Source organism: Streptomyces sp. NPDC002790 (genome assembly GCF_040295505.1).
Classification (GTDB): domain Bacteria; phylum Actinomycetota; class Actinomycetes; order Streptomycetales; family Streptomycetaceae; genus Streptomyces.
On the sequence record NZ_JBEOVM010000008.1, the window covers coordinates 1 to 57671 of the forward strand.

Below are 57671 nucleotides of genomic sequence, written 5' to 3' on the forward strand. Positions count from 1 at the left end.
GACACCCTCCAGGACATGCTGCGGTGCTGGACCGGCATCTGCACCACCTGCGGCCGTCCGCTCACCAGAGCCAGAACCTAACGAAGCACTACTAGGGCCTGTCAGGTTGACGTGAGGCCGGCTCTGGGTTGTCGTCGTACCCGTTCCTCAGTCGGGCCAGGTGCCGGTCAGGCCGCGGGTGACGGTGGCGCCGCCCCGGTCGACGGCCGTCTTGACCACGGAGAAGATGGCGCCCTGCACCGCGGCGGCCAGGAGCACCTCTCGCCACGTGCGGTCCTCATCGGTGGCATCGGGCGCGTCGTCCTCTTGCCGGAGCACCTTCCAGGTCTTCTTGAACACCGCTCCGGCGATCAGCCGCTGGTGGCACCCAGGAGCAGTCCGACGGGCTTGTAGGCGATCTCGACGGGTTTCATCGACGGTGCCCCCTCCGGCGCCGCCGCGCGAGGACGGCGACGATCACGAGCGCCCCGGTGCCGCCCAACAGCCGCGCCCGGTTCCGTCGGGCGGCGCCCACGCCACGGTGCGCGGTGTCCGTGACGGAGCGGGGAGCCTTGTCCTGCACCAGGTGGCCCGCCCGGGTGGCGGTGGTCCGCAGCTGGTCCGTGGCGCGGGCAGCCCCGTACTTCACCGGCTCGGGGGCCTTGTCCTTGACGCGCCGCGCCGCATGGGCGGCCTTGTCGGCGACCTGGGTCCGCAACTCCGCGGTCTTGTCGTCCGCCCGCTGTTTGGCCTGCGCCGCCGTGTCCCGGGCGCGGGCCTTGACGTCGGCCTTGGCGGCCAGTTCCGACACGGTCTGCCCCAACTCCTCGCGGGTGTCCTCGATGTGCTCACGCAGTTCTTCCGCGCCAGGAGCGGACGTCTTCTCGGTGGACTTGTCCGGGGTCATCGGTGGGCCCTCTCCCTGATCTCGTCGATGTCGGCGGTGACGCTCTCGATGGTCTGCCGCGGCGCGGGAGGCGTGGCCCTGCGGAGCTGCTTCCTGCCCAGGGCCGCCATGACGGCAGCGATGATCAGCAGCACGCCGGTGATGACAAGCCCCGAGACCCACAGCGGCACGGCCAGGGCAAGAGCGGCGACGGCAGTGGCCACCAGCGCCTGGCAGGCGAGGAAACCGACCAGTCCCGCGCCGCCGAACATGCCGCCGCCGAAGCCGAAGCGCTTGGCCTTCTCGGCCGTCTCCATCCGCGCCAGCCGCATCTCGGAACGCATCAGCTCCGTCAGCTGCCGCGAGGCTTGCTGGACCAGCTCGCTCACCGGTGCCTCGCCCCGCGCGAACGCCGTGCGGTCGCCACTCGACTGCATGATGGTCTCCCCTCATCTCCTCAATCGGTCGGTTCAATCGGTCGGTCGAGTACCCGTCAGTCCATGTCCATGCGACGCCGGTCCTGCTCGTCCCACTTGGCCGTGTCACGCGGCTGCGCGTACGGCTCCTCCTCTGCCGGGTGGCCGCCTGCGATCGCCTTCTGCCGCACCGCCTCGGCGTCGAATTCAAGGCCGAGCAGAACGGCCAGGTTGCTCACCCACAGCCAGACCAGGAAGACGATCACGCCGGCGAAGGTGCCGTAGGTCTTGTTGTACGAGGCGAAGTTGGCGACGTAGAAGGCGAAACCGGCGGAGGCCACCAGCCACAGCACCAGCGACAGGAAGCTGCCCGGAGTGACCCAGCGGAAGCCACGCACCTTCGCGTTCGGGGTGGCCCAGAACAGAATCGCGATCATGGTGATGACCAGGAGGGCCACGACCGGCCACTTGGCGACCGACCACACCGTAAGGACCGTGTCACCGATGCCGAGCGCGGCGCCGGCCTCCTTGGCGAGACTGCCGGTGAAGACCACGATGAGCGCGCTGACGACGGCCAGGAGCATCAGCACCACGGTCACGCCGAGACGTATCGGCAACACCTTCCAGACCGGGCGGCCCTCGGGCATGTCGTACACGGCGTTGGCCGTGCGGATGAACCCCGCCACGTAACCGGACGCCGACCACACGGCCAGGGCCAGGCCGACCAGCGCCATGACAGAGCCGAGCCCGGCGTTTCCCTGCAACTGCTCGACTGCCCGGGTGATGATGTCCCGCACCGATCCGGGAGGCAGCTGCCTGACGTTGGCGAGCAGCTTGTCGGTGGCCGACTCGCCCGCGACGCCCAGCAGTGACACCAGCACCAGCAGGGCGGGGAAGAGCGAAAGCACGCTGTAGTAGGTCAGCGCCGCCGCACGGTCGATCAGCTCGTCGTCCTTGAACTCCTTGAGCGTCCCTCGCAGCGCGGCCCACCACGAGCGCTTCGGCAGCTGCGTCGGAGAGTCCGGAGAACGGCGCTCCACCTCCGGGTCCGGACCGAACCGCTCCTGCGCGTCCCGATCCTCGTGATCTTCGTGTCGGATGTGCGATAGACGATCCATCCCCGGCGAGTACCCCGGACCGCCGAGTCACCCCTTGACATGTCGCACGTATTGCCACGCATTGCAAGGTCGTGAAGCGCTCCCGAAGGACCTTGACCGGCTCTCGGACCGCTGGCCAAGCTCCTGTTCATGAGCGCCGCGGCCCGCCGCCCCGGCCGAAGCGGAAACCGCCCACCCACCCAGTGAAGAGGTCCCGCCATGACGTCCACCGCACCCACCGCGCCCGCCGTCACCGTCGAGAAGGTCGGTGGCCGGATCGGCTCCGTCGTCTCCGGGGTCCGTCTCGGCGGCGACCTGGACGAGGCCACCGTGGCCGCGGTCCGGGCCGCCATCGTGGAACACAAGGTCGTCTTCTTCCGCGACCAGGACCACCTCGACGCCGGGAGCCACGAGGCGTTCGCCCGCCTCCTCGGCACCCCGGTCGCCCACCCCACCGTCCCGTCCGTCGACGGCCGCTACGCGCTCGGCATCGACAACGAGCACGGCGGGCGCGCCAACCAGTGGCACACCGACGTCACGTTCGTGCCCGCTTACCCCGCGTTCTCCATCCTGCGCGCCGAGGTCGTCCCGCCGTACGGTGGCAACACCCTGTGGTCCAACACCGCGGCCGCGTACGCCGAACTCCCGGAGCCCGTCCGGGTGTTGGCCGACAGCCTGCGCGGTGTGCACACCAACGACTACGACTACGCGGCGGCCCGCCCGGAGGCCCCGTCCGAGGCGCTCCAACAGCACCGCAAGGTGTTCACGTCGACCACGTTCCAGACCGAGCACCCGGTCGTGCGCGTACACCCGGAGAGCGGCGAACGCACCCTGATCCTCGGCAACTTCCTGCAGAAGCTCACCGGGTTCAACGCCCGCGACTCACGCGCGCTGATCAACATCCTCCAGTCGCACGTCGAACGGCCGGAGAACACGGTCCGCTGGCAGTGGCGCGCCGGCGACGTCGCCATCTGGGACAACCGGGCCACCCAGCACTACGGCGTGGACGACTCCGACGCCCACACCCGCACCCTGCGCCGCGTCACCATCGACGGCGACGTCCCGGTCGGCGTGGACGGCCGCCGCTCCACGCTGCTGTCCCCCACGTCGGTCCCGGAACCCGAATACGGCATCGCCTCCGGCGCCTCCACGGACGGCGAGTTCGCGCAGCCGTAGGGGCCCCGCTCACGGGGCTCCGCCCCGGACCCCGCGCCTCAAACGCCGGCGGGGCTGAAAAGATCGCCTCAATCGCCGGCGGGGCTTGAAATACCAACCGTCGGCGAGCCTTGATCTAACAAGCCCCTGCGGCGATTGAGCAGGCCTTTCAACCCCCTGCGGCGATTGAGCAGCGGGGTCCGGGGCGGAGCCCCGTGGCGTCAAGTGTGGTGGGCCACCAGGGACTCGATGCCGGCGATCTGGAGGTCCAGGGCGACCTGGAAGTCCATGTCGCGCATCGCGTCCACGTCACCCCCCTCCTCCACCGCCTCCATCATCCGATCCGCATGCGAGAAGTCGTCCGCCATCTCCTCCGGAACGGAAAACGCCGCCATCGCCTTGTGGAAGTACTCGTCCTGCGTAAGCCCCACCTCGGCGCAGCGCTGCCGGAAGTGGCCCTCGATGGTGCCGTATCCGTACACGAACTGGAAGACGGACGAGACGGCGCCGCGCTGCTGCGCCAGCGTGAGGCCCGTGCGGGCGATGACCCTCTGTACCGCCCGCGAGAACAGCAGCGACTTCGGGCCGACGTTGAGGTAGTTGCCGACGAGCGGCGAGATCCACGGGTGCCGGACGAGCAACGTCCGGTAGATGGCGGCCAGTTCACGCAGCTGCGTCTGCCAGTCCGGCAGGTCCTCCGCGTCCGTGTCCGGGATCTCCAGCTCGCCGAAGGCCTGGTCGAGGGCGAGTTCGAGGAGGTCGTCCTTGGTGTCGACGTACCAGTAGACGGACATCGCGGTGACGCCCAGTTCGCCCGCGAGGCGCCGCATCGAGAACTTGGCGAGCCCCTCCGCGTCCAGGAGCCCCACCGTCGCCCGGGTGATCCGCTCCCGGTCGAGCCCGCTGGGCTGCTCGGCCCGCCGGCCGCGCGACGCTCTGGGCCTCGGCTCCACGGCGCCATCCGTGTCCTCGAGCCAGACGCTCATCCGCGCTGCCTTCGCCATGGCGTTCCTTCCCAGGGATTCCTCGTACGCGGGCGGATCGGGCCTGCGCACAGGACCGCTCCCCACCCGCACCGATGCTAAGCGGAAGTCACCGCTGCCGGTTCTCCGCTTGTTCCGCCCTGCGCAGCAACGCCGCCGCGAGCAGGCCGCCCGCGAGGACGGCGGCCGCGCCGGCCAGCTGGCTGGTCTCGAGACCTGAGGAGAAGGCTTCGCTGATACGGGCCTTCTCCCCGGCCGAGTCCGCCGCCGCGAGCGCCGCGGGGAACGAGGCCGCGGAGACCGACACGAGCGCGCCGAAACGGGCGTTCAGGACCGCGCCGAGCACCGCGACCCCCAGCCCGTTGCCGAACTCCGCGAGGGTGCCGTTGACCCCGGCGCCCACGCCCGCCTTCTCGGGCGGAATCGCGCTCATGATGGCGTTGGCCATCGCCGGCATCGCGAGCGCCATGCCCGCGCCCATGACGACCAGGCCGAGCAGCATGCCGCCGTAACCACCCCCGCCGAGCAGCGAGATGGCCGCGAGCCCCGCCGCCATGCACGTCATGCCGGACGCGATGGTGACCGGCGTGCCGAGCTTGCCGAGCAGCCGGGGGCCGACGCCCGTGAGGTTGAGCGCGACGACGGTGAGCGCCATCGGCGCGGTGCGCAGCCCCGCCTCCAACGGACCGTATCCGAGCAGGAATTGGAGGTGCTGGGTGAGCAGGAACAGCGAGCCGCCCATGCCGAAGGCGACGAGGATCGCGCCCGTCACCGCGCCCGTGAACCTCCGGTTCCGGAAGAAGTGCATGTCGAGCATCGGATACGGGATCCGCAGCTCCCACGTCACGAAGGCGGCCATGGACACGAGGCCGATCGCGGCCGAGACGAGGACGGGCGCGGAGGTGAAACCGTCGCCGGGGCCCGAGATGATCGCGTACACGATGCCGGTCATGCCGACGGTGGACAGCACCGCGCCGAGCAGGTCCGGGCGGTCGCCGAACGGGTTCTTCGACTCGGGGACCAGGGCGAGCACGGCGACGAGGCCGATGAGTGCGACCGGGATGTTGACGAGGAAGATCGAGCCCCACCAGAAGTGGTCGAGCAGCACGCCGCCGACGAGTGGACCGACGGCGAAGCCGATCGTGCTGACCGTGGACCACAGGGCGATCGCCTTGACGCGCTCGGCCTCGCTGAAGATCTGTACGACGACGGCGAGCGTCGACGTCATCATCAGCGCGCCGCCGACGCCCATGCCCGCGCGGGCCGCGATCAACTGCCCCGTCGAGCCCGCGAACGCGGCGGTCAGCGAGCCGACGCCGAAGATCGCGAGGCCCGCCGCGAGCATCTTCTTGCGGCCGTAGCGGTCGGAGGCGCTGCCCGCGGTGAGCAGCAGGCCGGACTGGACGAGCGAGTAGGCGCTGATCATCCACTGGATGTCGGACGTCGAGGCCTCCAGCTCCCTGGTGAGGGAGGGGATCGCGACGTTCAGGACGGTGTTGTCGAGCAGCACGGTCAGCTGGGCGAGGCAGATGACGCCGAGGATGAGCCAGCGCTGGGGGTGACCCGCGGTGACCTGGGGTGCCTGGGTGGCCGGGTCGGCCGTGGGGGCCATGGGCACTCCTCTACGGTGCATGGGCTGAAGTTTCCCATACACCGTAGAGGATGTGTTGTACGCCGTACAACCGCTTTTACTTGGGCTGGGTCAGGTCGTAGAACGTACTGCTGCCGACCGTCACCAACTTGAAGTTGGCCTCGACCCACTTCGTGATCTTCGTCGACGTGCCGGAGCTGGAGCCGCCCATGCCGCCGCCACTGGATCCGCTGCCGATGAAGTAGTGGATCCTGCCGTCCTCGACGTACTGCTTGAACTGGGCGAGCGTCGGGGACGGGTCGGTGCCGTTGAAGCCGCCGATCGCCATCACCGGGTCGCCGGTGGCCAGTTGGTAGCTCGACTGGTTCTGCGAGCCGATCGTGGCCGCGGCCCAGGTGTAGTCACCGGCGTTCTTCTGGAGCAGCTTCTTGGCCTTGCTGCTGACCGTGGCGCCGTTGAGGAGGCCGCCCATGCCGCCGCCTCCGCCGCCGCCCTTGCCACCGGCCTGAGCACCGGTCTTGCCACCGGCCTGAGCACCGGTCTTGCCACCGCCGGGCATGCCGCCCTGCTGCTTGGAGCCCTGCTTCTGGCTCTGGCCCGGCGTTCCGCCACCGGGGAAGCCCTTGCCGCCGCCGGTCGGGGGTTGCCCCTGCGCCATGCCTCCTCCGGCCTTGCCGCCCTGCTTGCCCGGCATCCCGCCGGGACCGCCGCCCTTGCCGCCGCCACCGGGCCCACCACCAGGGCCGCCCATCATGCTGGACCCGGAGGGCCCCGCCGTCACGATCGACCCGGTGTGCCCGGTGTTCAGCGTCGAGATGGTGTACGCGGTGGGGGCGGCCAGCGAGGCGAGCAGGCCCAACACGGCGGCCCCGAGCGCGAGTTGACGGTTGAGCCGGCCCGCGAGAGCGAGGCCCGCACCCGCCACGAGGCCACCGATCAGCACGACCCAGCGCAGCCACGGCAGATAGTCCGACGTCCGGCCGAGGAGTACGTACCCCCACACGGCCGTCGCCACGACCGAGGCGCCCAGCGTCACCGACCACGCGAGCCGCGCCCGCTCCTCCCACAGCACGGTGGCGCCCATGCCGATGACGGCCGCGAGATACGGGGCCAGGGCCACCGTGTAGTACTGGTGGAAGATGCCGGCCATGAGGCTGAACGTCAGGCCGGTCACCAACAGAGAGCCGCCCCAGGCGAGGAACGCGGCGCGCGCCGTGTCGGTGCGCCTGGCCTTCCACGTCAGGACCACGCCCGCGACGAACAGGATCAGCGCGGCGGGGATCAGCCACGAGATCTGGCTGCCGATCTCGGAGTTGAACATCCTGGTGAGGCCGGTCTCGCCCCACTGTCCCGTGCCGCCGCCCGCGCCGCCGCCACCGCCACCGCCACCGCCACCGACGGAGCCGGCCTCGTCGCCGTTGATGCGGCCGAGTCCGTTGTAGCCGAAGGTCAGTTCAAGGAACGAGTTGCTCTGGGAGCCGCCGATGTACGGCCGCGAGGACGCGGGCCACAGCTCGACGATCGCCACCCACCAGCCGCCCGCGACGATCATCGCGACGGCGGACAGGGCGAGTTGACCGAACCGCTTGCGTACTCGTACCGGCGCGAACACCGCGTAGAGCACCGCCAGCGGCGGCAGGACCAGGAAGGCCTGCAAGGTCTTGGTGAGGAAGGCGAGGCCGACGGCGACGCCCGCCCAGATCAGCCACTTGGTGCGGCCGTGCTCCATGGCGCGCACGACGCAGTACACCGTGGCGGTCATCAGGAGCGCGAGCAGCGCGTCCGGGTTGTTGAAGCGGAACATCAGCGCGGCGACCGGAGTCGTCGCGAGGACCACCATGGCGATCAGGCCCGCCGCGGCGCTGAACCGGCGGCGTACCGCCCTGTACAGGAGACCGGCGGTGGCCACGGCCATCAGGGCCTGCGGAGCGAGGATCGCCCACGAGTTGAGGCCGAAGAGCCGCACCGACAGGCCCATCGGCCACAGCGCGGCCGGCGGCTTGTCGACGGTGATCGCGTTCGCCGCGTCGGACGAGCCGAAGAAGAACGCCTTCCAGCTCTCGCTGCCCGCCTGGGCCGCCGCCGAGTAGAAGGAGTTGGCGTAGCCGGAGGCGGAGAGGTTCCAGAAGTAGGCGGCCGTGATCACGAGGAGCATGCCGAGGAACGCCGGGCGGGCCCAGCGCGGGTCCTCGGGCCTGCCGCGCCACACGCGCGTAGGGAATGCCGCCCGGGGAGGCGACTCGGCGGGAGGCGCGGGAGGCGCCTCGTACGAGGGTCGGGTGTCTGTGGTCATCGCTGGGTCGTCCTTGCCTGCGGAACCTCGGAGTTCCGTACGGGGATGGGGGCGGGCTCGGGGGTGCTCCGGTCGGCTGTCCGGTCGGCGGATTCGGACCGGTCCGAGAACACCCACGCCCGGAAGAGCAGGAAGCGCAGGATCGTCGCCGCGAGGTTGGCCGCGATCAGCACGATCAGCTCGGTGGAGTGCGCGGGCGCGCCGGAGGCCGTCTGAAGCGCGGCGAGCGAGCCGGCGGTCAGGGCCCAGCCGATGCCGAAGACGACGATGCCCTGGGCCTGGTGGCGTACGGCCTTGTCCCGGCCGCGCACCCCGAACGTCAGACGCCGGTTGGCCGCCGTGTTGACGATGGCCGAGACGAACAGCGCGGCCGCGTTGGCGACTTGCGCGCCCGAGAACGAGCGGAAGCCCGAGTACAGCAGCAGATACAGCAGCGTCGACAGGCCGCCGACGACGCAGAAGCCGAGCAGCTGGCGGGCGAGCCCCTTGGGCACGTCGGTGAGCCGCCGGTCACGCGGGTCGTCGCCGAAGGGGCGCGCGAGCCGGTCGAGGGGGAGCGAGCCGGTGGCGAGCGCCTTGCCGACGCGCCAGACGCCCTTGAGGTCGTCGGTCGCCGTCTTGACGATGTGCACGGTCGAGTTCGGGTCGTCGACCCAGTCGACGGGCACCTCGTGGATCCGGAGCCCGGCCCGCTCCGCGAGCACCAGCATCTCGGTGTCGAAGAACCAGCCGGTGTCCTCGACCAGCGGCAGCAGTACCTGCGCCACGTCGCGCCGGATCGCCTTGAACCCGCACTGGGCGTCGGAGAAACGGGCTTGCAGGGAGCCGCGCAGAATGAGGTTGTACGTGCGGCTGATGAACTCGCGCTTCGTGCCGCGCACGACCCGGCTGGCGCGGGCGAGCCGGGAGCCGATCGCGAGGTCGGAGTGCCCGGAGATCAGCGGCGCCACGAGCGGGAGCAGCGCGTTCAGGTCGGTGGACAGGTCCACGTCCATGTACGCGAGGACCGGCGCGTCGGACGCCGACCACACGGTGCGCAGGGCGCGCCCGCGGCCCTTCTGCTCGAGGCGGAAGTACGTGGCCTCCGGCAGTTCGGCGGCCAGTTCGTGCGCCACCTCGGGCGTGCTGTCGGTGGAGGCGTTGTCCGCGACGGTGATGCGGAAGGGGTAGGGGAAGGTGCGGACCAGGTGGTGGTGCAGCCTGCGCACGCACTCACCGAGGTCCTTCTCCTCGTTGTAGACGGGGATGACAACGTCCAGGACCGGCACATCGCCGCTGCCGGCAGGGAGGTGCTCCCGCGCCGGCAGCGCCCCGAACCTCGCGGAGACGGTGGGGTCAATGCCCGGAGAAGAGTCGGTTCGCATACCACCGACATTCACCAACTGCCCTGTTAGGGCTGTGTGGTGAGGCTTTGCCCCGCCTGTGAGTCCATCCCCAACAAAAACCAAGCCGCGTTGGGACGATGACCGGGCAACATCAAGCCCCGCACTCGAGCCAGAGGCTACGAGGGCCGGGCAACGTCAAGCCCCGCTCCTGGACGAGAGGCTACGAGGCCCGGGCAAATTCAAGCCCCGCCGGCGATTGAGGCGCGGGGTCCGGGCAAATTCAAGCCCCGCCGGCGATTGAGGCGCGGGGTCCGGGGCGGAGCCCCGCGTCGTCAACCCCGGGACCCGCCACGAACCCGGCCGCGTACGCCGGCAAGTGCACCGTGAACACGGTCCGGCCGACCACACTGCCCACCGTCACCGACCCCCCGTGCGCCGCCGCAACGGCCTGCACGATGGCCAGCCCAAGCCCCGTGGACCCCGCCTTCCGAGACCGCGAGGAGTCGCCCCTCGCGAACCGCTCGAAGACCCGCGGCAACAACTCCTCGGGGATACCCGGCCCATCGTCCTGCACGTCGAGGCAGACCCACCCACCCTGCCGATGCACGCGCGCGGTCACCGTGGTGCCGGGCGGCGTATGCGTACGCGCGTTCGCGAGCAGGTTGACGAGGACCTGATGCAGCCGCGCGGAATCGGCCAGCACGGCGGCCGGCTCGTCCGGCAGCTCCAGACGCCACTCGTGCTCCCGGTCGGCGGCCCGCGCATCGCTGAGCGCGTCGACGACCAGCGGCGACAGATCCGTCGGCTCGTACGACAGCGGTCTGCCGGCATCGAGCCGGGCGAGCAGCAGCAGGTCCTCGACGAGCCCGGTCATCCGGTCCGCCTCGGACTCGATGCGGCCGAGCGCGTGCCGGGTGTCCGGCCCCGTCTCCTCGCGACCGCGCCTGGTCAACTCGGCGTAGCCGCGGATGGAGGCCAGTGGCGTACGCAGTTCATGGCTGGCGTCCGCGACGAACTGGCGCACCCGCATCTCGCTCTGCTGGCGTGATTCGAGGGCGCCGTGCACATGGTCGAGCATGCGGTTGAGCGCGGCGCCGACCTGGCCGACCTCGTTCCTGGGGTCGGCCAGGGACTCCGGGACGCGTTCGTAGAGGGTCACCTCGCCGCTGTGCAGCGGGAGTTCGGAGACCCGGGTCGCGGTCGCGGCGACGCGGCGCAGTGGCCGCAGGTTGACGCCGACCATGATCGCCCCGGCGGCACCGGCCGCGACGAGGGCCGCGGCGGCGACGAGCAGCTCGGTGGCGATGAGCTTGTTGACGGTGGAGTCGACCTGGTCGGTGGGGCGGCCCACGTAGTAGTCGCCGTTGGAGCCGGAGACGTACTGGACGCGGTAGCTGCCGAGACCCGGCAGGTCGACGGTGGTGGGCTGGGTCCTGTCGTGACTCTGAGGGACGTCGTCCAGGGCGTCGAGCACGTCCTGGGACAGCCCGTCGGTCTGGATCTGCCCGCCGCCCGCGGTGTTCGTTCCCTCGACGCTGACCTCGCCGTCGGTGGCCTTCCCGCCGCTGACCTCCGCCCCGAGGGTCCCCGCGGGGGAGCCCATCGTCACGAAGGCCAGGTCGCCGAATTCCTGTTGGCCACGGGGCCCGGACCCGCCGGGAAAGTCACCCTTCGGCCCGCCGGCCCGCATCGCTATGCCGGACACCTGCTTGTCGAGCTCGTCGTACAGGTACGAGTGCAGCGAGACGGCGGACACGACTCCGATCACGGACGCCACGACGGCCATCAGCGCGACGGCCGTGACGACGAGCCGCGTCCGGAGCGTCTGAGGCCGGCCCCTGCGCTTCACGACGTCGTGCTGGCGGCCATGGCGGGCTTGATCAGATAGCCGGCGCCGCGCCGGGTGTGGATCATCGGCTCGCGCCCGGCGTCGATCTTCCTGCGCAGGTACGAGATGTAGAGCTCGACGACGTTCGCCTGCCCGCCGAAGTCGTAACTCCACACGCGATCGAGGATCTGCGCCTTGCTGAGCACGCGCCGCGGATTGCGCATGAGGAAGCGCAGCAGCTCGAACTCGGTGGCGGTGAGATGGATGTTGTCCCCACCCCTGGACACCTCATGGCTGTCCTCGTCCAGCATCAGATCGCCGACGGCGAGCACGGACTCGCTGCGCCGGTCGGCGGCGCCGGTCCTGCGAATGAGCCCACGCAGCCGCGCGACAACCTCTTCGAGGCTGAACGGCTTGGTGACGTAGTCGTCGCCACCCGCCGTGAGCCCCGCGATCCGGTCCTCGACGGCGTCCTTGGCGGTCAGGAAGAGAACGGGCACTTCCGGCAGCTCGCGGCGCATCCGCCCGAGCACGCTGAGCCCGTCCATGTCCGGCAGCATCATGTCGAGCACGACGGCGTCGGGCCGGAACTCGCGGGCCGTCTGCATGGCCCCCGTCCCGTCCCCCGCGGTGCGGATCTGCCAGCCTTCGTAGCGCAGGGCCATGGACAACAGCTCGGTGATGGACTGCTCGTCGTCCACGACAAGCACCCGGACGGGGCTTCCGTCCGGCCTCAGCAGTTCGGTACGCCCCTGGGGCGAGGTCGCGGTCATGGCGCAAGCTTGCGACGCGCCTCTGAGAGCACCCTTTCCCGTACCTGTGAAAACTCTGAGAAACGAATCCGAGAAACGAACAAGGGGCCGTGCTCAGTAGAGCCCGAACAGCGTTGCGGCATTGTCCCTGCACACGGCCCGCACCCAGTCGTCCCCGAGGCCGAGCCGCTCGATGGCCTCCAGCTGGTGCAGGTACGGATACGGGATGTTCGGGAAGTCGCTGCCGAGCAGCACCCGGTCCCCGAGGTCGACGAGCCGCCCCAGCTCGTCCCTGGGGAATGGGGAGTGCCGCTCGACGAAGTCGGTGAACGCCATGGTCGTATCGAGCCGCACCTGCGCATACCGCTCGGCGAGCGCGAGGAAGTCGGTGTACTCGGGCATCCCCATGTGCGCGACGACCAGCGGCAGCCGCGGATGCCGGGCGAGCAGCCGCGCGATCGGCTCGGGCCCGGTGTGCTTTCCGGGCGCGGGCCCGGACCCGCAGTGCGCCACGATCGGCACCCCGGCCTCGGCGAGCAGCCCCCACACGGGATCGAGCAGCGGATCGTTCGGGTCATAGGCACCCACCTGCACATGCGCCTTGAACACCCGCGCCCCCGCGTCCAGGGCATCGCGCACATACGCCTCGACGCCCGGCTCGGGGAAGAACGTGGCGGTGTGCAGACAGTCGGGCGTACGCGCGGCGAAACCGGCCGCCCACTCGTTCAGCCAGCGCGCCATGCCCGCCTTGTGCGGGTACAGCATCGACGTGAAGGCCTCGACGCGGAACTCCCGCAGCCGGGCCAGCCGCTCGCTCTCCTCCTCGCGGTACGTGATCGGCCACTCGGCCCCGACGAGCGGCCCGGCAGAGTCGAAGTACGCCCACACCTTGCGGAGCACGCGCTCGGGCATGAAGTGGGTGTGCACGTCGACGAGGCCGGGGAGCCGGTACCGGTCGAGGAACGCGGCGACCTGCTGGGGCTCGGAGTCGAGGCGGTCGCCGTGGTCGGGGCCGGGCTCAGTCACGCTCGAACCCCTGACTGCGCTCGACCTTGGCGACGTGCACGGTGTACCGCTCGTACCACTCGGCGCGGCCCTGCTTCTGCACGGCGCGGTGCTCGCCGACGGAGCGCCACTGCTCGATGGCGGCGGAGTCCCGGAAGTACGAGACGGTGATCCCGAGCCCACCGGGATTGCGTGCGGACTCGTGCCCCAGGTACCCCGGTATCTCCTTGACCAGCTCGTCCATCCGGTCGGCTGCCTCCCCGTAGCCACGGTCTCCCGGGGTCCGCACGGAGCTGAACACCACGACGTAATAGGGCGGTTCGAAGGCGGGCAACGGCCGGACTGCCGGCCCGTCAGTCGCATACGCGTGATCACTCATGTCCCTACGATCCCTCGTTCCCCGGCGTACCGGAAGGGAATGGACCAGCCGGTCGGCCGACCCGCTAGAAGAGCCCACCCTGCACCCCCGGAACTTCCCGCACCTCGAGCCTCGCCCCTCCGACCCCGCTCTCCCCCTGCGGCACCCGCTCCAACGGCCACCCGGCGAGCACCCGCGTATCGACGACGAGCCGCCGCTCTCCGCCGGCCTCCACGAGATGCAGATCGGGCCCGGCGGCGGCGACCACCCGCCCCGCGACGACGTCCCCTTCACCGAGCCCGCCCACGACGGCATCAACACGATCGATCCCGCCGAGCCCGAAAACCTCCCCGTGATCCACCACCTGCCACGGCAGCCGCTCCAACGATTCGGGCCACTGCTCGAGCCCCGCCGCGACGCCATGCACCCGCACCAACTCGGCGCCCCGCTCCTCGACCCCCGGCAACCCGCCCCGCACGGCCCGCTTCCTCTCGTACGGAATCCGGTCCGGCACCCCGAGCGCCACCCGCAGCAACTCCTCGGCCCGCCGCGCCGCCATCAGGGGCCCCCGCCCCAGCCATGTAAAGGCAACGGCCCCCTGCTCAAGCAGCCGGTCAGGGCCCCTCCGAGTGCCCGTGATCCCCACCTTCACGAGCCCATCCCCGAACCACGCCAAATACACGTGGTACGGCCGCGGGTCATCGGCGATGGTGTCCGCGGCCACGGACCGCGACCGGTCGATCGCGGCACACTCCGCGCACTGCGCCCGCGTCCCCCGCACCGGCACGGCATCCCGCCCGGGACAGACGGTCCACCGCCCCGACCGCCACACCCCGAGACACCGCCGCTCCCCACCGACCCGAAACGCGACGCCCTCCCCGAACCGCACCCCGCTCTCCCGCTCGGCCCCGCCGTCCCCCACCCACCCGAAGACCGGCCCGCCCCCACGCCACCGCATCCCGGTGCACCACCACGTCATAGAGCCAGGATGACGCACGCCACTGACAACACCCGAAAACGCAAGAGGCCCCGGACTCATCGTCCGGGGCCCTCTGACCAGTGTGCACTCGGCAGGATTCGAACCTGCAACCTTCTGATCCGTAGTCAGATGCTCTATCCGTTAAGCTACGAGTGCTTGCTTTTTTCTATTTTTCCTTGTCCCCGCTCCCGGCCTTTCGGCCCGTCCCGGCGACAAGAAGAACATTACATGACTGCCGCCGCCATGTGAAATCCGATTGCCCCACCTGGCCTGACCTGCGAAAACGCACTTCGAGGCAGTCAGCGGCCACCCCCGAAAAGCACCGAAGCCCTGGCCCCCAGGACCGTGTCTTCGGATCTTGCTGCGGAGACGCAGGGACCGCCCCTCGATGGGGGTAAACCCCACGCCGCATCAACAACGGTCTGCCCCTCGCCGAACGACCACGAGGGGTGACTCCCCCCAAGCACGTCATCGCAGGTCATTCAGAGAGGCTGGCCCACACCGGCGACTCGCGGCCAAGGGCGGCTGTGCCAGTCGCCTGCCATGACGAGGCACGTCGCCCCGAGGTATGTGGGACCCACAACGAACCCCTGTGATCAACTTTCGTCCGCCTAGCCCCGCCGCTAAGCGTCCCCCGCACACATCGACAGCCGGGGGGGGGATTATCGAGCGGGAGTGAAGACAGTGAGCCGCATGCCGAACACAACCGGCGAGGCCCTTCCTGGCGGCGACCTCTTGATCGTGATCGGGATCTGCATCCTCATACTGGCTGGGCTCGCCCTCTACTCCAACTGCCGGGGGCGCAAGTGAAGCCGCGCACACGCGTTGAGCGGACGCGGCCATGCTTGCGCGGACCGGGCGGTACAAGCATCGCGGCCTGCGCGACGCGCACCGGCTTCTACTCCTTGGGTCACCGCTCCCGAAGCCGGGTCAGGAGCCCTTCGTCGTCGACGTTGAAGCCTGATCGACCTGACGACCTCTCCTGAGAAGCACTAGGCATTCGCTCGGCGGAGACGTTCGTCTGCTTGTGCGCGGACGGCGTCACCGGACTTCGGGGGGTCGTCGTGCAGCGCCTCCCAGCGGGCATTGTGCGCCGCCGGCCACAAGCTGGCGGCCCACGCGATCTCCTGCTCCTCCACGGTGAAGCTACGACCTCGGAGATCCTGATAGGCCTCCAGGAACGCGGAAGAACTCTCGACCGGGGCCAATGTCGGCGGCGAGACGCTGGCGAACGCCCCGCACGCCGCACCCACCAGCGCCGCCTCCGGCTGCCACGCCAGGCTGTCCCAGTCGTGCACGGCCCACACGTCATCGTCGTGCCAGCGGAGGTTTTGCGCTTCGAAGTCGGCGTGGCCCAGCACGCACGGTAAGCCGGTGGCCAGCAGCCGCGTCCGGGCTCGCTCGGCTGTCTCGACGACATACTCAGGCACAGCGCTCTGGTCCCGCTCATCGAGGAAGTCGATGGCCGGCCACGTCCCTGAATCCGCATGGTCCCAACGCACCCAGCGCGGATTCGGCGGCGGCGCCGGGGTCACATCGGCGAGTTCGGCCATCAGCCAGGCGAACACCGCCGCGTAGCGCACAGCGACGTCCGGCGAGTTGCCGCCCAGCAGTTCCCCGCCTGCCCGAGACTCCTCGGCGTGTACGGCCAGCGCACCGACGCCGACCACGGGCGTGAGCGGCCGGGCGCAAGGAAACCCGCGTTCCGCCAACCGGGCCTGGGCGGCGAGACACGAAGCGGCCCGGCCGTCGGCCTCCCGCGCTTTCACCACGACGTCTCGTCCATCGACCAGCTTCAGCCCGAACACCGCCGATAGCGACCGCCGCTCGAACAGCACACTGGCCGGCTCGTTACCCAACTGGTCCACACACCAGCCGCCCAACCAGCGCGGCAGGTCGTCCAACGTCATAGCGGCGACTGTGCCATGTGCGTCGGGTGCAGCGAAGGCGATCAGACGAACCGCCTCACCCCGGCGAACAAATCTGGCCCAACTGGACACTCGGCGCGGTCACTGTCGGATGGCCCGGACGATCAAGGTTCCGATGTGCTGTGAATTCGCCCCGGAAACGACCGAGGGAGCCCATGCCGAATGACATGAACTCCCTGGTCAGCGTGCGGAGGCGGAGGGATTTGAACCCTCGATGGGGGGTAAACCCCAAACCGCATTAGCAGTGCGGCGCCATAGACCGGACTAGGCGACGCCTCCAGCGCAGCTCCCTCTCGCGGATGCGCGAGTGGGTGCGTGCAGATGATGACACAGCTGAGCGGCGCGTCACCAATCGCCTCCTACGGTACTAGGAGGGCAGGCCACAGGGCAAAGCCGGGGGTGTCGGGCCGCAACGTCGGGGTGGGTACGGGCGTTGAACACGGCATGTTCATGCGCATCTCTTCTCGACTCATCGCCTCCGTCGGCTCCGTCGCGTCCGTCGTCGGCCCGCTCGCCCTCCTCGCGGCCACTCCCGTCGCCGCGCACGCGGACACTGGGCTCGATCACCTGACCGTCACCGTCGCCGACTCGGACAACGGCGGCGACGGGACGTACGAGCTGGAGTGTTCGCCGGTAGGCGGGACGCACTCGGATCCCGGCGCGGCCTGCGGGCGGCTCGGCGAGCTGGAGGCACAGGGCGTGGACCCGTTCGCCCCGGTGGCCGACGACGCGCGCTGCACCATGCAGTACGGGGGCCAGGCCACCGCCCGCGTCACCGGGACCTGGCACGGGCGCTTCGTCGACTCCTCCTACTCATTGAGCAACGGGTGCGAGATCGCCCGGTGGCAGCAGCTCGAGCCCGTGCTGCCTGCGACGGGGCCGTGACCCTCGGTCCCACGGTCACAGACTCGTGACTCGGCCCGCCCGGGATCCCCACATCCTCTACGTGGGCTCCGTCGCATCCGGCGCCTCGAGTTCAACCTCTGCCCGTAGACTCCCTCCCGTGATACGTCGTGGGCCACGAGGCAAGATGGTCCACGCGGTCGGCAAGTCGCAGTAATCAGGGAGGAACCGTCGTCGTGAGCAGCAGGCCATCCCGAGGCGCTGCTCGCCTCGCAGCCATACTTGACGCGCTTCCGGACGGGTTGTTGCTCGTCAACACCAACGGAACCGTGGTCAACGCCAACTCCATTGCCCTGGAGTCCTTCGAGGCCCCGGGCACGGCACTTGTGGGGCGCGGCCTGCTCGACCTCCTGCCCGAGTTCGACTCGCGGCTGATCCCCGGCTCCATGCGCCGGCCCGACACCGCGACCGACGAACGCGGGCGGACCAAGCCGACGCGGATGACCGCGCGCCGCACCGACGCCGTCGAGTTCCCCGTCGAGGTGACCTCCGCCAATCTCTCCGACGGCGCGCGCGAAGCGATGGATCCGTACGGCACCGGTGGCGGCCAGAGCTACAGCGGCTCCGAGCTGCTCATGCTCGTCGTACGGGACCTGTCGGGGACCGTCGACACCGAGGCCGAACTGGCCCGCTCGCAGCGGCAGACCGAGATGATTCTGCGCGCCGCGTCCGAGGGCGTCGTGGGCACCGACACCGACGGGCGGATCGTGCTCGTCAACCCTGCCGCCGCGCAGATCCTGGGCTTCCGGGCCAGCGATCTGGGCGGGCAGGAGCTGCATCCGCTCATCCTGCACTCGCGTCCGGACGGTGAACCGTTCCCGTACGAGGAGTCGCCGCTCGCCGACACGCTGCGCTCCGGGCGCAAGCACCGGGTGCGCGGACAGGTGCTGTGGGCCAAGAGCGGCGCGAAGGTGCCCGTCGACATGACGACGGCGCCGGTCCGCGACGGGGACCAACTGGTCGGCGCCGTCATGACGTTCGCCGACCGCCGTTCCGCCGAGAAGCAGGCCGTCGAGCACGCCGAGGAGATCGCCCGGCGCGACGAGGCCGCAGAGCAGGAGCGCGAGGAGCACGCCGCCGAGCTGCGGCGGGTCGGTGAAGAGGGCGCCGCCGAGCTGGCGCGGGTGCGCGAGGAGCTGGGCTCCGAGCTGACGTCCGTACGCGAGGAACTGGGCTCCGAGCTCACGTCCGTACGCGAGGCGCTGACCGGTGAACTCGCCGCCGTCCGCGAGCAGCACGCCGAGGAGCTGTCCGCCGAGAAGGAGCGGGGCGCCTCGCTCGCGGAGCGCGAGAAGGACCGCTACGAGGCTTTGGCCGCACGGCACACGCAGCTGCTCGCCGTGCTCGGGCAGTCGCTGCGCGGCCCGTTGGACGAGCTGCGCCGCGAGCTGAGCCAGCTCGCCGCGGACGACGCCGGCCAACTGTGGCCCGAGGCCAACCAGGTGCTGCACCACCTGGCCGCCGGGTACTCGCGGATGACAACGCTCGTCGACAACGTGCTGGCCTATCAGACCTTGGACGAGGGCGGTTCCCTGCTCTCCCGTACGAAGGTCATGTTCGACGCCGTCGTGGCCGCCGGTGTCGACGGGGCCGTCGAGCTGATCGGGCCCGGCCGGGTGCAGTTCGCCGTGCACGCGCCGCCGATAGAGGCCGAGGTGGACGCTGGGCGGCTCGCGACCGCGCTCGCGCATCTGATCGCCGACGTCGCCGGGATCGACGCGACCGGCAACGCCCGGGTACCCGCTACCTCCGGGTACGTCGACTCGACCGTCGTCGTGGCCGCCGCGCAGCGGGGCGCGAACGTACGCATCGAGGTGCGCGGTCCCTACTCGGGCGGCGACCCGGTGCACGAGCCGATCGTGCACGGCATCGTGCGGGCGCACGGCGGTGTGCTGCAGACGCACGAGATGCCGGGGATGAGCGGCAGCGCGTACGTCCTCGAAGTACCGATCGGGACGGGGGCCGGGGTCGTTCCTGATGGTGGGGGCGTTCCTGCCGCCGGGGTCGTTCCCGGGGCCGATGGTGGTCTCGATCAGGAGGCGGGGCCCGATGAGGCTCCCGGCGGTGTGCCCGCCAACGTCTCCGTCGAGGGCTCCGAGGCCACCGATTCGCACGATGCCTCCGCCAAGGCGAACCCGAACCTTCCCGCGCAGGCCACCGGTGGCGGCAGCAGGCGCCGCAGGGCGCGGCGGGCCGCCGGGCCCTCGACGGACGCGTTCCTGGAGAGCAGCGTCTCGGGCGGTGGGCAGCCGGAACCGGCTCCCTCCAGCGGTACGGGCCGCAGGCGCGGACGACCTGCCCCGGAAGAGAACGCCGCCCGGGGCGCCGTGGTGACCTCGTCCGAACACGATGCGGCTTCCCCGACGTTGGGTGAAACGGTGCCGCCGCAGGGCGTGCCCTCGCCGACCGGGCGCAGGGCCCGGCGCGGCGGGCATCAGGAGCAGGCCGCCCTGCCCGCGCTGCCGTCCGGGTCCACCCCAGCGGACGAGCAGGGCGCCGAACCGGCTCAGGGCGAGCTGGAGTTGGCCGGTGCCGGGGCCCCGCAGCCCTCCGGGCGCCGAGGCCGGCGCGCGCTCAGCAACGCGCAACCGGCACAGGACGCGCAGGGCGCTCCGGCGGTGCGCGGGCAGCAGGCGAAGGAGCAGCAGGCGGGTCCGCGCGAGGTGTTCGCGCTGCCGCCCGCCGAAGCCGACCGCACGCCGGAGTACCGGGCAGAGGCCAAGGCCGAGGCCGAAGCGCGGGCCGAGGCGCAGGCGGGCGAACAGGCCGGTCGGCAGGCCGATGTGCAGCCCGCTCCCAGTGACGTACCGCAGGACGCCCCTCAGGAACGCGGCGCGCAGCCACAGCCGCAGCCCCTTCCGGTGCCGGACGAGGCGCACCAGCACGACACCGCCGAGGCGCACCCCTCCGCGGGCCACACGCCGCCGCAGCCGCACCCGGCGCAGCCAACTCCCGCCCTGGGTACGCCCACGACGGGTGGCGCGGGCGCCGCGCTGCCGCCGGAGAACAAGCCGGGGAGCGAGCCGGGTACGGAACCGGGTACGGAACCGGTCAGCAAGCCGGAGGAACCGGCGGCGGACCAGGACCTAGCCCAGGCCCCTGCCCCTGCCCCTGCCGCGATGCAGGCGAAGCCCCAGCCGGAACCCGAATCCGCGGCCCAGCCCGAACCCCAGCCGCAGACCGCCCCGGCCGACGAACCGGAAAGTGACCCGGCGGCCCCGGCCGAGAGCGCCCCGACCCCCGCCGCGGCCCAGCCGCTGCCCGCCGAGGCCCCGAAGCCGCAGGCTCAGGCTCAGGACCCGGCCCCTTCCGGTGACACGAACTCGACGCAGGGGCGGGCCTTCAGCGTGCGGACGCTGGGGCAGGGCGTGCCGTTCGGGCGCCAGGTCGCCTCGCAGCAGCGTCGTCCGCAGCCACCGGTCCAGCCGCTGCCGCCGCAGGCTCCGCCGAAGCCGGGCGCCGCGCCGCAGCCGAGCCCTGCGGCAGGCCAGACGCAGGGCCAGACACAGGGCGGCTCCGGCACCCTCGGTGGCTCCGGACGGCGCCGCAAGCTGTCCAACCGGCAGGAGAACCGCAAGGAGCAGCCGGACACCGGCAGCACCCCGCAGCCCCCGGCGCAGACCACCCCGCCGCCGAGCACCCGGGCCCAGGGCACCCCGCCCCAGGGCGCCGCTCCCGGCACGCCTCCGCAGGGCACCCAGGCCGGTGCCCAGGCCCGGCCGCACCCGCAGCAGACCCCGCTCCTGTCGCCGAACGCCTCCGAGGGCGGCGGTCGCGCCTACGCGATAGGCGCGCCCGACCAGGACGGCGTCGAGGGCCCGGAGCCGCTGGACGGCCCCGGCGGTGCCGTGGAGGTCGCGAACCGGCCGCAGCCGATGCCGATGGACGACGAGTTGCCGCCCGAGCCGCTCGACAACCCGCGCCGACTCCTCGTCTGGCCCGCGCCGGACGTGTCGACGCAGCAGGCGCTCAGCGACCGCGGCTACCGCCCGGTGACCGTGCACTCCCGTGAGGAGGTCGACGCGCAGATCGCGGCGTTCCCCGCCGCACTGTTCGTGGACCCGCTGACCGGGCCGATCACGCGGACCGCGCTCCAGTCGCTGCGCCAGGCGGCCGTCGCCGCCGAGGTGCCGGTCCTGGTGACCGCGGGCCTCGGACAGGCGACGCGCGAGGCCGCGTACGGCGCCGACCCCGCCGTGCTGCTCAAGGCGCTCGCCCCTCGGGACAGCGAGCAGCACCCGCCGCGGGTGCTGCTGATCGAGGAGCACGAGGAGATCGCGCTCGCCCTGACCGCGAGCCTGGAGCGGCGCGGGATGCAGGTCGAGCGGGCCGCGAACGACGCGGACGCGGTGGCCATCGCGTCCGAGCTGCGGCCGAACCTCGTGGTCATGGATCTGCTGCAGGTACGTCGCCGGCAGGCAGGCATCATCGACTGGCTGCGCGCGAACGGGCAGTTGAACCGCACTCCGCTGGTCGTCTACACGGCCGCCGTGGAGCCCGCCGAGCTGCCGCGGCTCGCGGCGGGGGAGACGGTGCTGTTCCTGGCGGAGCGGTCGACGAGCACCGAGGTGCAGGGCCGGATCGTGGACGTACTGGCGAAAATCGGCACGAACTGAATCTCGAGCCCTGAATTTCGGGTCCTGAGCCTCGGGCTCCGAGCCTCAACACACGTACGGGGGCGGCCCTTTCGAGCCGCCCCCGTTTCACGTGAAACAGGCCGTCACAGCCTGGTGACGTCCAGGTCCCCCTCCGCGTACTGCTTGCGCAGCACCTTCTTGTCGAACTTGCCGACGCTGGTCTTCGGGACCGCAGGGATGATCGTCCAGCGCTCCGGCAGCTGCCACTTCGCGACCTTCTCGGCGAGGAACGAACGCAGCGTCTCGAAGTCGGCGCTCGCCCCCTCCTTCAACACCACCGTGGCGAGCGGCCGTTCGCCCCACTTGTCGTCGGGGACGGCGACGACCGCGGCCTCGGCGACGTCCGGGTGGGACATCAGCGCGTTCTCCAGGTCGACGCTGGAGATCCACTCACCGCCGGACTTGATGACGTCCTTCGCGCGGTCGGTGAGCGTGAGGAAGCCGTCGGGGCTGATGGTGCCGACGTCGCCGGTCTTCAGCCAGCCGTCCTCGCTGAACTTGTCCTCCGGGCGCAGCACTTCATTGCCGGAACCGCCGTAGTACGCGCCCGCGATCCAGGGGCCGCGCACCTCCAGCTCGCCCGCGGACTCGCCGTCCCAGGGCAGTTGCTCGCCGCCGGGGCCGGTGAGCCGCCCCTCGACGCCGGCCGGGAAGCGGCCCTGCGTGAGCCGGTACGCGAACTCCTCCTCGCTGCCCGGTGCGGCGCTCGCCGGGGGACGGGCGACGGTGCCGAGCGGCGAGGTCTCCGTCATGCCCCAGGCGTGGCAGACCCGCATGCCCAGGTCGTCGAACGCCTTCATCAGCGAGGGCGGACAGGCCGCCCCGCCGATGGTGACCTGCGTGAGCGTGGAGACGTCGCGCGGCTTGGCGGTGAGCTCGGCGAGCAGGCCCTGCCAGATGGTGGGGACGGCGGCGGCGTGCGTGGGGCGCTCGGACTCGATCATCTCGGCGAGCGGCGCGGGCTGCAGGAAGCGGTCCGGCATCAGCATGCTCACGCCGGTCATGAACGTGGCGTGCGGCAGGCCCCAGGCGTTGACGTGGAACTGGGGGACGACGACGAGCGAGGTGTCGGCGTCGGTGAGGCCCATCGACTGCGTCATGTTGACCTGCATGGAGTGCAGGTAGATGGAGCGGTGCGAGTAGACGACACCCTTGGGGTCGCCCGTGGTGCCCGAGGTGTAGCACATGGCGGCGGCCCGGAGTTCGTCCAAGTCGGGCCAGTCGTAGGTGGTCGGCCGGTCCGCGATCAGCTCCTCGTACTCGTGCACCTGCGCGGAGGCGCCGTCGAGTACGGAGCGGTCGCCGGGGCCTGACACCACGATGTGCTCGACCGTCGGCAGCTTCGAGAGCAGCGGGGCGATCATCGGGAGCAGCGAGCCGTTGACGAGAACGACCTTGTCGGCGGCGTGGTTCACGATCCACGCCAACTGCTCGGCGGGCAACCGCAGGTTGAGCGTGTGCAGGACGGCGCCCATGCACGGCACGGCGAAGTACGCCTCGACGTGCTCCGCGTTGTTCCACATCAGCGTCGCGACCCGGTCGTCCTCGCGCACGCCGAGTCCGTCGCGCAGCGCGTTCGCGAGTCGGTGCGCGCGTTCGGCGGCCTCGCGGAAGCTGCGGCGGTGCGGCTCGGCCTCGCCGGTCCACGTGGTGATCTGGGACGATCCGTGCACCCGCGCGCCGTGTTGGAGAATGCGGGTCACGGTCAGCGGTACGTCCTGCATCGTGCTCAGCACGGCGTCCTCCCGGTGGGCGCTACGGAGCAGTAAGGGTCCGCTGATTCTCACTGCATACCAGGCGGTATGTCACTAGTTCCCGGGATGATCGATCAGCGAATCACCCAGGATGCGCCGCTGGTCACGCCGTGTGCCGCAGTTCCGGGTCCTCGCGGAGCTTGCCGAGCGCGCGCGACACCGCGCTCTTCACGGTGCCGATGGAGACACCGAGCACCTGGGCCGTCTGGGCCTCGCTCAGGTCCTCGTAGTAGCGCAGGACGACCATCGCCCGCTGCCGCGCGGGCAGTTTCGTGATGGCGCGCCACATCGCGTCGTGCAGCGCCTGCTGCTCGGCGGGGTCCCCGGTCGGCGCCTCCCGGTGCTCCGGCAGCTCGTCGCAGACGAACTCGTCCACCTTGCGCTTGCGCCACTGCGAGGTCCGGGTGTTCAGCAGGGCCCTGCGCACATAGCCGTCGAGCGCCCGATGGTCCTCGATCCGGTCCCACGCGACGTACGTCTTCGCGAGCGCGGTCTGCAGCAGGTCCTCGGCGTCGCACGGGTTCGACGTCAACGACCGGGCGGTGCGAAGCAGCACCGGCTGGCGCGCCCTGACGTACGACGCGAACGACGGATACGCCGAGTACGCGGTGGTTGCCGGGCGCGGCCCCGCGTGGGTGCGCGGAGCGGTCTCGGAAGCGCTGGAGCGGACAGGCACCAGGGTTGCGGTCATGGCTCCACGCTATGAGCGCCCCCTACTTCCGGGGATCGGCCGGAGGTCCCGAAACGGCGTCCGCCTCAGGTTGTACGAGGGGTGCTGGCCCCACCTCCTGAAGGTGGAGTCGGAGGCGATGTCCCCTGGGGGACGGCCCTGACTCCCCTGTACGCGGAGGGCACGCGGAGGGCACGCGGACGACCCCGGCGCCTCCCCAGCGTACGGGTCCGCTCACCCGCTTCAGCCGTCCGACCCCAGGATCAGACCCGAGGTGGGGACCCCGGTGCCGGCCGTGACCAGAGCGGTGGCCGCGCCGGGTATCTGGTTCACGGCCGTGCCGCGCACCTGCCGCACGCCTTCCGCTATCCCGTTCATCCCGTGCAGATACGCCTCGCCCAGCTGCCCCCCATGAGTGTTGAGCGGCAGCCGCTCCTCCGCCACGAAGCCGGCCGCCTCGCCCGGCGGGCAGAAACCGAACTCCTCCAGCTGCATGAGCACGAACGGAGTGAAGTGGTCGTAGAGGATCCCCACGTCGATGTCGTCGGGGCCGATCCCGGCGGTACGCCACAACTGCCGCGCCACGACGCTCATCTCGGGCAGGCCCGTCAGCTCGTCCCGGTAGAAGCTCGTCATCTGCTCCTGCGCGCGGCCCGCGCCCTGCGCCGCCGCCCGGATCACCGCGGGCGGGTTCGGCAGATCGCGGGCCCGCTCCGCGCTGGTGACGACGATCGCCTGCCCGCCGTCCGTCTCCTGACAGCAGTCGAGCAGCCGCAGCGGGTCGACGATCCAGCGCGACGCCGCGTGGTCGGCGAGCGTGATCGGCTTCTCGTAGAAGTACGCCGCCGGGTTCGTCGCCGCGTACTTGCGGTCCGTGACCGCGACATGGCCGAACGCCTCGGGCGTCAGCCCGTACGTGTGCAGATAGCGCTGCGCCGCCATCGCCACCCAGGACGCGGGGGTGAGCAGCCCGAACGGCAGGTTCCAGCCGAGCGCCGCGCCCTCCGCCGAAGGCTCCCTGTGCTGCACGCCCGAGCCGAAGCGCCTACCCGAGCGCTCGTTGAACGCCCGGTAGCAGACCACCACGTCGGCCACGCCGCTCGCCACCGCGAGGGCCGCCTGCTGCACGGTGCCGCAGGCCGCGCCGCCTCCGTAGTGCACCCGCGAGAAGAAGGAGAGCTCTCCCATGCCCGCGGCCTGCGCCACGGTGATCTCCGGGCTGGTGTCCATGGTGAAGGTGACCAGGCCGTCGACATCGGACGGGGACAGGCCAGCGTCGTCGAGCGCCGCGTGCACCGCCTCCACCGCGAGCTTCAGTTCGCTGCGGCCGGAGTCCTTGGAGAACTCCGTGGCACCGATGCCGACGATCGCGGCCTTCCCGCCGAGCCGATCCTTGCCGTGCACACTCATGTCGCGCTCCCCTCGGGTACGACGACCGTGACGGTGCCGGTGACGTGACTGCCGATCCCGTTCCTGCCGACGATCTTCACCTGCGCCGTGTCACCCGCCACCTCGGTGATCGTGCCGCTCAACACCATCGTGTCGCCCGGGTAGTTGGGCGCCCCGAGCCGTATCGCGACCTTACGTAGGACGGCGTCGGGGCCGAAGCGGTCGGTGATGTAGCGCCCCACCAGGCCGTTCGTCGTGAGGATGTTCATGAAGATGTCGGGGGAACCCTTCTGGTGCGCCAACTCCGCGTCGTGGTGCACGTCCTGGTAGTCACGGGACGCGATCGCCCCGGAGACGATCAGCGTCCGGGTGATCGGGATCGTCAAGGGCTCCAGCTCGTCCCCGGCTTTCATCCCGAGCTCTTCTCCGGCCTTCATGCGGCCTCCCCTCCGTCGGCCGCGCCCGCTCCCGACGCGATCACTTCGCCCAGCTCCTCCAGGAGTTCGGCGCCGCACCCCAGATATCCGTCCAGCTGCCGGCCCCACAGGAAGTGCCGGTGCACCGGGTGGTCCAGGTCGGCGCCCATGCCGCCGTGCAGATGCTGGCCCGTGTGCACGACCCGCTTGCCGGCCTCCGAAGCCCACCAGGCCGCGGTCAGCGCGTGGCTCTCGTGGTCGAGCCCGGCGTCGCGCCGCCAGGCCGCCTCGTACGCGGTGACCCGAATCGCCTCGGTGTCCATGTACGCCTCCGCTGCGCGGAGTTGGACGCCCTGCTTGGCGGCGAGCGGCCTGCCGAACTGCTCCCGCTCGTTCGTGTAGTCCACGGCTCGGGCCAGCGATCCCGCACAGACCCCGGCCTGCAGCCCGGCGAAGGCGGTCCGCGCGGCCGCGAGCACGTCCCCGTAGGCCCCTGGTCCGCCGATCCGCTCGGCCTGCGCGCCGTCGAGCACGAGCCGCCCTGCGGACCAGGGCGCGGTCAGCTCGACCGGCTCGCGCCCGGCCTCCTCCGCCCGGACCGTCCACAGGCTGTGGACATCTTTTTCTCTTTCGCCCCGCACCGCCACCAGTACGTGCGTCGCGTCCCGCAGCCACGGCACCCACGGCACGACCCCGCTCAGCCGCGCCCGCCCCTCCGGCAGGGCGTCCACCACGATCCCACCGCGCGCGGGAAACGCCCCCGCAGCCACGGCCGAACCGTCCCGCAGACCCGGCAGCAGCCGCTCCCGCTGATCGTCCGTACCGTGCGCCGCCACCGCCAGCAGGCCGTACACACAGCTCCCGGCGAACGGCACCTGCGCCGTCGTCCTGCCCTGCTCCTCCAGCATCAGGACGAGCCCGAGCAGCCCGGTCTCCTCCACCGCGCCCACGAGGCCCGCCGCTCCCAGCTCCTTCCAGAGCTCGCCGTCCGTACTGCCGCCGAGGCCCGCGAGCCGCTCCGGTGTGGACAGATCCCCGAAGATCCGCGCGGCGAGGTCCCGCGCCGCCTCCTGCTCCGGAGTAGGGGTGAAGTCCATGTCAGACCTCCCCGCCCTGGCCGGCGTCGACGACCCGGAAGACGGGCAGCTCCAACTCGTCGTCCGCAGCGAGGAATTCGAGCCGTACGGGCATCCCGATCCGCACCTTCTCGCTCGGCACCCCCACGACATTGCTCACCATGCGCACGCCCTCCGCCAGCTCGATGAGCCCGACCGCGTAGGGCGGGTCGAAGGCGGGGAAGGGTGGGTGGTGCATGACCACGTAGCTGTAGACGGTGCCCTCGCCGCTCGCCTCGACGGTGTCCCACTCCTGCCCGCCGCACGTGTTGCACCCCGGCAGCCAGGGGAACCGCAGCGTCCCGCACGCGCGGCACCGCTGAATGAGCAGCCGGTGGCCGGCGACGCCCTCCCAGAAGCCCGCGTTGTCCCGGTTGACGACGGGCCTCGGCCGCCGGGGCCTGTCCTTCTTCGCGGCCCCGTCGCCCGAACTCCGCTTGGCGGGCGTGTACTTCAGGATGCGGAACCGGTGCGTCCCGGCGAGCTCCTTGCCCACCCGGACGTTCATCCGCGTCGTAATGAAGTGCCCCGTGCCCAGCTTCGTCGTCTTCAGCGGCGAGACCGACTCGATCACCGAGTCGTACGTGATCGCGTCTCCGGGCCGCAGCGGCCGCAGATACTCCTGCTCGCAGTCGGTAGCGACGACCGACGTGTACCCCGCGCCGTCGAGCAACGCGAACAGCTCGTCGTGGGCCGGCGAGCGCCCCTCGTAGCTGGTCAGACCCGCCATCGTCCAGGCCTGCAGCATGGTCGGCGGCGCGATCGCTTCCGGCCCCTTGTAGGCGGGGTTCGTGTCGCCCATGGCCTCGCACCAGTGCCGGATCATCGGCGCGTTCACCGGGTCCAGGCCCTCGGCCTCGGTCGCCGCCGCCCGCCCCTCGAAGGTCTTCAGCTTCTCGTACGCCAAGGGCTCGTGCTCCATGAACTCCTGCCCCGCAACTCCCGCGCTCACCGCTTCCCCCTCCGCATACCGAGCCGCATCGTCGCCACGATCTCGCGCTGCACCTCACTCACCCCGCCACCGAAGGTGTTGATCTGCGCCGCGCGGTTCATCCGCTCCAACCCACCGTCACCCACGCCCGCTTCACCGCCCCCCGTATCACCGAACGCTCCGGGCGAACCGGTCCGCACCCACCCGGCGTCGCCCGCGATCTGCTGACATATTCGATACGTCTCGACCGCCGATTCCGTTCCCGCGAACTTCACGCCGCTGGCGTCTCCGGGGGCCAGTCGACCCGCCCCGACATCCCCCACCAAACGCCAGTTGAGCAGGCGCGTTGCCGCCAGCCGGGCATGCGCTTCGGCCAGTTGAGATCGGATCCAGGGCGCGTCAACACGGCGCTCGCCGGTCACCGGATCGGGGATCCGGGCGGCCTCGGCCACCCGCTCGTAGAAGTCCTCGGCCTGCATCCCGATCGCGGCGAGGGCGACCCGCTCGTGATTGAGCTGGTTCGTGATCAGTCCCCAGCCCGCGTTCTCCTCGCCGACGAGATTCGAACCGGGGACCCGGATCCCGTCGTAATACGTGGCCGTCGTGGTCAGTCCGCCGACGGTGTCGATCGGGGTCCACGAGAAGCCGGGTGCGTCGGTCGGCACGAGGATGATCGAGATCCCCTTGTGCTTGGGCGCCTCGGGATCGGTCCGGCAGGCGAGCCAGATCCAGTCGGCGTTCTGCGCGTTCGACGTGAACACCTTCTGCCCGTCGATCGCCCAGTCGCCACTCGCTTCGTCGCGCACCGCGCGCGTGCGCAGGGACGCGAGGTCCGTGCCCGCCGACGGTTCGCTGTAGCCGATCGCGAAGACCAGGTCGCCCTTGAGGATCCGGGGCAGGAAGTAGGCCTTCTGCTCCTCGGTCCCGTACTTCATGAGCGTCGGGCCCACCGTGTTGAGCGTGACCATGGAGACCGGCGCGCCGGCCCGGTACGCCTCGTCGAAGAACACGAACTGCTCGTCCGCGCCGCGCCCCTGCCCGCCGTACTCCACGGGCCAGCCGAGGCCCAGGAGGCCCTCGTCACCGATGCGGCGCAGCAGTCGGCGCTGGCCAACAGGGTCGTCGGCCGCCGGTGGGCCGTCCGGCATCAACGTACGGAATCTCTTTCGCAGTTGGGCGCGCAGCTCGCGCTGGCGCTCGGTGGGGGCGAGGTGCACGGCGGCTGCCCTCCAGGACTGGCCTCGTACCGACAAGGGTTTCTGACTGTCCGTCAGATACCGATGGGTGTCAAGAGATCAACACGCCGCCACTTCGGCACACACGCCTGCGCGGCGGCGCCGAAGCACCGCCGCGCAGACTGTCACGCACCCCACGAATGACCCCCGCCGCGCAGGAGCCGGCGGATCACCAGAGCTCGGTGAAGTTCACGTTGACGTTCGACTGGTCGATCGCCGTGAACCCGGATCCGTTCACCTGAGCCTCGTTGTTCTGGTTCGAGGCGCCGTTGCCGACGGCCTGCTGCTGCGTGGTGGACGAGTTGCCGAAGTTGTCGTCGCCGACACCGCTGCCGCTGACCGTCGCCACCCCCGCGTTCGATCCGCTGTCCGCGAAGGAGCCGTTGTCTGCCATCGCCACTCCGGAGAAGAGTGCTGCCGCAAGGGGCAGAGCTGCGACGGCGGCGATGACGCGGGCGGTACGGATGGAAGCCATGATCTTTTCCTCCAGGACAGGAAGTACGCTCCGGGCGCTCGGACAGGGTCCGGCCACCCGTTAAGTACGGGATGTACCAAGGCAGTTGGCCGACCGCCTCGGCGATGTTCACGACGTCGCGAGATCAGAATTGCCCACCGGAACCCCGGCGAACCACCCCGGAAGCCGCTATTCGCTCGCAAGCGTGAGGACATGTCGATAAACCCCCTTCACACCCGGAAAACCCCAGCTCAGGCCGGAGCGTGCCACCTCGGGACCAGTCCGGCCCAGGCGGCCCTACCGGCGAAGCGTTTCAGCACATTTTTGGTAAATGCTTCCCTCGGATGACCGCCCCCACTTCCCTTCTTCGAACGTGTGTACGAAAATGAGGGCATGGCCACCACGGACCGGCACCCGCCCCACTGCCCACCACACCCGTCTCTCGCGACCCTGGCCCTCGCGCACGCCCTGTCCGCCGCCGAACGCGGGCTCGCCGTCATCCCCCTGGCCAGGACCAAGCTCCCGGCGCTGCCCTCGCCGCACCGCAGCGACCCGCCCTCGGCCCCGCGCTGCCACGGCGAATGCGGCCTTCCGGGGCACGGCGTGTACGACGCCTCGACCGATCCCCGCCGCATCCGCGCGCTCTTCGCGGCCGCCCCCAGGGCGACCGGCTACGGCATCGCCTGCGGCCTGGCCCCGCACCACCTCATCGGCGTCGACCTGGACACCAAGTCCGGTACAGATGCCTCCGCTTCCCTGCGTGAGCTGGCCTTACGGCATCTGTTCACGATCCCCGACACGGTGGTCGTGGCCACACCGAGCGGCGGCCGGCACCTGTGGCTCTCCGGGCCGCCGGACACCGTGGTGCCCAATTCCGCGAGCCGCCTCGCCCCCGGCATCGACATCCGGGGCGCCGGCGGCTACCTCGTGGGGCCCGGCTCCCGCACCGAGCACGGCGTCTACGGCACGGTCCCGGGCACCGGCCACCTGCCGCCCGCACCCTGCCCACCGGCGCTTCTGCGCCTGCTCACGCCCCCGCCGCGCGCGCACCACCCCATGACGGGGCGTCCCGGTCAACACGGTCTGGGCCTCGTCCAGTTCGTTCTCAGCGCCCACGAGGGCCAGCGCAACACCCGCCTCTTCTGGGCGGCCTGCCGCGCGTACGAGAACGGCGTCGGCGACACCCTCTCCGACGCCCTGACCGACGCGGCGGTGCGCACCGGCCTGACGGAACGCGAGGCCCGCTCCACGATCGCCTCGGCAGAACGCCTCACGGCGGATCCCTAGGGCCTGCCGAAAGGGTCGGCCAACCAAGGACGAGAGCCCTACCGAACGCGAGCGAGCCCCCGACCCTGATCCCGGGTCGGGGGCTCGCTCAACTGCGCGGTGGGTGTGGGATTTGAACCCACGGAGGCTCTCGCCTCGACGGTTTTCAAGACCGTTCCCTTAGGCCGCTCGGGCAACCCACCCCGCGCTTCGACGGTCTTGAAAACCGTCGAGGCGCGGGACAAGCGTAGCGGGTCGGTTCGCGGGCCCGGTCAGCTGTCGCCCTTGCGCTCGCCCAGGGTCACGTCGGCCGTGTGCTCTTTGCCATCGCGCGTGTAGGTGAGCTTCACGGAGTCGCCCGGCTTGTGCTGCCAGATCTGGCCGATCAGGGTCGGTCCCGAGTCGATGGGCTGGTCGTCGAGCTTCGTGATGACGTCGCCGGGCTTGAGACCCGCCTTGTCCGCCGGGCCGTTCGACGTGACGGCCGCGGAGCCACCCGCGCCCTGCTGGGTGATCTTCGCGCCGCCGGTGCCCTCCTCCAGGGAGACGGAGGCCCCGATCACCGGGTAGACCGGCTGCCCGGTCTTGATGAGCTGCTGGGCGACCATGTTGGCCTGGTTGATCGGGATGGCGAAGCCGAGACCGATCGAGCCGGACTGGCCCGAACCGCCGCCCATGCCGCCGCTGGAGGCGGACTGGATGGCGGAGTTGATGCCGATCACGTTGCCGTTGCCATCGAGCAGGGGGCCGCCGGAGTTGCCCGGGTTGATCGACGCGTCGGTCTGCAGGGCGCTCATGTACGAGGCCTTGCTGGTGCCGGAGCCGTCGCTGGAGGCCACCGGGCGGTCCTTGGCGGAGACGATGCCCGTGGTCACCGTGTTCGACAGGCCGAAGGGCGCGCCGATCGCGATGGTCGAATCGCCGACAGCGACCTTGTCGGAGTTGCCGAGGGTGAGCGGCTTCAGGTTGTCCGGCGCGTTCTTGAGCTTGATGACCGCGACGTCGTAGCCCTGCGCCTTGCCGACCACTTCGGCGTCGTACTTCTTGCCGTTCGAGAACGTCGCCGACAGCTTGCCGCCGTCCGCGGCCTCCGCCACCACGTGGTTGTTGGTGAGGATGTGGCCCTGCTTGTCGTACACGAAGCCCGTGCCGGTGCCGCCCTCGCCGTTGTTGCCCTCGGCCTCGATGGTGACCGTGCTGGGCAGCGCCTTGGCGGCGATGCCCGCGACAGTGCCCTTGTCGCGCTTGAGGTCGGCCGGGTTGGAGGCAGAGACGGTGGTCGAGCCGGTGTCCGAGCCGTCACCCCGCTCGGCCGCCCAGTAGCCCACGCCGCCGCCGACCGCGCCCGCGACCAGTGCCGCCGCGATGATCCCGGCGACCAGGCCACCGCGCCGGCCGCCCGGCTTGGGGGGCGGCGGCTGGTAGGAGGCGCCCCAGCCTCCTCCGCCGCCACCCGACCCGTAGGAGGGCGTGGCGGGCGGCGGGGGCGGCCAGTCGCCGCCATGGGCCGGTCCTGCCGCGCCCGGCGCGGCTCCCCCGAAGGGCGCCGCGGACGCGGCGGGCGCTCCGGGCCCGCCGTGACCAGCGGGCCTCGGATCCTGGCTCGCAGGGTCGGCCCCGGCCCCCTGGGGAGCGGGCGCGGGAGCAGCGGGAGCGTCCACCGGCACGGGAGGTGCGGACGGGGCCGGGGGAACCTCAGTGCCCTCGTTCTCGGTGCTCACAGCTTTCTCTCCTCGATCCACGGCTGTCGTCGCCGGTCCATCCTGGCTGGCTGCTCAAGGCAGGCGACTTCCACTTGTGCCGTCGCCGTCCCGGCATGGCCCTGTCATGGGCCACGTGTCCTGTTGTACGTCGTCAGCCTTTCCCACGGGACGTCAGGCCACCGTAAGGCGATCCTGTGCGTCCCCCGCCATCCTTTACGTCCGGCAAAACGGACGCATCCGCTGGGCCGAACTTTTCCGGGTCGCCTGCCGCGCGATGGCACCATGACGCGGTGACCCTCGCACCACAGCAACGCATTCAGGTCGTCGCCCACCGCGGTGCCTCTCAGGACGCCCCCGAGCACACATTGGCCGCCTACAAGAAGGCCATCGAGGACGGCGCGGACGCCCTCGAATGCGATGTGCGGCTGACGGCCGACGGACATCTCGTATGCGTGCACGACCGTCGCGTCAACCGTACGTCGAACGGCCGTGGGGCCGTCTCCACACTGGAGCTCTCGGAGCTCACCGCCCTGGACTTCGGCTCCTGGAAGGGCCACGACGAGGTCCCCGACTGGACGGGCAGCGCGTCCGACACCTCCGCCACCTCCGTGCTGACACTGGAACGTCTTCTGGAGTTGGTCACCGACGCGGGGCGCCGGGTGGAGCTGGCGATCGAGACCAAGCACCCCACACGGTGGGCGGGGCAGGTGGAGGAGCGGCTGCTGCTCCTGCTCAAGCGGTTCGGCCTGGACGCTCCGGCCGCGGGCGAGCCCTCGCGCGTGCGCGTGATGAGCTTTTCCGCGCGCTCCCTGTCGCGTGTCCAGGAGGCCTCTCCGACGCTGCCGACGGTCTACCTGATGCAGTTCGTCTCGCCCCGCCACCGCGAAGGGCGCCTCCCCAAGGGCGTGCACATCGCGGCCCCCAGCATCCGGATCGTGCGCAATCACCCCGCGTACGTCGAAAAACTCGCGCGCGCGGGTCACCAGATCCATGTGTGGACGGTGGACGAGCCCGAGGACGTCGACCTCTGCGCGAGCCTGGACGTCGACGCGATCATCACCAACCGCCCGGCTTCGGTGCTGCGCCGACTCGGCAGGGGCTGAATCCGGCCACCTTTCCCCAACGCCGTCACAGGGTGTGCACCGGCGCGTTCGGACCGTATTCGATCGTCACGAGTGCGTCACCGGAAGCGGGATGGCCGGTTTCCGGTCCAGTCCATTGGGGCATTCACACCGTGGCGTGGGGCAAAGGAGGTCTCGGGGGTGGCGTTGGTGGTGGCACAGGAGGTGCCCGCGTCGTCGAGCATGGCCGTACCCCATGGCCCTGCGGGCGTGGGCGCGGCAAGGCGTCGTATGCGTGATCAGCTGCGCATCAGTGGCGTACCGGAAACGGTCATCGACGATGCGGTTCTCATCCTTTCCGAACTTCTCAGCAATGCGTGCCGGCACGGCCGGCCGCTCGGCGACGATCTGGCCGGCGACGGTGACGTACGCGCCGCATGGCGGGTCGACGACCGTGGCTGTCTCGCGGTCGAGGTGACGGACGGCGGCGGGCCCACCCGCCCGATTCCGGCCACTCCCTCGATCACGGCACACGGCGGCCGCGGGCTCAACATCATCACGGCGCTCGCCGACGACTGGGGCGTACGCGACGGCATGCGCGGCGAGGTCACCGTCTGGGTGACCGTCCACAAGGACGTCCACGCGGAGGCCATGGTCGAGCGCCGGGACGACTTCGCCTCGCGGGTGGCCGCGCCGCCCGTGGCGGACCTGGCCGACCTGGGCTTCCCGGACGCCTTCGACGACCTGGGCTGAAAGCCGCTCGGGCGCGGCCAGTTGGGCGCATCCCCCTCTTGTCGGTACGAGCGGCTAGGCTCGCGCCGTACGTACGAGAGCCGTATCCGGGAGACACCCAAGATGGCCAAGAAGCGCCCGCAGACCAAGGGCAAGCAGCACGTCACCGATGGTGCCCGCGCCGGAGGCGCCGAGGGGGACTTCCCGGTCGTCGGCGCCCGCGAACCCTGCCCCTGCGGCAGCGGTCGCCGCTACAAGGCGTGCCACGGCCGGGTGGCCGCGCACGCCGCGACCGAGCTGGTGCAGCGCCCCTTCGAGGGCCTGCCCGGCGAGGAGGACTGGGTCGCGCTGCGCGAGCTGGTGCCCGCCGCGACGGCCGGGCTGACCCTGAAGGACGGCCTCCCCGAGGGCGTCCCCTCGGTGACCCTCGCCACCGTGCTGCCCATGGCCTGGCCGGCCCTGCGCCGCGACGACGGCTCGGTCCTGCTCGGCCTGCAGAACGACACGCCTTCCGGGGACATCAGCCGCGACCTGGCCGACACGCTGCTGCGCGCGCTGGCCGCGGAGCCGGGCAACCCGGTGCAGACCCGCCGCGCACCGGCCGACGGGCCGCGCCTCCAGGACGTACTCGCCCCGGAGGGCGGTTTCGAGCCCATCGTCCACACGGGTTTCGAATTCTGGGTGCCGGACTCGGAGAACGCGACGGGTGAGGTCGCCGCCTCCCTGGAGCGGGCCAACGCCGCGGCGATCCCCACGGTGAAGCTCTCCGGCGTGGACAGCGCCTACTGGTGCGAGACGCCGGAGAAGAACCACCTCCGGTGGGTCATGCCGCACGCGGAGGAGAAGCTGCTCGACGCGCTGGCGCGGCTGCACGCGGCGGGCACGTCGTCGCTCGGCGACGGCACCCGTCTGGTGGGCTCCTTCAGGGCGCACGGCCTGACCGTTCCGGTCTGGGACCTGCCCAGCTCGATGCAGGCACAGGACGTCGAGAAGCCGGCCGCCGAGTTCGCCGAGCGACTGGCCGACGCACTGGCCACGGACGCACCGCTGACCCCGGACGAGCGACGGGCACGCGGGGGACTCACCAATCGACAGGTGACGCTCAGCTGAGTCACAGCTTCAGATGGGGCGGGCTGACCGACCAGTCAGCCCATCGGAACGGGGACACCCGATGGACCCGCTTCACCGAACCGCAAGGTGAGCCGGGTCACAACTCCCGGTAGTTGCAGGTAAATCCATGTCCGAATAGAAGAGATCGAATTTGCTAACCGGCGATCTCTTGTTACCGTTCAAGTAGCCCGGTTGCTGGTGCATCCCCCGTCGCCAGCAACCGGGCGCTTCCATGTGCACTCGGTGCCCGCCGGTCTCAACCCCCGTGCGACGGCGCCGAGTTGCTTCCGGAACGCAGCAGCAGCGGGCCTTCCCCGCCCCTCGCGTACTCCGCCACCGCCGTGTACTCGTCCGGCTCTCCCCGCGTACGTCCCCGTGGTGTCTCGCACATCCCCGGCTCGTCCTCCGCACCCACGGAACAATGCAGCTGCACCGTGCGTCCGCCGGGCGCCATCAGGGTCAGTACGGCCGTCAGACCCGCCCCCGTCGCGTTGCGGTAATAGGTACGCGCCCACGTGTCGCGTCCCTGGACGAGCACGCAGGTCTGCGCCTCGATGCCGTCCGGGGCGGACAGTTGGGGGCCGCAGTGGGCCTCGGTGGACAGGCCGAGACCGGTCAGCAGGGAGGGCTTGCCGGTCTCCTGCTCAGCCGGTGTGCCGCCACCGCTGCCGGTCGCCTTGCCGTCCCCGTTGTCGTTCGCCTTGGCGGCATCCGCATCGGTCGCGTGGGCTTCGGTGGCCGCCTGCCGCGTGGGCCCGTCGTCCACCGGCCCCGCGGACGCGCCCGCCAGCGGCAGCGCCGCTGTGAGGACCACCACGGCGAGCAGACCGAAGAGCCGGAGTCGCGCGTGCGGTCGCTCCCGCTCGGTCGCGTCCAGGAACTGCTCGTCCGGGAGCTGGGGGAGGCGTGGCGCGGCAGGCATGCGCCGAAGATATCGGCGCACACCTGGCTCACCGGCCCGCCGCGCGCCGGATTCCGCTACAACTCGGGCGCGCTCACACCCGTACGGGTGAGGGCGTCGACCAACGTGCCGACCACGGCTTCCACATCCGGCGTCCACGGGGCCGCCGAACCGGGGAGCGGCGCGCGCTCCCAACGCACCTGCCCCGCGCCCGAGATCGACGGCGGCAGGGCGAGATATCCGCCCTCACCGTGGAACCGCAGCGAGCCGGGCACGAAGTCCTGCGCGTACAGGAGTTCGCCGAGCTGCTCCATCGAGTACGGCGCCACGAGGATCGCGATCCGCTCCGGCGTCGCGATCACCGGGCCGAGCCGGACGTCCCTGCGGTCGAGCGCCGCGAGTGCGCGGGCGCCCGCGACGGCGGGGAGGCTCACGACACAGGGCGCGTGCCCCCCTGAGACCGCGGAAGGGGCACCAGTGGCGAGCACGATCGGAGCGTCGGGACGGTTGGTCCACCACCAACGGACCATGCGCTCATCGGTCGTCGCCGCGAGCAGCCCCGGGTCGAAGGGGTGCGCGCCCGGCACCGTGCACTCCGGGTCGGGGCAGGCGCAGCGGACGCCGTCACGACGGCCTCCCGCTTCGAGCCCTATGCCCGGCAGGACCGGCCACTGCCACGCTGTCGCGAACGTGAGGGCCGCGCTGAGCAGGTCAGACTTCCCGTTGTCACGCCTGGACAGGAGCCTGCGTCGCCTTCCGAGGATCTCGCGCATGAGCGCTCGTTCCTTTCCGTAGACCGAAGAGAACGCTATGGGCCACATCACACCATGTGTCGATCAGTCACTGCGTGTACGTGTTGCAGCGCCGCACCTCAGCCCGAACCGCCGGCCTGAAGCAGGGGTAACCCCTATAGTCCGAGCGCCTGCTGTGTGCTTGAAAAGCCTGGCGTGGGGTGGCGGCGCCTGGCGTTTGCCGTCCCGCGTATTTCTCGCCGCCTCCGCCACGGGAGGATGGGACACGGTCGCCGATGGTTATGACGCCCGGTTCCGTCACCAGGTTCCGGGCGGATCCCAACTGCCCCTGGTCTTCACCGACTACGTACCCATCGCGGCCGCTATGACGCTCTGTCGACCACAGCTGAACAATGCCAGTCGACCGCAATAAGCGCTTCCCCCAGGCGGTTTTTGGCCATCTTCGAACGATCGGTATCGGCTTGGGATCAAGGTCGGATCACATATGAGAACCGAGATCGTTTTACTGCCGATACCGCTTGACCACGGCAGACACCGGTAATCCCGACGGGACAATGCTGGACATCCCCCAACGAGTCCGTGTACATGTGGAGGCATTGCCGGCGGCGCAGAATGACATGGGGGTTTGCGATGCTGATGAGCAATATGCACCGGTCGGAAAGCCGGAAGCCATGACAACCCCACGCCTGCCGAAAGTGGCTGGAATCGATTCCTCTCCTGGACAGGTTCCCTCTCCCGCCCCCAGCGTCGCGCCCGCTCCCCCCGTGTCGCAGGTCACTCCCTCCGCCGTGGCACCCGGAGCCGTGATCCAGGACCGGCTCGCGGGCTGGGTCTCCGATCTCACGACGCTGCACGAACTCACGGAACGGCTGGCCCGCACGGCCGCACTCGAGGACGCACTGCACGAACTGCTGCGCGCCGGAGCCGCCTTGGTGGGCGCCCGGCGCGGACTTGTCATCCTGGAACCGGGCGACGGGCGCGGCCCCGACACCACCATCGGCCTCGGCCTGTCCCGGCCCGACCTCGGGCACATCGAGACCGTGCCGCGCGGCGCGACCTCGTACGGGCGGATCCTCGACGGGCTGTCCGCCGACCCCGAGGCACGCGCCGACCTGCTCGCCGAGGACGGGCTCGACCCGCGCCACCGCGAGGTCGCCGCGCGCCTGGGCTACGCCGCGAGTTACACGATGCCGCTCGCCACCGAAGCGGCCGGCCGGCTCGGCGCCGCGGTCTGGCTCTACGACGAGCCGGCCGAGCCCGTCGAGCGCCAGCGCCACCTCATCGGCCTGTACGCGCGCTACGCCACCGAACACGTCGCCCGCCTCCTGGAACTGGAGCGCACACGCGCGTGGTCACGCACCGTCGCCGACGAGCTGCTGCCACCGCGCCTGCCCCGGGTCGCCGGGGTGCAGCTCGCCGCCCGGCACCGCACGGGACCGCGCGGCGGCGGCGACTGGTACGACGCGCTGCCGCTGCCCGAGGGGGCGCTCGGGCTCGCGGTCGGTTCCGTCAGCGGCTCCGGCGCGAGCGCGGTCGCGGCGATGGGCCGGCTGCGCGCCTCTCTGCGGGCGTACGCGGTCATGGAGGGGGAGGACCCGGTGGCGGTCCTGTCCGACCTGGAGCTTCTGTTGCGCCTGACCGAGCCGGCGCGCAGCGCGACCGCCCTGTTCGCGTACTGCGAGCCCGCGCAACGCAAGATCGTCCTCGCCGGGGCCGGGCACAGCCCGCCCCTGGTGATCGGCGAACGGCGCACCGAGTACGCCGAGACGACGCTGTCCGCGCCCCTCGGGATGCTCGCCTGCTGGGAGGCGCCGAGCGTGGAGATCACCCCGGCGCCGGGCGAGACCGTGCTGCTCTACACGGACGGCCTTCTGCGCCGCACCGGCGATCCCATGGACCGCGCGTTCGCCAGGCTGCACGCGGCTGCCGCCAGCGTGCCCAAGGCCGTCCGTGACGACCCCGGGGCGATCGCCGACCACGTGCTGCGGTCGATGCTCCCGGACGGCCTCGACACGGCCGAGAGCGAGGAGGACGTGGTCCTGCTCGCGGCCCGCTTCGAGTGACCTCAGGGACGCTGTGTGTAACGGGCCCTCCGGCCCTGGACCCCCTTCCGTACGCTCGTACGATGGAGGGGGTCCACTGCCGTATCCAGGGCATTTCACCGGACCTGCCGCGTCAAGGAGGAACCGTGTCGGAGGAGCTCAACCCGGGCTGTGTTGAAGATGCCGCTACCGCGGCGGGGCCGGAGGCCGCCGAGGCCGAGGAGCCCATCAAGCAGCGCAAGAACGGCCTCTACCCGGGCGTGTCCGACGAGCTCGCCGAGAACATGAAGTCCGGCTGGGCCGACACCGAGCTGCACGACCTGCAGCCGTGTCCGCAGGCCACCGAGACCGCCGCCCGCCGCGCCGCCCTGTCCGCCCGTTTCCCGGGCGAGCGTCTCGTGGTGCCCGCGGGCAACCTCAAGACCCGCTCGAACGACACGGAGTACGCCTTCCGCGCCTCCGTCGAGTACGCGTACCTGACGGGCAACCAGACGGAGGACGGCGTCCTCGTCATGGAGCCCAAGGCCGGGGGCCACGACGCCACGCTCTACCTGCTGCCGCGCTCCAACCGCGAGAACGGCGAGTTCTGGCTCGACGGCCAGGGCGAGCTGTGGGTGGGCCGCCGCCACTCCCTGACCGAGGCCGAGAAGCGCTACGGCATCCCCGCCTCCGACGTGCGCGAGCTGACCGACAAGCTGGCCGAGGCCACCGGCCCGGTGCGCGTCGTGCGCGGCTACGACGCCGGCGTCGAGGCCGCCCTGACCGACAAGGTCACCGCCGAGCGCGACGACGAGCTGAAGGTCTTCCTCTCCGAGGCGCGCGTCGTGAAGGACGCGTTTGAAATCGGCGAGCTGCAGAAGGCGGTCGATTCGACCGTGCGCGGCTTCGAGGACGTCGTGAAGGTGCTCGACAAGGCCGAGGCCACCTCCGAGCGCTACATCGAGGGCACGTTCTTCCTTCGCGCGCGCGTGGAGGGCAACGACATCGGCTACGGCTCCATCTGCGCCGCGGGCCCGCACGCCTGCACGCTGCACTGGGTCCGCAACGACGGCGCGGTCCGCTCCGGCGACCTGCTGCTGCTCGACGCCGGCGTGGAGACGCACACGTACTACACCGCCGACGTCACGCGTACGCTGCCGATCAACGGCACGTACAGCGAGCTCCAGCGCAAGATCTACGACGCCGTGTACGAGGCCCAGGAAGCCGGTATCGCGGCCGTCAAGCCGGGCGGCAAGTTCCGGGACTTCCACGACGCCTCACAGCGTGTGCTCGCCACGAAGCTCGTCGAGTGGGGCCTGGTCGAGGGCCCGGTCGAGCGCGTCCTGGAGCTGGGCCTGCAGCGCCGCTGGACCCTGCACGGCACCGGTCACATGCTCGGCATGGACGTCCACGACTGCGCGGTCGCGCGGACCGAGTCGTACGTGAACGGCACGCTGGAGCCCGGCACGGTGCTCACGGTCGAGCCCGGTCTGTACTTCCAGGCCGACGACCTGACCGTGCCGGAGGAGTACCGCGGCATCGGTGTCCGTATCGAGGACGACATCCTCGTCACCGAGGACGGCAACAAGAACCTGTCGGCCGGGCTGCCCCGCAAGGCCGACGAGGTCGAGGCGTGGATGGCTCGCCTGAAGGGCTGACACCTCGCATGAAGGAGAGGCCGCGCCTACGTAGGCGCGGCCTCTTCGCGTTCACACCGCCATCAGCGGCGCGTCCTCCCGCCACTTGAGGATCTTGTCGAAGCTGACCACGGCGCCGCCCCTGCCGGGTCTGTTCACGAAGTGCACGTGGTCGGCGAGTTCCTGGATCAGGCACAGGCCGCGGCCGTGCTCCGCGTAGTCGGGCGCCGGGCGGACGGACACCGCCGCGTGGCCACCCGCGGCGGCGAAACCGGGGCCGGTGTCGGCCACTTCGATGCGGCACATCTCGCCGTCCAGGTACGCGGTGACCCGGAACGCGTCCGTCGCCTCGCTCGTCGCCGCCCCACCGTGCTCCACGGCGTTCGCACACGCCTCGCTGAGCGCGACCGACAGATCGTAGGAGACATCGGGGTCGACGCCCGCGGTCTCCATGGTGCCCATGAGGAGGCGCCGGGCGAGCGGCACGCTCGCGGCATCGCGCCGTAGATGGAGGGACCACCAGATGCTCATGCTCCCGCCTCCCGGCCGCGACTCGACATACCGATACGTATTGCCGCCACCGGCCCGGCGCAATCGTGCAGTTGACGTGATGACGCCCATACGGCCGATGCGCATACGGGGGTCGGCCGTGTACGGGAGATTTGGGACCTTGCGGACCTGCTGTATGGAGCGTGTGAAGCCAGTGCGATGATGAGGCCGCCATGACTGCCCCCCACGAGCGCCAGGCGCGCAGCGCGGCCGATCTCCGGCTGCTCAGGGCCGCGGTGTTCGCCGCGGTCTGCGTCACGCTGTCCGCGGCGGGGCACGTCCTCGGTTCGACGGCCACCGTCCCGCTGTGGACGCTGTCGCTCGGCTTCCTCGCCGTCTTCTGTGTGGCCCTGCCCCTGGCGGGACGCGAGCGGTCGCTGCCGGGCATCGCCGCCACGCTGGGCGCCGGACAGATCGCGCTGCACAGCCTCTTCGGCCTCGGTCAGCAGCACACCATGACCATGACGGCCGGGACGAGCGAACCTTCAGCGGTCGAGCGGGCCGCGCGGCTCATGTGCGGGGCGGGCGCGTCGACACTCAGCCCGGCGCAGGCCGAGCGGATCCTCGACAACGCGCGCGTGCCCTCCGGCGACGCACACCACATGGCGGGCACGGCCGGCTCGGCGATGTCGCTGCTGCCGTCCCTGCCGATGCTCCTCGGACACCTGCTCGCCGCGGCCGGCGCGGGCTGGCTGCTGCGCCACGGCGACCTCGCCCTGAGCCGCATCGTGCGGCTCTCCGCGTACGCCGTCATGGACGTGGCGCCCATCCGTTCGCTGCGGGCCGTCCTGCGCCTCGTACGCCTCCTCCAGGCCGGGTTCCGGGATGCGCCCGTCCCGGCGCCCGCCGTGCGTGCCGGGTTCGCCGAACCACCGGCCCTGCGGGCAGCGGTACTTCAGCACTCGGTGAGCCGGCGCGGGCCACCCGCGACCGACACGTTCCTTCTCGCTGCCTGAACGGCACGCGTACTCCACCGCGTACTGCGGGGGTGAGCCGTGCCGTGGGCACGCGCGCGTACCCGCTCTTTCACCGCATACGTAGTGCGGTGTTTCGCGGTCGCGCCCCTCTCACCTGTCGCTGGATCCCGCTGAACGTGGAGTTCTCCCTGTCATGAAGAAGATGTCCCGCGCCGCTCTCGTCGGCGCCGCCGCCGTCTCCTCCGTCGTCCTCGTGTCCGCCCCCGCCTTCGCGCACGTGAGCGTGCAGCCGGAGGGCGAGGCCGCCAAGGGCGACTACGCCGTCGTCGACTTCAAGGTTCCCAACGAGCGCGACGACGCCGCGACCACCAAGGTCGAGGTCAACTTCCCGACCGAGCACCCGCTCGCCTCGGTTATGCCCGAGCCCGTGCCCGGCTGGAAGGCCGACGTCACCAAGAAGAAGCTCGACAAGCCGATGGAGATGCACGGCGAGAAGATCACCGAGGCCGTCTCCAAGGTCACCTGGACCGCGACCGGTTCCGGTAAGGACAAGGGCGTGCAGCCCGGCTACTTCCAGAAGTTCCCGGTGTCCGTCGGTCAGCTGCCGACCGACACCGACCAGCTCGTCTTCAAGGCGCTCCAGACGTACGACAACAAGGAGGTCGTGCGCTGGATCGAGCCGCAGCAGAAGGGCCAGGAGGAGCCGGAGTTCCCGGCCCCCGCCCTTGAGCTCTCGGCCGCATCGGACGACGGGCACGGTGCCTCGGGCGCCTCCGACGACGGCGCCAAGAAGGAGACCGCCGCCGCGAGCACGGACTCCGGCGGTTCCGGCAGCGACACCACCGCCCGCACGCTCGGCATCGTCGGCATCGTCGTCGGCGCCGCCGGTGTGGCGTTCGGCGTCATGGCGGGCCGTCGGCGTACCAACAGCTGAGCCACCCTCGGCGGGTGCCGGGGTCGCGGTGGGCGACCCCGGCACCCGCCGGCCACCTCACATCTGGGACATTTTTCTATGCGCAACCCCCGCAAGAACACGAATTTCAACAGGAAGAGCCTGCTGGCCGCGGTCGGGCTCGTCACCGTCGCGACCTTCGCCCTGTCCGCCTGCGGCAGCGGCGACGACAGCGGCAAGCCCGTCGCCGAGGTGTCCTCGGACAGCGGTGCGAAGAAGGCCGCGACGGTCCTCGACAAGCCGTTCAAGAAGCCGGATCTCGTCCTCACCGACACCCACGGCAAGAAGTTCGACCTGCGCGAGCAGACCAAGAACAAGCCGACGCTGATCTACTTCGGCTACACGCACTGCCCCGACGTCTGCCCGCTGACGATGAGCAACATCGCCGTCGCCAAGAAGTCGCTGCCCAAGGCCGAGCAGGACAAGCTCCAGGTCGTCTTCGTCACCACCGACCCGGACCGCGACACCCCGTCCGTCCTCGGCAAGTGGCTCAAGGCGCAGGACAAGGACTTCATCGGCCTCACCGGCGACTTCGCCACCATCCAGGGCAGCGCCCGCACGCTCGGCATCTCCATCGAACCGACGCAGAAGGACAAGAACGGCAAGGTCGTGTCGATGCACGGCACGCAGGTCATCGCCTTCTCGCCGAAGAACGACGCCGGATACGTGCTGTACGGCGAGGACGCCACCGTCGACGACTACTCCAAGGACCTCCCCAAGATCGTCAAGGGGGAGAAGCCGTGAGGCGCACGCCCCTCGCCCTCGGCGCCCTCACGCTCGCGGCGGGGCTCGCCCTGACCGCCTGCGGATCCGGCTCCGAGGCCGCCGACAAGCCCGACGTGAAGGTCGAGGGCGCGTTCATTCCCGAACCGGCCTCAGGCGACATGGCGGCCGGGTTCTTCACCGTGCACAACAAGGGCGCCGCCGACACCCTCACGTCCGTGAGCAGCGGCATCTCCCAGAAGGTCACCCTGCACAGCACCAAGGGCGGTGTGATGAAGGAACAGAAGTCCTTCGCCGTGCCCGCGAACGGCGAGCTCGACTTCGAACGCGGCGGCAACCACCTCATGTTCGAGAACCTGAAGCGCAAGCCCGCCGAGGGCGACAAGGTGTCGGTGCAGCTGCACTTCGCCAAGTCCGGGACCGTCACGGTCTCCTTCCCGGTGAAGGTCGCCACCTACAACCCGTCGCACGCTTCGCACTGAAGGGGCTGACCCGTACGTGAAGACCATCGCTCCCCGCACCTGGCAGCTGGTGCTGCTCTTCATCGCCGTCACCGGCGCACTCCTGGCCGGCGCCGCCCCCGCGTCCGCGCACGCCGCGCTGACCGGAAGCGACCCCAAGCAGGGAGCGGTGGTCGACGCGGCGCCGAAGAAGGTGTCGCTCACCTTCTCCGAAAGCGTCGCGATCTCCGACGGCGCGGTCCGTGTCCTCGACCCCGCGGGCAAGCGTGTCGACGACGGAAAGGTCGCCCACCCCGGCGGCACGACCTACGCGGTGGGACTGCACTCGGGCCTGCCAGACGGCACGTTCACCGTCACCTACCAAGTCGTCTCCGCCGACAGCCACCCCGTCGCCGGCGCCTACACGTTCTCCATCGGCGCGCCCTCCAAGACGTCCGCGGTGGTCGCCGACCAGAACGCGGGCGGCGGAGTCGTCGGCGGGATCTACGGCGTCGCGCGCTACGTCTCGTACGCGGGCTTCGCACTGCTGGTGGGCGGCGCCGCGTTCGTGCTCGGATGCTGGCGGCGCGGCGCGGGCAGCAAGCCGGTGCAGCGCGTCGTGGTCGGCGCCTGGACCGCGCTCACCGCCGCCACCATGGCCATGCTGCTGATGCGCGGCTCGTACACCGGGTCCGGGAAGCTCGGCGACATCTTCGACATGTCGCTGCTCGGCCAGGTCCTGCAGACGAAGACCGGCGCCGCGCTCACGTCCAGGCTGCTGCTGCTCGCGGCGGCGGCCCTCTTCATCGCCGTGCTCTTCGGCGCCTACGCGAAGAAGAACGAGGAGACCGCACAGGGCAGCGCGGATGGCGAGGACACGGGGGCGAAGGAGCGCAACGATCTCACCTTCGGGCTCTCCGTCGGCGGCACCGTCGTCGCGGCCGGGCTCGCCGCCACCTGGGCCATGGCCGAGCACGCCTCGACCGGCATCCAGGCGGGCCTCGCGATGCCCGTCGACGTACTGCACCTGCTGGCCGTCGCCACCTGGTTCGGCGGACTGACCACGCTGCTCGTCGCCCTGTACCGGGTGCCCACGATCGAGGGCTCCGTGGTGCGCCGCTTCTCACGGGTCGCCTTCTGCAGCGTCCTCGTCCTCGTCGCGACCGGGCTCTACCAGTCGTGGCGCCAGGTCGGCTCCTGGTCGGCGCTGACCGGGACGGCGTACGGGCAGCTGCTGATGGTGAAGGTCGGGCTGGTCGCCGTACTCGTCGGCGTCGCCTGGATCTCCCGGAAGTGGACGGCTCGGCTCACCGAGACCGCGACCGCCGCCCCGGCGGCGGGGCAGGCGTCCGAGGTCTCCGAAGAGAAGGAGCCGGTCTCCGTGACCGTCGGAGGGAAGGCTGCGAGCCCCGAGCGTGCGGCCCAACTCGCCCGGCAGCGCGCCGCGATGGCGAGCGCGCGCGAGAAGCGGGTGCGCGACGCCGATCCGCACCGCTTCGGGCTGCGCCGCTCGGTGCTCGTCGAGGCGGGCATCGCGGTCGTCCTGCTCGCCGTCACCACCGTGCTGACGTCCACCGAGCCGGGCCGTACCGAGGAGGAGGCCAAGTCCGCCACCTCGGCCACGCAGGCACAGACCGGGCCGCTCTCCCTGAAGATTCCGTTCGACACCGGCGGCGCGGACGGCAAGGGCACCGCCCTCCTGGAGATGGACCCCGGGCGTACCGGCAACAACGAAATGCACCTCTACATAGAGCGGCCGAACGGCAAGGCCTTCGACGTCCCCGAGGTGAAGCTCGCCCTCACCCAAGAGGCGAGGAAGATCGGGCCGCTGCCCGTCGTGCCCGACCACATCGCCACGGGCCACTGGACGGCGAGCGGCGTGCAGATCCCCGCGGCGGGCGACTGGAAGGTCGCGCTGACCGTGCGCACGTCGGACATCGACCAGATCACCATCAACAAGAACGCGAAGATCGGCTGAACCGCCCCATGGCTGACACGTCTGACACGGCTGACACGACCGAAACGGCTGACACCAAGAGCGGCGCCGCGTCCTCCCCGCAGGCCGCGGGCATCTCGCGGCGCCGACTGATCGGGACGGCGGGTGCCACCGGCGTCGCCCTCGGCGCCGTCGGTGCGGGCGCGGGGTATGCCGTCGGCTCCTCGAACTCCCCCGAACAGCAGGCCACGTTGACCTCGATCGGGGCGGACGAGGTGATGTTTCACGGGAAACATCAGCCCGGCATCACCACCGCGATGCAGTCCCGCGGCCACGTCGTCGCGTTCGACCTGGCGGCGGGCGCGGGGCGCAAGGAGGCCGCGGCCCTGCTGCGCCGCTGGTCCGCGACGGCCGAGCGGCTGATGGCGGGCAAGCCCTCGGCCTCGGACGACACGGACGTGGCCCGGGACGCGGGCCCCTCCTCGCTGACGGTCACCTTCGGCTTCGGCCACAGCTTCTTCTCCCGTACGGGACTCGAGAAGCAGCGCCCCGCCGCCCTCGACCCGCTGCCGGACTTCTACTCCGACCACCTCGACAAGGCGCGCAGCAACGGCGACCTGTGGGTGCAGATCGGCGCCAACGATCCACTCGTCGCCTTCCATGCGTTGCGTGCGATCCAGAAGGACGCGGGATCCACCGCCAAGCTGCGCTGGCAGATGAACGGCTTCAACCGCTCGCCGGGGGCCACCGCCCACCCGATGACGGTCCGCAATCTGATGGGCCAGGTCGACGGGACGGACAACCCCAAGCCCGGCGAGGCGGACTTCAACAAGCGGATCTTCGTGCCCGGTTCGGGCTCCGCTCAGTCCCCCGCATGGATGGGAGGCGGCTCGTACGTCGTCGTACGCCGGATCCGGATGCTCCTCGACGACTGGGAGAAGCTCTCCACGGCGGCGCAGGAACACGTCATCGGGCGCAAGAAGTCGAGCGGCGCCCCGCTGACCGGCGGCAAGGAGACCACCGAGCCGGACCTGGAGAAGACGGACGCGAACGGTGACCTCGTCATCCCGCTCAACGCGCACTCCCGCATCACCCGGCCCGACCAGAACGGCGGATCCGCGCTGCTGCGCCGCCCCTTCTCGTACCACGACGGCTACGACGAGGACGGCTCCCCGGACGCCGGGCTGCTCTTCATCTGCTGGCAGGCGGACCCGCTGCGCGGCTTCGTGCCGGTACAGCGCAAGCTCGACCGCGGCGACGCCCTGTCGAAGTTCATCCGGCACGAGGCGAGCGGGCTCTTCGCGGTGCCGGGCGGTGCGGAGAAGGGCGGTTATGTGGGGCAGCCGTTGCTGGAGGGGTAGGCGGGGCCGGGGGCCGTCGCCGGGGGGCGGGCTGGGCCGTCGCTGAGTGGTCGGGGGCCCGGTCGCCGGTTGGGGTAGCACCTGCACGTACCCGTGAGCCCGGCCTCGTACGGCGCATTAGGGTGAGCCCATGCCAGCCAGCTACGCGTATCTCGGCCCCGAGGGCACCTTCACCGAAGTCGCCCTGCGCACGCTCCCGGAGACGGCCACCCGGGAACTCGTCCCCGTGGTGTCCGTGCCCGCGGCGCTCGACGCCGTCCGCAGCGGCGAGGCCGAGGCCGCGTTCGTACCGATCGAGAACTCCGTCGAGGGCGGCATCACCACGACCCTCGACGAGCTGGTCGCAGGCGAGCCGCTGATGATCTACCGCGAGGTGCTGCTCGACATCACCTTCGCGCTGCTGGTCCGCCCCGGCACCGCGATCGCCGACATCAAGACGGTCACCGCGCACCCGGCCGCCCAGCCGCAGGTGCGCAACTGGATGAAGGGCAACCTGGCAGCGGACGTGACCTGGGAGTCCGCGGCGTCGAACGCCGACGGCGCGCGCCTCGTCCAGGAAGGCCGCTACGACGCCGCGTTCGCCGGCGAGTTCGCGGCCGAGAAGTACGGGCTCGTGCCGCTGGTCACCGAGATCCACGACGCCGAGAACGCGCAGACCCGCTTCGTCCTCGTCGGCAGGCCGGCCCGGCCCGCGGCGCCCACCGGCGCAGACAAGACCTCGGTCGTCATCTGGCAGCGCGAGGACCACCCCGGCGGGCTGATGGAACTGCTCCAGGAGTTCGCCATCCGCGGGGTCAACCTGGTGCTGCTGCAGTCCCGGCCCACCGGAACGGGCATCGGCGACTACTGCTTCGCGATCGACGCGGAGGGGCACATCGCGGACCGCCGGGTGGCGGAGGCACTGATGGGGCTGAAGCGGGCGTGCCCGGAGGTGCGCTTCCTCGGCTCCTACCCGCGGGCCGGGGTCACCGTCGAGGATGTGCGCACGCCGCGCTCGGGAACCTCGGACGGCGAGTTCGTGGCGGCGTCCGACTGGCTGGCGCGCTGCCAGGACGGCCGGTTCTAGGGCCTGTCTTCCCCTAGGGCCTCGCCCCGTAGTTTTCCGCCGGAGCCGAAGTTTTCCACCGTCGGGTCCGGCTCTTTTTTGTCTGTACAGCCGGTCCTACCAGCGGATTTTCTTCATCCACAGAAGTTATCCACAGGGCGCCTTCTCGACCTGGGGACAAGTCGACAGGAAGGTGCCAGTTGGTCGACAAATCGGCCCACAGATCCCAGATGCATCCACAGCCCGGCAGGTCACCCTTCGTCCATACATTTCCTTTGATCAACTCTTTGGAGTGAAGCATTTCCACCCGAAAGTGAGCTTGCAAGCGGTTTGGGTGGGGAATTCTTTGCTACACATGTGGCTTTCGGAATGATCACTTCCGGCATCCACAGATCTTTCTCACAGCCTGTGGATAACTTTTCGGGTTCGCGCATCGCTGTGGACAGCGGGGCCCCAAGTCCCGGCCGCGACAAGGGGATCGGGTCAAGGTGAAGCGCCGCATCTGCCCCTTTCAAGGGAAGGTGTCGGGTTTTCCTTGACGCGCCTCGCGGGACCCGAGTGGATCTTTTCCGGCCGCACTCCATCCTTAATTCACATTCCGGCAAATAGGGCATAAGGGAGTGCAACGGATATCGGGTCGTGGGCCGGAAGCGGGCAACGGTAACCTTGAGGGGTGATTGACCTTCGCCTGCTCCGTGAGGACCCCGACCGTGTTCGCGCCTCCCAGCGCGCCCGTGGAGAGGACGTCGCGCTTGTCGACTCCGTCCTGTCCGCCGACGAGCGGCGCAGGTCGTCCGGGCTCCGCTTCGACGAACTCCGTTCCGAGCAGAAGTCGCTCGGCAAGCTGATCCCCAAGGCCTCTCCCGAGGAACGCCAGGAGCTGCTGAAGAAGACCGGCGAGCTCTCCGCCGCCGTCAAGGCCGCAGAGGTCGAGCAGCGCGAGGCCGAGGAGGAGACGCAGCGCCTGGCGCTCCAGCTGGGCAACCTCGTGCACGCCGACGTCCCGCGCGGCGGCGAGGAGGACTTCGTCGTCCTGGAGACGCACGGCACGATCCGCGACTTCGGCGCCGAGGGCTTCGAGCCCAAGGACCACCTGGAGCTCGGCGAGGCGCTCGGCGCCATCGACGTCGAGCGCGGCGCGAAGGTCTCCGGCTCGCGCTTCTACTACCTGACCGGTGTCGGCGCGCTCCTGGAGCTCGCGCTCGTCAACGCGGCGATCGCGCAGGCCACCGAGGCCGGCTTCACGCCGATGCTGACCCCGGCCCTGGTGCGCCCGCGCGCCATGGAGGGCACGGGCTTCCTCGGCCAGGCCGCCGACAACGTGTACCACCTGGAGAAGGACGACTACTACCTGGTCGGCACCTCCGAGGTCGCACTCGCCGGCTACCACATGGACGAGATCCTCGAGGCGGACCAGCTGCCGCTGCGCTACGCCGGCTTCTCGCCGTGCTTCCGCCGCGAGGCCGGCACGTACGGCAAGGACACCCGCGGCATCTTCCGCGTGCACCAGTTCGACAAGGTCGAGATGTTCTCGTACGTCGACCCGGCGGACGCGGAGAACGAGCACCAGCGCCTCCTGGAGTGGGAGAAGCAGTGGCTGACCGGCCTCGAACTGCCCTTCCAGGTGATCGATGTCGCCACCGGTGACCTCGGCTCCTCTGCCTCGCGCAAGTTCGACTGCGAGGCGTGGATCCCGACGCAGGGCAAGTACCGCGAGCTGACCTCGGCCTCGAACTGCGACGGGTTCCAGGCGCGCCGCCTGTCGATCCGGATGCGCGACGGGAAGAAGACGCAGCCGCTGGCGACGTTGAACGGCACGCTGTGCGCCGTCCCGCGCACGATCGTCGCGATCCTGGAGAATCACCAGCAGGCCGACGGCTCGGTACGGGTTCCGGAGATGCTGCGGCCCTACCTTGGGGGACGCACCACCCTGGACCCCAAGTAATCGCAGCCCGAACGGCCCGCGCAGCCGTGCTGCCTGTATCTCCTGGAGCCGAACGCCAGTGAGCCACCCCGCTCCCCCCGCCCCTGCCTTTCCGTACAAGCTCGTGGCGACCGATCTCGACGGAACGTTGCTGCGTTCCGACGACACGGTCTCCGAGCGCACGCGTGACGCGCTCACCGCGGCCACCGCGGTGGGCGCCGCGCACATCATCGTGACCGGCAGGGCGGTGCCCTGGACCCGGCACATCCTCGACGACCTCGGCTACGAGGGCCTCGCGGTGTGCGGCCAGGGCGCGCAGGTCTACCACGCGGGGGAGCACCGGCTGCTCACCTCGGTGACGCTCGACCGGCAGCTGGCGGGGCTCGCGCTCGCCAAGATCGAGGCCGAGCTCGGCCCGCTGGCGCTCGCCGCGAGCCGCGACGGTATCGAGGGCGAGGTCATCGTCGGCCCCGGCTACGAGGTGCAGGAGGGCCCGCTGCCGGTCGTCCCGTTCACGGAGCTCGCAGAGCTGTGGGCGCAGCCGCTCAACAAGGTGTACGTCCAGCATCCGGGCCTGACCGACGACCAGCTGGCGGAGGTCGCGCGCACCGTCGCCGGCGGGCTTGTGGGGGTCACGATGGCGGGCGAGGGCATCGTGGAGCTGCTCCCGCTCGGCCTCTCCAAGGCCACGGGCCTCTCCCTGGCGGCCCGCCGGCTGGGTGCGAAGGCCGTCGACACGATCGCCTTCGGCGACATGCCCAACGACATCCCGATGTTCGGCTGGGCGTCCTACGGCGTGGCCATGTCCAATGCCCACGAGGAGCTCAAGACGGTGGCCAGCGAGGTGACGTCGTCGAACGAGGAGGACGGCATCGCGGTGGTGCTTGAGCGGTTGCTCGGTTGAGCGGTTGCTCGGCTGAGCCGTGCGCGTGACGGCCGACCGTTCTCACGCCACGGGGCTCCGCCCCGGACCCCGCGCCTCAAACGCCGACGGGGCTTGACGGTCCCCGGGCATCGCCTGAGGCGGGGCTCGACGGAGTGCAGTGACTACTCCGGATCGGTGGAGTTCGCCGCCACCGAATGATCGGCGGCGGCGGTCACCCGGACCTACTCCTCTCCAGCCAGCTTCAGGGTCCGCAGCTTCTGCCCGGCGTACCAGGTCGCCAGAACCGTCACCACCACCAGGAGCACCGTCGCGAGCGGCAGCCCCACGTCCGAGGTGACGAGGTCGCCGCCGGCCACCTTCTGGGCGACCGCGAGCGACCACTGCTGCACGCTGAGCGTGCGCGCCCCGGAGACCATGGATCCGAACAGGGCCTCCCATACGAGGGCGTAGACGAGGCCGAAGACGACCGCGTGCCGGGTGACCGTGCCGAGCAGCAGGAAGATCGCCGCGTAGGCGATCGAGGCCACCAGGGCTGCGACCGTGTAGGCAACAGCGATCTGCTGTCCGTTGCCGTTCAGGATGAAGCCCGCGATGAGCGTCGGGACGGCGGAGAACACCATGGTCACGCCGATCGCCACGATCAGCTTGGTGAAGATGATCGTGGGCCGCTTGAGCGGCTTCGACAACAGGTAGACCACGGACCCGTCATCGATCTCCGGGCCGATGGCTCCGGTTCCCGCGATGACGCCGATCAGCGGCACCATCGTGGCGAGCGCGAAGCCGCCGAGCAGGTCGGACGCGGTCTGGTCGTCGGCCCCCGTGAGCCCGCGCACGAGCGCGGAGATCACGATCAGCAGTACGGGCAGCGCGAAGAGGATGAGGGCCCGGCGCTTGCCGAGCAGGGCCCGGTAGGTGAGTCGGGCGACAGTGGGGTCGTACATCAGGGCCTCCTACGCCGCGACCAGATACGAGAACACGGACTCGAGGGATTCGTCGGACGGCGAGACCGTGAGCAGCCGGATGCCGTGCGCCTGCGCGACCTTCGGGAGCAGCGTCGTGAACCGGCCGAAGTCGACGGCCTGGACGTTCAACGCACCGTCCTTCAGGTCGACCTCGATGCCCGCCGTCGACGGGTCCGCGATCAGTACGGCTGCCAGCGCCCGGTCGTCGCTGGAGCGGATCAGGTAGCGGTGCGGGCGGTCGGTCATCAGGCGGCGGATCTTGCGGAAGTCACCGCTCGCGGCGTGCCGGCCCGCGACGACCACCTCGATGTGGGAGGCCAGTTGCTCGACCTCTTCGAGGATGTGCGAGGAGAACAAGACCGTGCGGCCCTCGTCCCCCATGCTGCGCAGCAGGTCCATGAGCTGCATGCGCTGACGCGGGTCCATACCGTTGAACGGCTCGTCGAGCAGCAGCACCGATGGGGTGTGGACGAGCGCGGAGGCCATTTTCACGCGCTGCCGCATGCCCTTGGAGTACGTCGAGATCTTGCGGTCCTGCGCGTACTCCATCTCGACCGTGGCCAGCGCCTCCCCGGCCGCCTTCTTGCCGAGGCCGTGCAACTCGGCGTTGGCGACGACGAATTCGCGGCCCGTGAGGAAGTCGTACATCCCCTCGCGCTCGGGGACGATGCCGATGTGCCGGTAGATCTGTTCGTTGCGCCAGATCGGCTGTCCGTCGAGGGTCACCGACCCGTTCGAGGGGGCAAGGAAGCCGCCCATCATGTTGATGAGCGTGGACTTCCCCGCGCCGTTCGGACCCAGCAGGCCGGTGACGCCGGGGCCGATGTTCATGGTGATGTCGTTGACGGCGACCACGTTGCCGAACCAGCGTGAGACGTGGTCGATGTTGATCGTGGTCACAGTCCGACCTTCCGGTAGCGGCGCATCAGCAGCCCGTAGGAGCCGGCGATGAGCCCGAGGACGACGAGCAGATAGACGAGGCCCTGGCCGGCCGAGGGTCCGTGGGCCCCGGGGAAGGACGAGCCCGCTCCGAGGAACGCGGTCTGCACTCCGTCGATGAGCGTGATCGGTGAGAAGAGGCCGAGCCAGGTCACCGCCCCGCCGTTGTCCTGGACGTCGGCGATCGCCTGGACCGTGGACACCGCGCCGTAGGAGATGGTCAGGACGGCAATGACGGCGGCGATGCCGAATCCGCGGCGCGGGGTGACGGCGGAGACGACGAGTCCGATCCCGGCGAAGAGCAGCGACAACAGCGCCACGGATACCAGTCCTTGAGCGAATCCCTTGGTCTGCTCCGTGAAGTCCAGCTTGGTGAGCAGAGAGCCTACGTAGAGCACGATCAGCGGTGCGGCCGTGAGGATGAACAGGGCCGATGCCATCGCGGCGAATTTCGCGACTACGTAGTCGACCCGCTCGATGGGGCGGGAGAAGTAGAGCGGGATCGACTTGAAGCGCAGGTCGAGGGAGACCGCGTTCGGCGCCGCCGACGCCACGTAGAGGCCGATCACCGCCTGGAGGATGACCGCGTAGCGCGTGTAGTCGACGGGCAGGTCGTTCGCCTTCGTGGCGACGGTCACCGCGACCATGATGAGCGCCGGGACGCACATGACGATGAAGAGCAGCATCGGCAGCACCTTGGACTTGGCCGAGCGGCCGAGTCCGTAGGCAGCGCGCAGGCTCTGCGAGAAGAGCGAGCGGCGGGCGTACGCGCGGCCCAGGCGCTGGCCGTCGTAGTGGCGGTAGCCGATGTTGTGGATCTGGGTGGACGCGCGGTCCACAGGGCTTTGCTCGGTGGTCATCGCGCCGCGCCTCCCGTCTGCTGCGATGCGGCGGTGGCCGCCCAGGCCGCGGCGCGCTCGGAGCCCTGCTCCTGCTGCGCCTCGCCCTCGGGGCGGAAGACCTCCGCGATCTGGTGCCTGCGCTGCTCCATGCGGACCAGGCCGAGGCCGAGGTCCGCGACGACGTCGCGCACGATGTCGTACGTCTCCTCGCCCTGCGCCGTGAGGAGGACGGTGTGTCCGGCGCCGGGCAGCTCACCGCCGGCGCTGGTCTCGATGCCGCGCTGCGCGAACGCCTCGCGCAACGCCTTTGTCCCGTCCGGGTGTTCGTCGCTGTCGGTGACCTCGATCGCCAGCACCGCCGTGGCCTGCGTGAAGTCCGTGGTGGAACTGGAGCGCAGCAGCTTGCCGCCGTCGATGATGACGACGTGGTCGCAGGTGCGCTCGAGCTCGCCGAGCAGGTGCGAGGTGACGAGGACCGAGATGCCGAAGTCGGTGTGCACGCGCCGGATCAGGCCGAGCATGTCGTCACGGCCGACCGGGTCCAGGCCGTTCGTCGGCTCGTCCAGGAACACCAACTGCGGGTCGTGCACCAGCGCTTGGGCCAGCTTCACGCGCTGCTTCATGCCCGTCGAGTAGCCGCCCATGGGGCGGTAGCGCTCCTCGTACAGGCCCACGTGCCGCAGCGTGTCGGCGGTGCGCTCGCGGGCGGCCGTCGGCGGCAGGCCCGACATGCGCGCCATGTGGACGACGAACTCGGTCGCCGAGACGTCCGGCGGCAGGCAGTCGTGCTCCGGCATATAGCCGACGAGCTCACGGATCTTGGGCCCCGACGAGGGGTCCGCGACGTCGAGCCCGAGCACTTCGGCGCGGCCCTCCGACGCGGGGGACAGACCAAGCAGGATCTTGATCATGGTGGACTTGCCGGCTCCATTGGCTCCGACGAGCCCGGTCACACCGGGCTCGATGTCCATGGTCAGCCGGTCAAGCGCGGTCACCTTGGGGAACCGCTTGCTCAGGCTTTCGGTCGCGATCACAGTCACGGTTCGACCGTAGTGGCGCAGACCACACGGATACGTCAGACCGTGGGGTCGACCTCGCCTAAGACCTGAGTATTACGGATCCCTAGGGGTCCACCCTGAGTAGACCGTGCAGGCCGCAGTGGACCGTGCAGACCCCTTGACGCCGCCGCCAAGCATTGTCACATTCATCAGTGTCAAGTTACGAGCGCGTACGGCGACGGCCCGGTCACGAACCGGGGCGGCCGCGACCGGGACGGACGGTGGCATGACCCAAGCGGTGGTACGTGAACTCTCGGCGGAACTACGGGGGTTCAGAGAAGTACAGAGGCTCGCGTACGCCTGCGCGGAATCGGTCGCGGCGCAGCTCAAGCCGGGCGTGACCGAGCGCGACGCGGCGCGGATGCAGCGGGAGTGGCTGCGCGAGCGCGGGGTGCGGGACTGGTTCCATCTGCCCTTCGCGTGGTTCGGGGACCGCACCGCGTTCGTGAACTTCCGCGTACCGCTGCAGTTCTTCCCGACGAACCGGCAGCTGGAGCCCGGAATGCCCTTCGTCCTCGACATGGCGCCGGTCCACCAGGGATACACCGCGGACATCGGCTACTCGGGCTGCCTCGGCCTCAACCCCGTGCACGACAAGCTGCTTTCGGACCTTCGGCCGCACCGCGAGCTGATCCTGCGCGAGGTGCGCGAGCGGCGCTCCCTGCGGGAGATCTACGAGGACGTGGAGCGGTTGATGGTCCGCCAGGGCTATGCCAATCGGCACCGGGCGTATCCCTTCGGTGTGATCGCGCACAAGGTCGACCGGGTCAAGGAGCGGCGGATCAACCCCACGCTGTTCGGCTTCGGCACCCAGTCCCTGAAGGGCCTGGCGAGCGACGCGCTGCACGGGCACCGGGACGGCTGGTCCCCACTGTGGTCGCCGTACAAGTTCTCCGACCACCCGCCGCGGCCGGGGCTGTGGGCGGTCGAGCCGCACCTGGGATTCCGGGGTACGGGCGCCAAGTTCGAGGAGATTCTCGTGGTCACCGACTCCAAAGACCCGCAGGAGAGCGCCTATTGGCTGGACGACGATCTGCCGCACGTGCGGCGCTGGGCGGAGGGCATCTGATGACGGACCTGATGAAGATCGACGGCGCGCGCGAGCGCCGGGTGCGCACGGGCGGTATCGAGCTGTGCGTCGTCGAGCTGGGGGAACCCGGCGGAGCCGAGCGGCCGACGGTGGTGCTCGTGCACGGCTATCCGGACTCCAAGGAAGTGTGGTCTGAGGTCGCCGTGCGCCTCGCGGACCGCTTCCACGTAGTGCTCTATGACGTACGCGGACACGGCCGGTCGACGGCGCCGCAGCCGCTGCGCGGCGGCTTCACCCTGGAGAAGTTGACCGACGACTTCCTGGCGGTCGCCGACGCGGTGAGCCCGGACCGGCCCGTGCACCTGGTGGGGCACGACTGGGGTTCGGTGCAGTCGTGGGAGTTCACCACGGTCACGCGCACGCAGGGCCGCATCGCGTCCTTCACGTCGATGTCGGGCCCGTCGCTCGACCACTTCGGGCACTGGATCAAGCAGCGCGTGAAGAAGCCCACGCCGGCCAAGGTGGGCCAGTTGCTCGGCCAGGGCGCCAAGTCCTGGTACGTGTACATGCTGCACACGCCCGTGCTGCCCGAGCTCGCCTGGCGCGGGCCGCTCGGCAAGCGCTGGCCGAAGATCCTGGAGCGCGTCGAGCGGGTTCCCGCGGGCGACTACCCGACGTCGTCGCTGCCCTCGGACGCCGCGCACGGAGCCTGGCTGTACCGGGACAACGTAAGGGCGCGGCTGCGCCGCCCGCGCGAGGACGCGTACGCGCACGCGCCCGTGCAGCTCATCACGCCGCTCGGGGACGCCTTCCTGTCGCCGAGGCTGTACGACCAGCTGGAGCTG

49 protein-coding genes, 3 tRNA genes and 1 pseudogene (1 of these 53 running past the window's edge) are annotated in these 57671 nt (G+C 70.5%); 20 read left to right on the top strand and 33 right to left on the bottom strand.

Translation table 11 applies throughout. The features are described from left to right. Positions 1–147: 147 nt before the first annotated feature. The 4 genes and pseudogenes from ABT004_RS06830 to ABT004_RS06845 form a co-directional block, all read right to left on the bottom strand. Positions 148–413 (bottom strand): annotated as a pseudogene (locus ABT004_RS06830) (DUF4235 domain-containing protein). After that, positions 410–886: a DUF3618 domain-containing protein gene (locus ABT004_RS06835; RefSeq protein ID WP_351332009.1), complete on the bottom strand. Its 477-nt coding sequence runs from the start codon at positions 884–886 to the stop codon at positions 410–412. The pseudogene ABT004_RS06830 and the gene ABT004_RS06835 overlap by 4 nt, the downstream one beginning before the upstream one ends. After that, entirely contained in the window at positions 883–1302 is a 420-nt protein-coding gene (locus ABT004_RS06840) for a phage holin family protein (protein ID WP_351332011.1), read from the bottom strand. Before ABT004_RS06840 ends, ABT004_RS06835 begins: the two co-directional genes overlap by 4 nt. A 56-nt stretch (positions 1303–1358) precedes the next feature. Next, complete coding sequence (locus ABT004_RS06845; RefSeq protein ID WP_351332013.1) at positions 1359–2399, bottom strand: YihY/virulence factor BrkB family protein; 1041 nt, start codon at positions 2397–2399, stop codon at positions 1359–1361. A gap of 198 nt (positions 2400–2597) precedes the next feature. Here ABT004_RS06845 and ABT004_RS06850 point away from each other — a divergent pair, with 198 nt between their 5' ends. Beyond that, positions 2598–3554 carry a TauD/TfdA dioxygenase family protein gene (locus ABT004_RS06850; RefSeq protein WP_351332016.1) on the top strand — a complete coding sequence of 319 codons (957 nt, stop codon included), beginning with the start codon at positions 2598–2600 and terminating at the stop codon, positions 3552–3554. Positions 3555–3754: 200 nt separating this feature from the next. Here ABT004_RS06850 and ABT004_RS06855 read toward each other — a convergent pair whose 3' ends face one another. The 12 genes from ABT004_RS06855 to ABT004_RS06910 form a co-directional block, all read right to left on the bottom strand. After that, the gene (locus ABT004_RS06855; protein WP_351332018.1) at positions 3755–4537 is read right to left on the bottom strand and encodes a TetR/AcrR family transcriptional regulator; all 783 of its coding nucleotides are present in this window, start codon (positions 4535–4537) and stop codon (positions 3755–3757) included. Between the two features lie 88 nt (positions 4538–4625). Further along, positions 4626–6128, bottom strand: coding sequence for an MFS transporter (locus tag ABT004_RS06860; RefSeq protein ID WP_351332021.1), 1503 nt, complete (start codon positions 6126–6128; stop codon positions 4626–4628). A 76-nt stretch (positions 6129–6204) separates the two neighbouring features. Then, positions 6205–8400, bottom strand: coding sequence for a glycosyltransferase family 39 protein (locus ABT004_RS06865; RefSeq protein WP_351332024.1), 2196 nt, complete (start codon positions 8398–8400; stop codon positions 6205–6207). Beyond that, entirely contained in the window at positions 8397–9764 is a 1368-nt protein-coding gene (locus tag ABT004_RS06870; RefSeq protein ID WP_351332026.1) for a bifunctional glycosyltransferase family 2/GtrA family protein, read from the bottom strand. Before ABT004_RS06870 ends, ABT004_RS06865 begins: the two co-directional genes overlap by 4 nt. A 241-nt stretch (positions 9765–10005) precedes the next feature. Further along, complete coding sequence (locus tag ABT004_RS06875) at positions 10006–11511, bottom strand: HAMP domain-containing sensor histidine kinase (RefSeq protein ID WP_351332273.1); 1506 nt, start codon at positions 11509–11511, stop codon at positions 10006–10008. 59 nt (positions 11512–11570) lie between these two features. Then, complete coding sequence (locus tag ABT004_RS06880; protein ID WP_351332028.1) at positions 11571–12326, bottom strand: response regulator transcription factor; 756 nt, start codon at positions 12324–12326, stop codon at positions 11571–11573. A 93-nt stretch (positions 12327–12419) separates the two neighbouring features. Continuing rightward, on the bottom strand, positions 12420–13331 hold the full coding sequence (locus ABT004_RS06885) for an amidohydrolase family protein (protein WP_351332031.1): 912 nt from the start codon (positions 13329–13331) through the stop codon (positions 12420–12422). After that, the gene (locus ABT004_RS06890) at positions 13324–13689 is read right to left on the bottom strand and encodes an antibiotic biosynthesis monooxygenase family protein (protein WP_351332033.1); all 366 of its coding nucleotides are present in this window, start codon (positions 13687–13689) and stop codon (positions 13324–13326) included. The genes ABT004_RS06885 and ABT004_RS06890 overlap by 8 nt, the downstream gene beginning before the upstream one ends. Before the next feature lie 64 nt (positions 13690–13753). Further along, positions 13754–14626: a DUF2797 domain-containing protein gene (locus tag ABT004_RS06895; protein WP_351332275.1), complete on the bottom strand. Its 873-nt coding sequence runs from the start codon at positions 14624–14626 to the stop codon at positions 13754–13756. 104 nt (positions 14627–14730) lie between these two features. After that, positions 14731–14803, bottom strand: a tRNA-Arg gene (locus ABT004_RS06900). Between the two features lie 836 nt (positions 14804–15639). Then, complete coding sequence (locus tag ABT004_RS06905) at positions 15640–16557, bottom strand: phosphotransferase (protein ID WP_351332035.1); 918 nt, start codon at positions 16555–16557, stop codon at positions 15640–15642. A gap of 206 nt (positions 16558–16763) precedes the next feature. Next, positions 16764–16854: transfer RNA gene (locus ABT004_RS06910), tRNA-Ser, on the bottom strand. Between the two features lie 165 nt (positions 16855–17019). On the opposite strand from ABT004_RS06910, the gene ABT004_RS06915 reads away from it, so the two are divergent. Together ABT004_RS06915 and ABT004_RS06920 are read left to right on the top strand one after the other, a co-directional pair. Then, on the top strand, positions 17020–17460 hold the full coding sequence (locus ABT004_RS06915) for an SSI family serine proteinase inhibitor (RefSeq protein ID WP_451191307.1): 441 nt from the start codon (positions 17020–17022) through the stop codon (positions 17458–17460). A 194-nt stretch (positions 17461–17654) separates the two neighbouring features. After that, positions 17655–22094, top strand: coding sequence for a PAS domain-containing protein (locus tag ABT004_RS06920; protein WP_351332040.1), 4440 nt, complete (start codon positions 17655–17657; stop codon positions 22092–22094). Between the two features lie 104 nt (positions 22095–22198). Here ABT004_RS06920 and ABT004_RS06925 read toward each other — a convergent pair whose 3' ends face one another. From ABT004_RS06925 to ABT004_RS06960, 8 genes are all read right to left on the bottom strand, one after another. Further along, positions 22199–23851 carry a long-chain fatty acid--CoA ligase gene (locus tag ABT004_RS06925; protein WP_351332043.1) on the bottom strand — a complete coding sequence of 551 codons (1653 nt, stop codon included), beginning with the start codon at positions 23849–23851 and terminating at the stop codon, positions 22199–22201. A 121-nt stretch (positions 23852–23972) separates the two neighbouring features. Continuing rightward, on the bottom strand, positions 23973–24560 hold the full coding sequence (locus ABT004_RS06930) for a SigE family RNA polymerase sigma factor (protein ID WP_351332045.1): 588 nt from the start codon (positions 24558–24560) through the stop codon (positions 23973–23975). Between the two features lie 222 nt (positions 24561–24782). Further along, positions 24783–25949 (bottom strand): lipid-transfer protein, encoded by a 1167-nt coding sequence (locus tag ABT004_RS06935; protein ID WP_351332048.1) that lies wholly within the window; start codon positions 25947–25949, stop codon positions 24783–24785. After that, on the bottom strand, positions 25946–26341 hold the full coding sequence (locus ABT004_RS06940; protein ID WP_351332277.1) for a MaoC family dehydratase: 396 nt from the start codon (positions 26339–26341) through the stop codon (positions 25946–25948). The genes ABT004_RS06935 and ABT004_RS06940 overlap by 4 nt, the downstream gene beginning before the upstream one ends. Before the next feature lie 20 nt (positions 26342–26361). Further along, positions 26362–27441 carry an acyl-CoA dehydrogenase family protein gene (locus ABT004_RS06945; protein WP_351332050.1) on the bottom strand — a complete coding sequence of 360 codons (1080 nt, stop codon included), beginning with the start codon at positions 27439–27441 and terminating at the stop codon, positions 26362–26364. A 1-nt stretch (position 27442) separates the two neighbouring features. Further along, positions 27443–28381, bottom strand: coding sequence for a bifunctional MaoC family dehydratase N-terminal/OB-fold nucleic acid binding domain-containing protein (locus ABT004_RS06950; protein WP_351332280.1), 939 nt, complete (start codon positions 28379–28381; stop codon positions 27443–27445). A gap of 26 nt (positions 28382–28407) precedes the next feature. Further along, positions 28408–29607, bottom strand: coding sequence for an acyl-CoA dehydrogenase family protein (locus ABT004_RS06955; protein ID WP_351332053.1), 1200 nt, complete (start codon positions 29605–29607; stop codon positions 28408–28410). Positions 29608–29794: 187 nt separating this feature from the next. Then, positions 29795–30100 carry a hypothetical protein gene (locus tag ABT004_RS06960; RefSeq protein WP_351332056.1) on the bottom strand — a complete coding sequence of 102 codons (306 nt, stop codon included), beginning with the start codon at positions 30098–30100 and terminating at the stop codon, positions 29795–29797. A gap of 372 nt (positions 30101–30472) precedes the next feature. Here ABT004_RS06960 and ABT004_RS06965 point away from each other — a divergent pair, with 372 nt between their 5' ends. After that, a complete protein-coding gene (locus tag ABT004_RS06965) occupies positions 30473–31366 on the top strand; it encodes a bifunctional DNA primase/polymerase (RefSeq protein ID WP_351332059.1) in 894 nt (297 codons plus the stop codon). Positions 31367–31463: 97 nt separating this feature from the next. On the opposite strand, the gene ABT004_RS06970 is transcribed toward ABT004_RS06965, so the two are convergent. Both ABT004_RS06970 and ABT004_RS06975 read right to left on the bottom strand, forming a co-directional pair. Continuing rightward, positions 31464–31548 (bottom strand) — tRNA-Ser (locus tag ABT004_RS06970). A gap of 69 nt (positions 31549–31617) precedes the next feature. After that, positions 31618–33066 carry a S1C family serine protease gene (locus tag ABT004_RS06975; protein ID WP_351332061.1) on the bottom strand — a complete coding sequence of 483 codons (1449 nt, stop codon included), beginning with the start codon at positions 33064–33066 and terminating at the stop codon, positions 31618–31620. Positions 33067–33338: 272 nt separating this feature from the next. Between ABT004_RS06975 and ABT004_RS06980 the strand changes: the two genes are divergently transcribed. The 3 genes from ABT004_RS06980 to ABT004_RS06990 all read left to right on the top strand — a co-directional run bounded on the left by ABT004_RS06980 (position 33339) and on the right by ABT004_RS06990 (position 35951). Next, positions 33339–34151 carry a glycerophosphodiester phosphodiesterase gene (locus ABT004_RS06980; RefSeq protein WP_351332064.1) on the top strand — a complete coding sequence of 271 codons (813 nt, stop codon included), beginning with the start codon at positions 33339–33341 and terminating at the stop codon, positions 34149–34151. 72 nt (positions 34152–34223) lie between these two features. Then, positions 34224–34862 carry an ATP-binding protein gene (locus tag ABT004_RS06985; protein WP_351332065.1) on the top strand — a complete coding sequence of 213 codons (639 nt, stop codon included), beginning with the start codon at positions 34224–34226 and terminating at the stop codon, positions 34860–34862. Between the two features lie 102 nt (positions 34863–34964). Then, positions 34965–35951 (top strand): DUF5926 family protein, encoded by a 987-nt coding sequence (locus ABT004_RS06990; protein ID WP_351332067.1) that lies wholly within the window; start codon positions 34965–34967, stop codon positions 35949–35951. 256 nt (positions 35952–36207) lie between these two features. Here ABT004_RS06990 and ABT004_RS06995 read toward each other — a convergent pair whose 3' ends face one another. Both ABT004_RS06995 and ABT004_RS07000 read right to left on the bottom strand, forming a co-directional pair. Beyond that, positions 36208–36873, bottom strand: coding sequence for a hypothetical protein (locus tag ABT004_RS06995; protein ID WP_351332069.1), 666 nt, complete (start codon positions 36871–36873; stop codon positions 36208–36210). A 56-nt stretch (positions 36874–36929) separates the two neighbouring features. Next, the gene (locus ABT004_RS07000; RefSeq protein ID WP_351332072.1) at positions 36930–37625 is read right to left on the bottom strand and encodes a bifunctional DNA primase/polymerase; all 696 of its coding nucleotides are present in this window, start codon (positions 37623–37625) and stop codon (positions 36930–36932) included. 533 nt (positions 37626–38158) lie between these two features. Between ABT004_RS07000 and ABT004_RS07005 the strand changes: the two genes are divergently transcribed. Both ABT004_RS07005 and ABT004_RS07010 read left to right on the top strand, forming a co-directional pair. Beyond that, positions 38159–39667, top strand: coding sequence for a PP2C family protein-serine/threonine phosphatase (locus tag ABT004_RS07005; RefSeq protein ID WP_351332075.1), 1509 nt, complete (start codon positions 38159–38161; stop codon positions 39665–39667). 125 nt (positions 39668–39792) lie between these two features. Further along, positions 39793–41283: an aminopeptidase P family protein gene (locus ABT004_RS07010; protein ID WP_351332078.1), complete on the top strand. Its 1491-nt coding sequence runs from the start codon at positions 39793–39795 to the stop codon at positions 41281–41283. Positions 41284–41334: 51 nt separating this feature from the next. Here ABT004_RS07010 and ABT004_RS07015 read toward each other — a convergent pair whose 3' ends face one another. After that, positions 41335–41793, bottom strand: coding sequence for an ATP-binding protein (locus ABT004_RS07015; protein ID WP_351332081.1), 459 nt, complete (start codon positions 41791–41793; stop codon positions 41335–41337). A gap of 191 nt (positions 41794–41984) precedes the next feature. Here ABT004_RS07015 and ABT004_RS07020 point away from each other — a divergent pair, with 191 nt between their 5' ends. The 9 genes from ABT004_RS07020 to ABT004_RS07060 all read left to right on the top strand — a co-directional run bounded on the left by ABT004_RS07020 (position 41985) and on the right by ABT004_RS07060 (position 52013). After that, on the top strand, positions 41985–42767 hold the full coding sequence (locus ABT004_RS07020; protein ID WP_351332084.1) for a hypothetical protein: 783 nt from the start codon (positions 41985–41987) through the stop codon (positions 42765–42767). Positions 42768–42921: 154 nt separating this feature from the next. After that, positions 42922–43662: a YcnI family copper-binding membrane protein gene (locus ABT004_RS07025; protein WP_351332086.1), complete on the top strand. Its 741-nt coding sequence runs from the start codon at positions 42922–42924 to the stop codon at positions 43660–43662. Positions 43663–43740: 78 nt separating this feature from the next. Beyond that, positions 43741–44424, top strand: a complete 684-nt coding sequence (locus ABT004_RS07030; protein WP_351332088.1) for an SCO family protein — start codon at positions 43741–43743, stop codon at positions 44422–44424. Beyond that, entirely contained in the window at positions 44421–44885 is a 465-nt protein-coding gene (locus tag ABT004_RS07035) for a copper chaperone PCu(A)C (RefSeq protein ID WP_351332091.1), read from the top strand. The genes ABT004_RS07030 and ABT004_RS07035 overlap by 4 nt, the downstream gene beginning before the upstream one ends. A gap of 16 nt (positions 44886–44901) precedes the next feature. Further along, a complete protein-coding gene (locus tag ABT004_RS07040; RefSeq protein WP_351332094.1) occupies positions 44902–46821 on the top strand; it encodes a copper resistance CopC/CopD family protein in 1920 nt (639 codons plus the stop codon). Positions 46822–46829: 8 nt separating this feature from the next. Beyond that, positions 46830–48140: an iron uptake transporter deferrochelatase/peroxidase subunit gene (gene efeB / locus ABT004_RS07045; RefSeq protein ID WP_351332096.1), complete on the top strand. Its 1311-nt coding sequence runs from the start codon at positions 46830–46832 to the stop codon at positions 48138–48140. 130 nt (positions 48141–48270) lie between these two features. Beyond that, positions 48271–49206: a prephenate dehydratase gene (gene pheA, locus ABT004_RS07050; RefSeq protein WP_351332099.1), complete on the top strand. Its 936-nt coding sequence runs from the start codon at positions 48271–48273 to the stop codon at positions 49204–49206. Positions 49207–49858: 652 nt separating this feature from the next. Further along, positions 49859–51130, top strand: a complete 1272-nt coding sequence (serS, locus tag ABT004_RS07055) for a serine--tRNA ligase (RefSeq protein WP_351332102.1) — start codon at positions 49859–49861, stop codon at positions 51128–51130. A 58-nt stretch (positions 51131–51188) separates the two neighbouring features. Then, positions 51189–52013: an HAD family hydrolase gene (locus ABT004_RS07060; RefSeq protein ID WP_351332105.1), complete on the top strand. Its 825-nt coding sequence runs from the start codon at positions 51189–51191 to the stop codon at positions 52011–52013. A gap of 203 nt (positions 52014–52216) precedes the next feature. On the opposite strand, the gene ABT004_RS07065 is transcribed toward ABT004_RS07060, so the two are convergent. From ABT004_RS07065 to ABT004_RS07080, 4 genes are read right to left on the bottom strand one after another with little or no spacing between them, the layout of a single operon-like run. Further along, positions 52217–52936, bottom strand: coding sequence for an ABC transporter permease (locus ABT004_RS07065; protein WP_351332107.1), 720 nt, complete (start codon positions 52934–52936; stop codon positions 52217–52219). 9 nt (positions 52937–52945) lie between these two features. Next, positions 52946–53857: an ABC transporter ATP-binding protein gene (locus ABT004_RS07070; protein ID WP_351332110.1), complete on the bottom strand. Its 912-nt coding sequence runs from the start codon at positions 53855–53857 to the stop codon at positions 52946–52948. Continuing rightward, the gene (locus ABT004_RS07075; RefSeq protein ID WP_351332113.1) at positions 53854–54756 is read right to left on the bottom strand and encodes an ABC transporter permease; all 903 of its coding nucleotides are present in this window, start codon (positions 54754–54756) and stop codon (positions 53854–53856) included. The genes ABT004_RS07070 and ABT004_RS07075 overlap by 4 nt, the downstream gene beginning before the upstream one ends. Further along, the gene (locus ABT004_RS07080; protein WP_451191448.1) at positions 54753–55778 is read right to left on the bottom strand and encodes an ABC transporter ATP-binding protein; all 1026 of its coding nucleotides are present in this window, start codon (positions 55776–55778) and stop codon (positions 54753–54755) included. Before ABT004_RS07080 ends, ABT004_RS07075 begins: the two co-directional genes overlap by 4 nt. A gap of 244 nt (positions 55779–56022) precedes the next feature. On the opposite strand from ABT004_RS07080, the gene ABT004_RS07085 reads away from it, so the two are divergent. Both ABT004_RS07085 and ABT004_RS07090 read left to right on the top strand, forming a co-directional pair. Continuing rightward, entirely contained in the window at positions 56023–56865 is an 843-nt protein-coding gene (locus ABT004_RS07085; protein ID WP_351332116.1) for a M24 family metallopeptidase, read from the top strand. Positions 56866–56876: 11 nt separating this feature from the next. Then, positions 56877–57671 carry the 5' end (the start) of an SDR family oxidoreductase gene (locus ABT004_RS07090; RefSeq protein ID WP_351332286.1) on the top strand. The gene runs 984 nt beyond the window's last position, so 795 of the gene's 1779 nt are visible here — the first part of the coding sequence; its start codon is at positions 56877–56879; the stop codon falls past the right edge of the window.

What these genes read in the sequence shown, in the direction of transcription:
- ABT004_RS06835 (WP_351332009.1), bottom strand. Translation starts at nt 886, where the DNA reads ATGACCCCGGACAAGTCCACCGAGAAGACGTCCGCTCCTGGCGCGGAA.
- ABT004_RS06840 (WP_351332011.1), bottom strand. Translation starts at nt 1,302, where the DNA reads ATGCAGTCGAGTGGCGACCGCACGGCGTTCGCGCGGGGCGAGGCACCG.
- ABT004_RS06845 (WP_351332013.1), bottom strand. Translation starts at nt 2,399, where the DNA reads ATGGATCGTCTATCGCACATCCGACACGAAGATCACGAGGATCGGGAC.
- ABT004_RS06850 (WP_351332016.1), top strand. Translation starts at nt 2,598, where the DNA reads ATGACGTCCACCGCACCCACCGCGCCCGCCGTCACCGTCGAGAAGGTC.
- ABT004_RS06855 (WP_351332018.1), bottom strand. Translation starts at nt 4,537, where the DNA reads ATGGCGAAGGCAGCGCGGATGAGCGTCTGGCTCGAGGACACGGATGGC.
- ABT004_RS06860 (WP_351332021.1), bottom strand. Translation starts at nt 6,128, where the DNA reads ATGGCCCCCACGGCCGACCCGGCCACCCAGGCACCCCAGGTCACCGCG.
- ABT004_RS06865 (WP_351332024.1), bottom strand. Translation starts at nt 8,400, where the DNA reads ATGACCACAGACACCCGACCCTCGTACGAGGCGCCTCCCGCGCCTCCC.
- ABT004_RS06870 (WP_351332026.1), bottom strand. Translation starts at nt 9,764, where the DNA reads ATGCGAACCGACTCTTCTCCGGGCATTGACCCCACCGTCTCCGCGAGG.
- ABT004_RS06875 (WP_351332273.1), bottom strand. Translation starts at nt 11,511, where the DNA reads ATGGCCGTCGTGGCGTCCGTGATCGGAGTCGTGTCCGCCGTCTCGCTG.
- ABT004_RS06880 (WP_351332028.1), bottom strand. Translation starts at nt 12,326, where the DNA reads ATGACCGCGACCTCGCCCCAGGGGCGTACCGAACTGCTGAGGCCGGAC.
- ABT004_RS06890 (WP_351332033.1), bottom strand. Translation starts at nt 13,689, where the DNA reads ATGAGTGATCACGCGTATGCGACTGACGGGCCGGCAGTCCGGCCGTTG.
- ABT004_RS06895 (WP_351332275.1), bottom strand. Translation starts at nt 14,626, where the DNA reads ATGCGGTGGCGTGGGGGCGGGCCGGTCTTCGGGTGGGTGGGGGACGGC.
- ABT004_RS06905 (WP_351332035.1), bottom strand. Translation starts at nt 16,557, where the DNA reads ATGACGTTGGACGACCTGCCGCGCTGGTTGGGCGGCTGGTGTGTGGAC.
- ABT004_RS06915 (WP_451191307.1), top strand. Translation starts at nt 17,020, where the DNA reads ATGTTCATGCGCATCTCTTCTCGACTCATCGCCTCCGTCGGCTCCGTC.
- ABT004_RS06930 (WP_351332045.1), bottom strand. Translation starts at nt 24,560, where the DNA reads ATGACCGCAACCCTGGTGCCTGTCCGCTCCAGCGCTTCCGAGACCGCT.
- ABT004_RS06935 (WP_351332048.1), bottom strand. Translation starts at nt 25,949, where the DNA reads ATGAGTGTGCACGGCAAGGATCGGCTCGGCGGGAAGGCCGCGATCGTC.
- ABT004_RS06940 (WP_351332277.1), bottom strand. Translation starts at nt 26,341, where the DNA reads ATGAAAGCCGGGGACGAGCTGGAGCCCTTGACGATCCCGATCACCCGG.
- ABT004_RS06945 (WP_351332050.1), bottom strand. Translation starts at nt 27,441, where the DNA reads ATGGACTTCACCCCTACTCCGGAGCAGGAGGCGGCGCGGGACCTCGCC.
- ABT004_RS06950 (WP_351332280.1), bottom strand. Translation starts at nt 28,381, where the DNA reads ATGGAGCACGAGCCCTTGGCGTACGAGAAGCTGAAGACCTTCGAGGGG.
- ABT004_RS06960 (WP_351332056.1), bottom strand. Translation starts at nt 30,100, where the DNA reads ATGGCTTCCATCCGTACCGCCCGCGTCATCGCCGCCGTCGCAGCTCTG.
- ABT004_RS06965 (WP_351332059.1), top strand. Translation starts at nt 30,473, where the DNA reads ATGGCCACCACGGACCGGCACCCGCCCCACTGCCCACCACACCCGTCT.
- ABT004_RS06990 (WP_351332067.1), top strand. Translation starts at nt 34,965, where the DNA reads ATGGCCAAGAAGCGCCCGCAGACCAAGGGCAAGCAGCACGTCACCGAT.
- ABT004_RS06995 (WP_351332069.1), bottom strand. Translation starts at nt 36,873, where the DNA reads ATGCCTGCCGCGCCACGCCTCCCCCAGCTCCCGGACGAGCAGTTCCTG.
- ABT004_RS07000 (WP_351332072.1), bottom strand. Translation starts at nt 37,625, where the DNA reads ATGCGCGAGATCCTCGGAAGGCGACGCAGGCTCCTGTCCAGGCGTGAC.
- ABT004_RS07005 (WP_351332075.1), top strand. Translation starts at nt 38,159, where the DNA reads ATGCTGGACATCCCCCAACGAGTCCGTGTACATGTGGAGGCATTGCCG.
- ABT004_RS07015 (WP_351332081.1), bottom strand. Translation starts at nt 41,793, where the DNA reads ATGAGCATCTGGTGGTCCCTCCATCTACGGCGCGATGCCGCGAGCGTG.
- ABT004_RS07020 (WP_351332084.1), top strand. Translation starts at nt 41,985, where the DNA reads ATGACTGCCCCCCACGAGCGCCAGGCGCGCAGCGCGGCCGATCTCCGG.
- ABT004_RS07025 (WP_351332086.1), top strand. Translation starts at nt 42,922, where the DNA reads ATGAAGAAGATGTCCCGCGCCGCTCTCGTCGGCGCCGCCGCCGTCTCC.
- ABT004_RS07030 (WP_351332088.1), top strand. Translation starts at nt 43,741, where the DNA reads ATGCGCAACCCCCGCAAGAACACGAATTTCAACAGGAAGAGCCTGCTG.
- efeB (WP_351332096.1), top strand. Translation starts at nt 46,830, where the DNA reads ATGGCTGACACGTCTGACACGGCTGACACGACCGAAACGGCTGACACC.
- pheA (WP_351332099.1), top strand. Translation starts at nt 48,271, where the DNA reads ATGCCAGCCAGCTACGCGTATCTCGGCCCCGAGGGCACCTTCACCGAA.
- ABT004_RS07065 (WP_351332107.1), bottom strand. Translation starts at nt 52,936, where the DNA reads ATGTACGACCCCACTGTCGCCCGACTCACCTACCGGGCCCTGCTCGGC.
- ABT004_RS07075 (WP_351332113.1), bottom strand. Translation starts at nt 54,756, where the DNA reads ATGACCACCGAGCAAAGCCCTGTGGACCGCGCGTCCACCCAGATCCAC.
- ABT004_RS07085 (WP_351332116.1), top strand. Translation starts at nt 56,023, where the DNA reads ATGACCCAAGCGGTGGTACGTGAACTCTCGGCGGAACTACGGGGGTTC.